The sequence below is a fragment of the Phormidesmis sp. 146-33 genome (assembly GCF_052939515.1).
This window is the reverse complement of record NZ_JBJPHU010000044.1, coordinates 1-48184: the sequence shown is the minus strand read 5'-3', so window position 1 is coordinate 48184 and position 48184 is coordinate 1. Positions and strand designations below refer to the sequence as shown.

Here is a 48184-nt window from a genome sequence, read left to right as displayed (position 1 = left end):
GATTGCTCAGTCAAGCGAAATCTAAAAAAGATGAAAAAGCACCTTGAAAGGGCTGCTACTAGCATCCTTAAAGAATGAGTACGATCGCGACCAAGATCGCCACGCCTGCGAGAACGGTAGACCAAATTTGATGACCACTGCGGAGGGTTCTATTAGCTGTGCGAATTGAGTTCACATCGATCCAGGGAGTGGCACCCCGACGAAACCACCCTGTAACCAAGACGGATTGATTAACCCAATCGACGGGATGAGCAGTAAAAAGGTTGCCGATCGCGCCCAGTTGAGAAACGTAGTGGAGTTTGATACAGCCTGTCGAGGTTTGTAGAATCAAGTCCTGTCCGAGCCAGTTGCCCAGTCCAGAGCGTCCAATTAGGGTGCCTTCGAGTTGAACAAGTGGGCTATCGATCGGGACTGCATTTGGCTTAGTCACAAGATCCGATAGAGAGGAGTCTAATGGCTGAGTGCTCTTTGTCTGGATGTCTGGAAAGAAAGCATTAAATCGGAGAAAGGTGCCTAGCCCAAACCCCAGCAGCATAAAGCTGATGAATAGATCGTAGTCGCTGGCCAGCCAGGTGAGTTGGTCAATCCCAAATTGATAGAGAATTTGAGCGACAAACCAAAGAATTTGAGCCACCAAGTAACCCAGCAAAACGCCAAAAAACGGCGCACCTTGAAGCAGGATTCCCCGACTGGCAACTGGGTTCTGAGCTTCGAGATCCAGTTCGGGGGACAGTTGCCAGTGGTGAGCGTAGTTGGTGATCCGTTGGAGGCGATCGCCCATCAGGGGATGAGAATTATTCAAGGCTAACCAGCGGCGATCGGGATTCACTTGATCCCACATTAGTAACGATTTTATTGAGGTGTGGTGATACAAGCTGCCTAAATGGATCGGCGCATCACAGCCCATCGGGGTCAGCAGGTCGAAGGCTTGGAGCAAGTAGTCGGTTTGCTGATGGGTTTGGGTTGTTTGAGCAGTGCCGACAGTCACTTTTAATAAAGCGCGAGTCAATGCGTTGGGGTTGCCCGTCAGATTACAGGCAGTCCGATCGCTGTATTCCAAACGTTGCCTTGAGAGCCACAATCCCGACCAGCGCAGCAGCCAATAGAGTCCATAGCTGAGAGAAGCGACGATCGCACAAAGGTTTCTACCGATCTCTAACAGAATGGCAATTAGCCGATTTTCTCGCCGTCTCAGGTTGCTTCTTGCTTTTAACCAGTTTCCGGCTCTTGCGGTTTGCCAGTATAAGGTGTAAGGAAATTGCAGGATGATCGTGACCCAGGACAGCAGACAAAAATCCCAGTGAAAAATGTGCGCCAGTTCGCTGGCATAGAGAGTCGCGATTTCATCATCGGTCAGATGGTCGAGCAAACCTTGGCTAACCACCACTCGCGCAACTTTTGGGTGACACCCGTAGCTAAAAGAGAGCGGAATATCGGTCGGCAAAAGACTCAACTGAGGCAGCGGCAGTTTTTGCTGTTGACAGACGCGCTGAATCAATCGATGGGACTCTGGGCTGTACTGTCCTAACGTCGCCGTAGACAGCGGTTTCATGCCATACAGTCCTTTGAGCAATCCGTCTAGCAGCCAGGGCGACAGGACAAAAAGAATAATTAGTCCCAGAAGAATCGTGAAAAAGGGAATTTCGACCGACTGAATGGGGGCGCTCCATTTGAGAACGCTGGTGATAAATCGTGTCCAATAAACCGGAATCGTGGCGATCGCTCCATACAATCCGCTGACCAGACCAAAAAGTGCGATCGCGGTGCCCAGTTGTGCCCATTGCAGTCGAGCCGGGTGTAATTTTTTGAGCGGTTGCCAACGTTGGAGACGAGCGGGGGATTGAGATTCAGAAGTTGGGGGTTGGGGAATTGGGGGTTGAGGAATTGGGGCAATCGGGCGATCAAGCGGTTGCGTAGGGTCTTCGCTGCCAGAGAATTCTTGAGAGGCGACCGGGGCAATGGGGACAAAGACCGATCTCTCTGAGTTACCCGCAAGGGGTCGCTCCGCTCTAATCTGAGCCGCTTCTTGAAATGGGACAAACCCAGTTGAGTCCGGTTCCTCTAATGCGCTGCCTTGCTTGCCTGCTTCCCAAATTTCGCCCAGCGCTTGAGTCGCCCAAGCTCGCACCTTGACATTTTCGCTACGGTTCAATTCTCGGCAAAGGATGGCTGCTTTTTTGGCTCGACCGCTTCGTGCATAGGCCATCACCAATCCCATCTGAGCCTTAGTTGCATCGGGACGATCGAGCGCACCCGCCTGAGCAGCCAAAAACCGCTCCAAAAGTTTGATTGCTTCTGGATAGTTGCCCTGCTTCACGGATGACAAACCTGCTTGTAAAACTTGGTTGGCATCAGCCGAATTGGAGGAAGTCATAGCGTTTTGGTAGATTCACAGCGATTTCAGGAAGAAAGAAGAAGGGATGAGGGATGAAGGATGAGGGATGAAGTGAATTGTATGTCTTCGGTTGGGAAAAGTGGACAGCGATCGATCAACTCACCCTAAAGCCTCTTTCCTACAATCCACCCAAAACTCGTCACCTATTTTCGCTCAAGTTCAGATCTTTTTTCATCCCTCATCCCTCATCCCTCCTAAAGCGCCATTGGCTCCTTACCCGACACCACAGGGGCGATCGCGCTCAACTTTAATTCTGGATGGTCTGCCTGGAGTTGTTGACAGTTCCATTCGTTGCGAAACAGCAGTACGGGGCGTTCCCAACTGTCTTTGACAGTCAGCGTGTTAAAGATTCGTCCCACTTTTTGCAAGGACTCCCAGCCGCCATCCACCCAGCGGGCTACGGTGTAGGGCAAAAATTCGACCTGGGTTTCGACTCCATACTCGTTTTGCAAGCGAAATTGCACGACCTCAAATTGCAGTTGACCCACCGCCGCCAGGATCGGATCGCGCTTGGCATCGTCAGCAGAATACATGATCTGGACTGCGCCTTCTTCTCTCAATTCAGAAACGCCTTTGCGAAATTGCTTGAACTTAGACGGGTTGGGGTTTCTCAAGTAGGCAAAAATCTCAGGAGAGAAACAGGGAATGCCTTCGTATTCGAGCTTTTGACCGTTGTAAATGGTGTCACCGATCGCAAACACGCCTGGATTATTTAACCCGATCACATCGCCCGGATAAGCTTCCTCAATGACTTCTCGATCTTGAGCAAACAGCTTTTGAGGACGCGACAACCGAACTGTTTTTCCGGTGCGCGCATGGCTGACGGTCATATCTTTTTCAAATCTGCCAGAGCAAACTCGCACAAACGCCACACGATCGCGGTGTCTTGGATCCATATTGGCTTGCAGCTTGAACACAAATCCCGAAAACTCTGGATAGGTCGGGTCAATTTCGCCCTGAGTGCTGGTGTGTCCGCCGGGTTTGAGGGCGTAGTCCAAAAAGGCATTGAGAAAGGGTTCGACTCCAAAGTTGGTCATGGCGCTGCCAAAAAAGACCGGAGTCATCTGACCGCAATGCACCGCTTCAAGATCGAGTTCGGGGCCGACCCCTTCGACCATTTCTAATTCGTCTTTGAACTGGTAATAGACCTCTTTATCAACCAGTTGTTCGATTCGCGGGTCGTTGAGATCGATGGTGGTGTCGATCGCTTCTCGACTGCCGTGAACGCTGCGCTCAAATAAGTGAACTTTTTTCTCACGCCGATCGTAGACACCTCTAAACTGGTCACCTGTGCCGATCGGATAGTTGACCGCATAAGTCTGCAAGCCCAATTCTTGCTCGATTTCATCCATCAGTTCCAGCGGTGTGCGACTGGGACGATCGAGCTTGTTGACAAACGTAAAAATGGGCAGCGATCGCAGCTTACACACCTCAAACAATTTACGGGTTTGAGGCTCCAATCCTTTGGCCGCGTCAATTAGCATGACAGCATTGTCAGCGGCCGCCAGCGTCCGATAGGTGTCTTCACTAAAATCTTGGTGACCTGGGGTGTCGAGCAGATTAATTTGACAGTCTAAATACTCAAATTGCAGCACGGTTGACGTAATTGAGATACCGCGCTGCTGCTCCATTTCCATCCAGTCAGAAGTTGCGTGACGCTGGGCCCGACGAGCTTTTACCGCGCCTGCTTCATGAATTGCGCCTCCGTAGAGCAGCAGTTTTTCGGTGAGCGTGGTTTTTCCTGCGTCGGGGTGAGAAATGATGGCAAAGTTGCGCCGCCGATCGACTGCTTGCTGCAATTCAGCCTGGAGTTCAGTGGACATGCTTAGATGGGGAGAGATAGATTCAAGAAACGATCAAGGGATACCAACAAGTGATACCAATTCGCGGCTGGCGCTACAAGTCTCAGACTTTAGACTTTAGACATTAGACATTCGATTAAAGTCCAGTGTCTAGAGTCTTAAGAAGTGAATTGGTCTTACGATACCTCTTTAAAGATAGCGAGGAAAGGTTTGTTAAGGGCGATAATTCTGATCGGGAAACCGTCGATCGCGCAGTGTTGACTCTTTTGATAAGTCCCTTCGATAGAAAGCGGAAGGTTAAGATCATGGAAGACGTTGCTCAACGAAAGCTGTTATCAGCCGTCTGTCACGGCTCAATTTTCTTGAGCTCGCTGATTGTGGCGATCGGGATTCCCATAGCGATTCTCTTGGTTTCAGAAGACCCAGTAGTCAAAGAAAACGCTAAAGAAGCGATCAACTTTCACATTAATTTGTATATCTACGGCATTCTTTTCTCGCTGCTGATTTTTGTGTTGATTGGGATTCCTTTGCTGGTTTTGCTGGCAGTTGCTAGTTTTGTCATGCCTATTATTGCGATCGTCGATGTCGCGAGTACACCTAACAGACCTTATCGATACCCCTTCATCTGGCGATTGCTTTAAAGCACGTTCCTATCTTGTCCGTGAAATTACGGCTTCTTAATCAGAACTTCACTAAAGTGTGACAAATTTTGCTCAATTTACTTTGTAGAATGGGTGAGCAACAGTAAGTCTTATAAAGTCCTCTACCGTTGGACAGCCAACTTCAAGCATCTACCGAACTTAGCAAAACACACAGTAGACTCCCGTGAAGACTTGAACTCTGAGGATTTCATTCAGGTCTCATCACTGCTGCGTAGCTCTCTGTGTTCGTGGTAAGTCGGAGCGATGTCGTACTTTTTATACAAGAAAATAATGAGCCGCTTCAGTGGTTTAGAGGCGATAGTTTCGTGCGTCGGAGGCGATCGTCATGAGAGAAATTAATGGGTCTACTGATCCTTCGCTGACCGTCAGCCCCAAGCTTAATAACACTCGATCTCCCCTCGACCTCAAGCCGAATAACGGGCAAGGATATCGCTCCTCCGCTTCAGGTAAAACATCAATCGCCGCCGTGCAAACTGCCTCCACTCCAGAGCTTTTTTGGTACAACACGAGCACAGCAGCGACGACAACCTGGGTGATGGATGGAACCACGAAAGTGGGCGATCGCCGCCTCATCCCCCTCACGCCGCTTACCGACCTTAACTGGAACCCAGTCGGCACAGGAGACTACAACCGCGACGGGCAAGACGACATTCTCTGGCGCAACCGAGCCACTGGACAAAACGCCTGGTGGGTGATGAAGGGCGATCGCGTTCAGTCTGTGGCCTATTTAATGACGGTGACTGACCTTAACTGGAACGTGGTCGGTACTGGAGACTACAACCGCGACGGGCAAGACGACATTCTCTGGCGCAATGCTGCAACGGGTGACAATCTGTGGTGGGTGATGAACGGCACAACGATCGCCAGGGTAGGATCTGTGCCGATCGAAAAAGCTCTGTCCAAGACGATCGTCGGGGTGAGTGATTACAACCAGGATGGGCAGCTTGACCTGCTGTGGCGAGACTCGGCAACGGGCGAAAATCGCTGGTGGGTGATGAATGGCAATACGACTACAGATCGACCCCTCCTGCCGCCCGTTGCCCCTGACCTCAACTGGGAAGTCGCTGGGGCAAGTGATCTCAATCGTGATGGTCAGAGCGATCTTGTCTGGCGCAATACGGTCACAGGTGACAACACAATTTGGTTGATGAACGGTACTTCGATCGCGGATGCTGTCACCTTACCCAAAGCCGATCCTAAGCTGCAACTCGTTGGCTTTCTCAAGGGCACTGTGGCTCCCAGGGTGACCCCGACTGTTGCAATTGCGGCCAACCTAGTCGCTGCTCAAAGTATCGATATGAGGGCGATCGCCCAAAGACAACCTTCTGCCAGCTTTTCGTCGAGCGATCGCGTTGACGGCAGCAACCTCAGTGATTTCTATCGCTTTAACGTGTCGCAATCGGGTGTCTTTAGCGCCAATTTGACTGGGCTAACGGGGGATGCTGATGTGCGGCTGATTCAAGATAAAAATCAGAATGGCGCGATCGACTCCGATGAAATTCTCGCGTGGCAATGGGAGCGGGGCACCATCAGCGAATCGATCCGGCGCTTTCTATCCACAGGTGACTATTTTGTGCAGGTGATGAGCTACGGCGGACAGACTGCCAGTTACGCCCTGGGGACAAGCTTCGCCGCCGCTCTATCAGACTCCCAAGCGTTTGAATTTGAAATCAGTTTTGGGCAAAGTCTGAGTGGGATAACCCAAGCTACCAAAGACGCAATCACCTCGGCGGCTGCTTATTGGGAGGGCATCATTACCTCTCGCAGTGCGATTACTCGTTCTGGCCCGCTAAAGATCTTGATTCGCGGGGAGAGCCTCACCAACTCAAACGGAACGCCGGACACGGGCACGCTGGCACTTTCGGGGCCTGACTTTGATCTAGACGGCCCCAATCTCGTCATCAGTGGTGGAAGCAGCACGATCAACCTGCGACGGTTGGCTGAGTTTGATGCTAATCCTGGCTACCTGCGAGAAATCATGATCCACGAGTTTGCTCACATTTTGGGCTTGGGCACGCTGTGGGAACCTGCGAGATTCAGGAACTCAAATGGCACGATCTTTTCGATCGGCAAAAATCTCGTCAATCGAGCCACTTCAACCTATAGCGCCAACTCATATGCAGGTTGGGCTTATGGAGAGTTGTTGGGGACGGCTGGACAGGTGGCCGTTCCGATCGAGCCACAGGTTTTTGCCCATTGGGACGAGAGCCGCTTTGATACAGAACTGATGACCCCCTTTGCAGAAACCCCTGGAGTGACGACTCCGACCAGTAAGCTGACACTGGCAGCTTTACGCGACCTGGGCTGGAACATCAATATGGGGGCGGCTCAGGTTTATACGCTTCCGGGGACAGCGGCGGCCGCTCCTATTCAGACGGCGATCGCTAGCAGTGGGACACGGGCCGCCTATCGAAGCAGTTGTGGCTGTGGTAGCTGTCTGGCAGCAGCGTCACGAATTCATGCAGTCAGCGGGCTTTCGGATGCTTTTCCACGGGTTTAGCGTGAACTCGATCAAATCCTTGGCTGCGGTTATTACTCCGGGCAGCCCCCTAAATTCCCCAAGTTTGGGAGACTGTGAACAAAAATCCTATCCGAAAGTTCCCTAGAATTGGGCGTTGGGGGGCGAAAGTGCTGAATCACGAAGCGAAAAAACGCCATCGAATTCACGCGGGTTTAGCGTTGATTTCTTGAACGCTTTTTTAAAATAAAACTGCCCACGACCTGAATTGAGGCCATGGGCATAGGGACAGTTAAACGCTTGGTTGTATTGTCATCAAATTTTCTCGCTTTGAGCCATTCTCTAGGACGGTTGATAGAGTGTCCATTGATCTGACAAGGTATAGGAGTTTCGCCTCAAGTCTGAAGCTCCTTATTGGATCAAAATGGCGGTTGCAAACGCGATCGCAAGCACTTTATCAGATCTTTTGAGCATAGGTTCGATGAATTTTTTCGCTTGGGTATAGTGCTTTGCCTCCAACCTTTCAATTTCGGAGGACTTTGAGACAAGAATTCTAGTTGCGGGGAGATTCATCGAGCTGGGGTTAATTCAGGGCTGTGGAAGAAATGGGATTTTGGATCAATTCCGGTTTAGCGTTTCTTAGCGTTGAGAAATATAGAGAGCCTTTTGAATCTGTGAATGCGGTTGCTTGGGTCGATCGCATCTTTCAGGACATCGACCCTCGTTTCAGGCGGTTTTGGGATTGAACGGGTTGAGCATTGTCTCGTCTCCTGATCAAAAACGGTTCAGGTTGTAGATTTGCCAGTAAACTATGCCGCTAGGACACCTTTTGTTCCCTGGAGACCATGACCTTTCTTTCTCCGCTCTATGGCTTATTTTTGCTCTGCGTCATTGGCATTTATTGGTCTGTGCAGCAGCAGTGGTTGCGATCGTGGCTGCTTTTTCTCACCAGTCTGATTTTCTACGCCTCGCTGCAAGCTCAATATATTCCTCTTTTATTGGCGGCGACCTATAGCAATTTTATTTTGGGGCGGGCGATCGGGGCCCCTCCAGATTGGCGTATCGAAGATTGGCAGTTTGCTCAACAAGATTGGAATCGTCGTCGCCTCAAGCTGCTCTGGTTTGGGGTGGTGATGAATGTGCTGCTGTTGGTCAGCTTTAAGTATGTGCCGTTTATTTTGTCGTCGATCGGCGGTCTTTTGGGCTGGTCGCTCGCTCAACAAGGTGCCAACTGGACAGACCAACATCTGATCGCACCGTTGGGGCTGAGTTTCTTTTGCTTTGAGTGTATTGCTTATCTGGTGGATGTCTATCGAGGCGCACCCGCCACCCAGGAATTTTTGGATTTTTCGGCGTACAAGCTGTTTTTTGCCAAGCTGATTTCGGGCCCGATCGTTCGCTATCATCCGTTTGCCGAGCAGGTGCGATCGTTGAAATTTCCGCGAGTTGACCAGATTGCGGAAGGGCTGTGGCTGATTGCCTGTGGTGCGATCAAAAAGGGACTGGTAGCCGATCGCTTGGATATTTTTGTCCGGCTGAGTTTTGACAATGTGCAGCGGGCTGGAAGCGGAGATTTGTGGCTGACTATTTTTGCTTATGGGTTGCAGCTTTATCTCGACTTTAGCGGCTATGTAGATGTGGCGCGGGGCAGTGCGTTGCTGTTGGGCATCAATTTGCCGCAGAATTTTGACTTTCCCTATTTCAGTACGAGTATTGCTGATTTTTGGCGACGCTGGCACATCACGCTGGGCGACTGGTTGCGAAATTACCTTTACTTTCCGTTGGGTGGGTCGCGTCAGGGGTTGATTCGCACTTGTGGCAATTTGGTGATTGTCATGTTGATTGCGGGTATTTGGCATGGGGCTGCTTGGGGGTTTGTGCTGTGGGGAGGACTTCACGGTTTGGCGCTGGCCGTTCATCGATTGACGGATCTTTGGGCGCAGCGATCGCCCTCGGTTCAGAAATTTTGGCAAAGCATTCCTGGGGTTCTCGTCGCCTGGTTGTTGACTCAACTGATGGTGTTTGCCGCCTGGATCTTCTTTCGCTTGCCCAATCTTAAGGATTCTCTTTTTGTCGTTCAAAAGCTGTGGGGACAGACGGCAGATATTCAGTTTGCTCAGAAAGTTTATGGAGAAGCGATCGGGCTGTATCCCCCTCAGATTTTTGGGGCGCTGTGTGCGATCGTCTTTTGTATGGGAGTTGCCTATCTGCTGCAACGCAATCTCAAACTACAACTCACCTGGCATATCAAGCTGTTTCTGATTCCGCTCTGTTTGTTTGCGGTGTGGCTGCTGGCTCCCGAAGGAGGGTCAAGATACATTTACTTCGATTTTTAGCGTCCTGTTTGAAGTTTCAAAGTCCCCCAGACTGGGGGATTTAGGGGGCGAGGCGGACTGGAACGGAGCGACAAAAATCTGTTCATGACTCCTTTAGAATTGCTATATTTCAAACCGCAATGGTTCTATTTCAAACCGGAAAATTTCCGGTTTGAAGTGGATTCACACGATGCAAAGCTCTACCAACCACGAAAGAGTTATCAGTCAACCAGGGCATCATTCTTAAATTTTGAGACAACCCACATCTCATCCTGCATCATGGAAGTAGAGTTTCTGAGAGCAACGTCTAATGAGTCAGGAAACGATATCGATCGCGGTGCAGCCGCCCAGTCATTCTGAAAATACGCGCACTCGATTTTGGGGCACCGTCACCCTGTTAGAAGAAGCCAAGCGCTATCGCATCAATCGCATCGAACTCAAGCCCGGACATCACATCACCACGCAAATGCACTACCACCGCAGCGAACATTGGGTCGTCGTTTCGGGAACGGCAAAAGTGATTTGTGATGGAGATGAGAAAATTTTGATCCAAAAACAATCGACTTACGTCCCGGCTTGCACGGCGCATCGAGTGGAGAATCCGGGTGTGATTCCCTTGGTGCTGATCGAGATTCAAAACGGCGAGTATCTTGGAGAAGATGACATTACTCGCTTTGAGGGCGACCCTGAAGATGAGAATGGTATCAAAGCCCAGTCTAAAAATTAGAACTAAGAGTTGAAACCATGAGTCCTCAAGTGATTCAACAGTTGCCGATTCCGGGCCATTTCGATCGCGCCAAAGTCGGCGATGTCTGGCGGGTGCCTTATCAACAGCGAGCGATCGACGCAGAAGTTTGGGCAAAACAAAACGGCATTCGTCCGGCGGCTGACGATCTATTTCGGGTGTGTCTACTGGCGATCGATGTGCAAAACACCTTCTGTATCCCAGAGTTTGAGCTATTTGTAGGCGGGCGATCGGGGAGAGGAGCGATCGATGACAATCACAGACTTTGTGAATTCATCTACCGCAACCTGGGTCAGATTACCGAAATCGCGCCGACGATGGACACTCACAGAGCGATGCAAATCTTCCATCCGATTTTTTGGATCAATCCAGCGGGCGAACATCCCATCCCGACAGCGACGATGATCACGCTAGACGATGTAAAAACGGGCGTGTGGAAGGTCAATCCAGCCGTCGCTTATAGCTTGGGAAATTACGAATCGCTGCAAAGTCACGCGCTCCATTACACGCAGCAGCTAACCGACAATGGCAAATATCCCCTAACAGTTTGGGCGTATCACTCGATGCTGGGCGGAATTGGTCACGCGCTGGTGTCCGCCGTCGAAGAGGCGATGTTTTTTCACTGCATTGCGCGAGGTAGTCAGACAAATTTTGAAATCAAGGGCGACAACTCACTGACCGAAAACTATTCTGTCTTGCGTCCCGAAGTCATGAATGGCGTAGATGGCGTGGCGATCGCCCAAAAAAACAGTCGTCTGATCCAAAAACTGCTCAACTTCGATGCCGTCATCATTGCGGGTCAAGCCAAAAGTCATTGTGTCGCCTGGACGATCGCTGATCTATTGACCGAGATTCAAGCCATCGATCCAAGTTTGGCTAAAAAAGTTTACCTGCTAGAAGATTGCACGTCTCCGGTGGTGGTGCCGGGAGTGATTGACTTTAGCGATCAGGCAGACCAAGCCTTTGATCAATTTGCCGAGGCAGGAATGCACTTAGTTAAATCCACCGAACCCATGAGCGAGTGGCTTTTAAAGTAGAAAATAAAGTAGAAAACGTGCTTTCACACTCCAGCTTTAAAAATTTGGTCAGCCGTTAGCTGAAGATTTGGGAAGGTTGTCGAAAGGATTCGATCGTCCCCTCGAAATTGCTGAACCTGATACTCACCATCCATTAACTGATAGATAGAAATCGTCGGAGTTTTGGGAGAACCAATATAACGGACGGCTCCTAACGCTTTGAAGTCTACAATCCAATACTCAGCGATTCCAAACTTCTCGTACTCGGCTAACTTGATCAGATAGTCATCTTGCCAATTGGTGCTGACCACTTCGATCACCAGAGGCGCAGATTCTCCCCGGATAATGGTTGAAGCTTTCTCCCATAACGGCTCGGTGGATAGAGATTGTCGATCGAGTACCACTAAATCCGGTTTGTAAGCATTGCGAGACGTGTTGGGTTTGACGGTACAAGTTCTCGGCAAAAAATAAGGCAACTGCTGACGACGAATCTCAAAATTTAACTCAGCTACCCCAAATGCAATGACTTCTTCATGGCTGCCAGTTGGATTCACCTCAACCATTTCTCCATTGATCAACTCATAAATGCCGCCATCGTCTGGATACTGCGCTAAAAACTCTTCAAAAGTCAGAGGATTCGCGAGTTGGATCATAAGAATTTTCCTCTAAATCTGACACTTAAAGCTGACACTGGGGGCAAAAATGGGACGATCGTCCCGCCAGTTTCATCCGTTCTATCGTCGTCTCGCAAGTCTTACAAGCTTCTCCATCGCGACCGTAAACCCACGCCATGCCGCCATAGTTGCCATTCACACCCGACACATCCCGAAAATCGCTAAACGTGGTGCCTCTGGCAGCGATGCTGTCTTGCAAAACTTGAATGACCTTCGATCGCAACCGTTTAATCTGACTTTCCTGCAAATCAGCGCACAGCGTTTTGGGGTGAATGCCGCTCAAAAAGAGGGCCTCATCTGCGTAGATGTTGCCAACTCCTGCAACCAACGCTTGATCGAGAAGAGCAGTCTTGATCGATCGCTGTCGATTCTTCAATTTTCCTGCAAAGTAGTCGTCTGAGAACTCTGCTGAAAAGGGTTCGGCTCCCAGGCGTTGCAGTCCCGTGATGATCGTTTTAGGGTCATGCGCGATCGGCACCCACCACATTTGCCCAAAGGTTCGCTGATCCACAAATCGCAGTTCTCGCTCGTTGGGAAAAAACAGCCGGACTCTCGTGTGTTTATGCAACGGTTCGTCTTGACTGACCCAGAGAAGCTGCCCCGTCATTCGCAAATGAACGCCCAACCAAGAGGAATCTGAAGCATTTTCAGGCGTGAGTTCTGCCAGCAGGTATTTTCCGTAACGGTGCCACTGAGCGATCGCCATCCCTTGCAGTCCTGTCAAAAACTCGACGCTGGAATGGGGATGAGCGACCGTGCGATCAAGCAACACCTCGCCCCCTTGAATCTGCTGGTTCAGCGTTACCTGATTTAAGCCAATGCGAACCGTTTCAACTTCAGGAAGTTCTGGCACAAAAATAGACCCTAGACAGAGAATGAAAAACGAAGGATTGAAAATGAACGGCTGGGTTCATCCTCTCTTCATTTTGACTCATTCCGTCTAAGGCCTTGAGATTGAATTGTCGGAGTGAGTTACCGAGCTTCCGTTCCCTGGTTAGCATCGCCCTGTACTTTGGGGCTACCGCTGGGGGTTTCTGAGGTTGAGCTTTGTTTGGCTGCGACCCCGCTTCCAGTTTGACGAGTTGCCGCATCGATCGGGGTTTGCTTGCCACCGGGAATTGTTGCAGAGGGCTTCTTACTGGGTGGTGCAACCTCTACAAGCTCGCTCTTGGCGAAGTTGTTGGTGTTAACCCCGGAGTAGCTCACCTTGTCAAACCGAACGATAACATCGTATTTGATGCCACTTTGGTCGATCGACGCAACGGTGCCGACATCTTGAAACCAGTAGGATTCTTTGCGAAGGATACGAACTTTAGAACCACGCTGAACCATGAGTATTTTTTCCTTTTATGATCAAACTTCAACTCATACAGCCAATTGTCATCACTTTACTATGGAGTGGAAAAGCTTCGACTCTCAAGGGCTTGGGTTGAAACAAACCGAAACAATTGGGAAGAAGTGAGGAGTAAGGGGTGAGGCGTGAGGAGAGGGTTTGAAATTCGCCCGTGTTCTTGCACTCAGTTTTGATCTTTTGGGTAGCTTCTGCCTCGCCATTGGGTAGGGGTGCGAGTTGAGGAGAGGAAGATTCGCAACACGGCGATCGGATCAGCCAGCGGTGACAGCCAAAACAACCAGGCAGATTGGGCTTGAGTACGATCGTAGGAGGGAGCGATCGCCCAATTCAACGCAATCCGAGTGGCGACTAAAAAGCCGTTTAGTCCGAGGGCTGTCAGCGCAGGAATTGTGGTGTTGCCGCTACCCACTAATAGGGCGGACAATATCAACATCGGTAGGGGCAAGCCTTGAACGGCCGTCAACAGCCACAGATCGCCCCACACTTGACCCGGCGAAGCCGCATCCTTGAGATCGAGCGATCGTCCCCATTCATTCCAGGTTTCTAACGCGCCTTCGTACATTCGCACTCTCAGCACTCTTGCGCCATCCAAAAATCCGACTCTGGCTCCGCTGGCGGCGGCAAATCGGGCCAGGGTGACATCATCACAAAAAGAATTTCGAGCACTGGTGTAGCCATCTAACTGAACGAGCAGCGATCGCCGACAAAAGAAACATTGCCCATTCGCCATAATGCGCTCTGGAGCGTTGCCTTTTTCTCCGGCTGGCCCAAACCGATACACCAAGGTCATCAATAGGGCGGGTTGTAGCCAAAGTTCACCGGGATACTTTAAGACAAACTGAGGTGACAAAGAAATCAGATCGTAATTTTCGGAGTAGGCCGTCTCGATCAGGCTGGCGACCAACCCAGGGTGAGGCTGTGTGTCTGCGTCGATGCCCAAAATCCATTCGCTGCGATCGCGACTTGCCAAAAATCCAGAATGCAGCGCCCACGGGCGACCCACCCAATCAGACGGCAGCGGATCATCGTTGATTAAGCGAAACCGTGGGTCAGCTTTTTGGGCCGCTTTCACTAAATCGGGCGTGCCATCGGTGGAATGACTATCGACGACGATAATTTCTCGCACTTCGTAGCTTTGCCGACTTAACCCATCTAGACAGGGCGCAATGCGGTTGGCTTCGTTGAGCGTGGGCACGACGACACTGACCAGACCGACTGAATCTGGGGCAGGCGATCGTGGTTCTAGAGGCGGGTGACGAGTGGGCCCCCTGAGCAATCGGGAAAGCAAAATGGCCACTGCGGGAAGCTGAATCACCAGCAGCGCCAAAAATCCAGCGTCCTGAGTTGCATACGTCTCATTGAAACTGACCACTCCCAGACAAAACACCCCAAATTCCGTTACTATCGTCAACCCCCGACCCTCGCATGTAAGTGATGAAGCAATTTGTGGCACTCATTTCTGAGAATTATTTCTGAGCATTATTTCTGAGAATTACTTCTGAGAAATCACCGAAACCACAGGCGTATCTTGTTTTTGCAAAGAGGATTGTAGGGCATTTTCTAGCTGAGTGGCGGTCGAAATCGGTTTGGCAATCCACCAGAGAACGATCGCAGGCACCACACCCAACAACACACTCAAAGCCGTCGGAATCCAAAATCGAGAATCTAACTCAGCGACGGTAATGATCGCCCCAAACGCAAAGTTGATCAGATAAACCGCCAGCGGGACGGTGAGTTGACTTCGGCTCAAGTTCAGCGGCGCTTTGCCCCAAAACAGAGACGCAACCGACATAAAGACTACGCCCGTCCCAAACCAGCCCGACAAGTTGCGGTAAGGCATTCCAAAAAATGCACCTAACTGTTTAAATTCCCAGAAAGGATAGGGAGTTTGGCTCATCGCGGGGTCAAGCACAAAATCCCAGGCCGTTAGTAAGACAGAACCAAGGGCGATCGCTCCCACCAGTCGCGCCCAAATCGGAAGTTTCAGGCTTTCTAACCCTGCTCTTGCCAACACATAACAAGCCAGCCCCACATAAAACCAGGACAGCGGAATCGTAAACGGCACCAGACCCGCAATCTTGTAGCCCAATCCGCTCAGATAGCCATACTCACCAAACGGAAAGCCCGTACTGGTTCCCAATAGTTCGCTACCCAGAGACAAAAAGATCGACGGCAGCATAAAAGTTAGCCAGTGTCGCAGACCCAAAACTCGGTAGGCGTAGAGGGCGATCGTCACAGCACCCAGCAGAATGTAAGCCACCCCTCCGTTTGCCATACTCCAGCCAAAGGCCGTTTGACCAAAAGGCGGCAAGGCTTGAATAAAATCAGCATTGGGCAACACCAGCAATAGGCCTGCCAACCCAAACGCCAATGCCAAAGTGTGACCAACCAGGCAGAAGCGCTCAATCGTCATCAGTTGCTTCATAGGACTCCTCAGAAAATGGGGCACGGTAAACGCTTGCTATACAGTTTACAAATCTTTAACCGATTTCTCTCATTCGATCCGTGTTTTCTCAGAATTGAGCCGAAGAAGAAGGGATGAGGGATGAGGGGTGAGGGATGAAAAGGAAGCAGTGGCAAGTCGTCGAGTCATTCACCCGGTTTCGCTCGTCTGTAGCCTTTTGATAGTGACGTTCTGAAATTTCAAGATTAATTGGAGAATTACCCTTCCTCCCTCATCCCTCATCCCTCATCCCTGCTAAAATCCCCAACAGTTCCTCGCTGTTCTTGGTTAGAATAGCAGCCCTCACCCTGAAGCGATTCGCTGAATGACTCAACTCAATAGTGCATTCACCCTTTTTCTGAGCTTGTTGGTCGAGGCAATCCCCTTTTTGTTGCTGGGGGTATTGTTTTCTGGCTTGCTGCAATTTTTTGTGGATGAGCGACGATTGCTGGCAATTTTACCGAAGAATGCTCTGCTGGGCGCGTTTGTCGGAAGCTGTATCGGGTTTTTGTTTCCCGTGTGCGAGTGTGGCAATGTGCCTGTGGCGCGGCGATTGTTGATGCAGGGTGCTCCAGTTTCGGTGGCGATCGGCTTCCTCCTCGCGGCTCCGACCATTAACCCGATCGTTTTTTGGGCGACCTGGACAGCCTTTCGCGATCAGCCAGAAATTGTATTTTTCCGCATCGGATTTTCTCTGCTGATTGCAACGGTGATTGCCTATATTTTTAGCTTTCAGAAAGATCTGAGTCCCTTATTGCAGCCCGGTGTGGCCACGGCGATCGCCGTTCGACGCAAGCGAGACGTACCGGAACTTTCGATTTTGAGTACCAATCAGCCTTCTTTGCTTCAGTCAGGAACTTATTTTTTGGGGCAATCTGCCAAACCTCTAATCACCGATCCAGCCGAGCTACAAGCGGCCATGGTCGGCATGAAACCGACTCAATATCGACTCAGACTGCTGCTCGAAAACACGATTCAAGAAATGCGCGAGCTGGCGGGTGTGCTGGTCTTAGGAAGTGCGATCGCTGCCCTGCTCCAGGTTTTTGCCCCGCGTGAGGTCATTCTGAGTCTGGGTCAAGGCCCCATTACCTCCATTTTGGCCATGATGCTTTTGGCGGCGGTCGTCTCCATTTGCTCCACGGTCGATGCCTTCTTTGCCCTTTCGTTTGCCTCCACGTTTACCAGCGGTTCGCTCGTCGCCTTTTTGGTGTTTGGCCCAATGATCGACCTCAAAGGCATTGGTTTAATGTTGTCTATCTTCAAACCGAGAGCCATCTTCTACCTCTTTGCCCTGGCCGCCCAACTCACCCTGGCGCTCACCCTCTTTCTCAACCTATACGTGAGTTAAGCAGCCAGAAGTTGGAGTCCAGAATGAGTCCAGAATACTAAATCCAGAATTCCAGCCCCTTAGCTCCTCCCTCCTCCCTCCTCCCTCCTCCCTCCTCCCCTATGTCCCGCAACTTCTCCCGCTTTTTGCCCTGGTTGGATGTGTTGGCGATCGCCGCCTGGGGTGGTCTGTTGCTTAAATACTGGCTTTCAGAGCGGCTTTATTTGCTAATCCATCCGAGCTATATGTGGCTGACGGTGGGGGCTGGGTTTTGTCTCCTGGTGATTAGTGGTCTTAAAGCGGTGGTGCTGTTGACCAGTCGGCGTGAGCGTCAAGGGCCGCCTGTGCAACATTTGAGCCTGTTTCCGCCGGGGTGGAGTAGTCTACTGCTGTTGGGAATGGCGATCGCAGGTTTACTCATTACCCCGCGAGCTTTTGCCAGTCAGACGGCCCTCGATCGAGGCGTGACGGATGCCATTACGCTGACGCGGGTCAAACCTCAGACTTTTACAGCCTCCTCTCGTACCGAAGATAAGACGTTGATTGATTGGATTCGGACGCTCCAGGTGTATCCCGAACCCGATGCTTACACAGGGCAAAAAGTAAAAGTTCAGGGATTTGTCGTCTATCCGCCCAATGTGCCGGAGCAATATTTTTTAGTTACGCGATTTGTGATTACCTGCTGCGCGGCGGATGTATATCCCGTGAGTTTGCCCGTGAAGTTGACGAAGGGCGATCGTACTGCCTACAAGCCTGATAGCTGGCTAGAAATCGAAGGGCAAATGGTGACTGAAACCTTTGAGGGCAGACGGCAGCTAACGATTCAGGCAGCCAACTTAAAACCAATTCCTGAGCCGAAGAATCCCTATAACTACTAAGAAAGGGGGCGTTGCTGAATCAGGGGATGAATTTACCCCAAAGCGGCGGGAAACCCAAGCAAGGTTTAAAGTCCTCCAATTTTGGGGGATTTAGGGCGAGAAGATGGACACTTCCCACAGATTCATCTCTCCAATCAGCAACGCCAGAAAGGGATGAGGGATGAAAGAATCGCTCCAAGCGCAGTTATATACCTGTGGACTTCTCTTCGATCGCCTCTTTTTAAAGATGACAAACACTTCATGAATCAATGTGTCTTGATCAATGCAGAGTGAGTGATTTTTAACGCATACATCTATACAAAGATAGAGAAAGGAGCGCTTGGGTAAAGCATAATTTTTGCATTTGTTTTGCAGCCTCAAGGGTTGTAGCCTGTTGGTAATTCTGAGAGAGCTTGGTCAATTTATTAAGAGTTATTAATTTGCTCTTAAATAGTGAAGCCGCCGAAATTTTTCTTAATCAATAGAGTATTCTGGTCATTTTTTTAATAAAAGCTCAAAGGGTTGCCCCACAATCGATCGACGGCTTAAACCACGCAAAAGATGCCCTTCATACTCTGGCTACGTTAAATAAATCAATCATGAGTGTCGCGATCGTGCGTGTGAATTTTCATAAAGTAAGCTTCACTCATCTAGAAGGTTTCCTTATACTAAATTTCACATCGGTGATCTTCGGGGATCGCTACAAAGCCTTTTCAAAACTATCAATAAACCCTTAGCTCTGGGAGAGAGAATCATGGCATTGGCACAAGGTCAAAGTTTTAAAAGTTTCTATTTCTTAACGATGATCAAAAGCTTTTTGATCTGGACTTTTACGCTCACTGTTTGCATGATCGTGATTGGTTTTCCAGCATTGGTTTTAGTGGTTTCAGTGGGCGCTTTGTTGGCGGTGACTTTACATGCCTTGATGCCTTTTAGTGCAGTTTTATTGATTACCGTTGGGATGATTGTCATTCACGCAGTTGGGATTATGTTGGGAGCCGCATACCTGACAAGTCGAGGGATTCATCCTCAAGAAGTCGAATGGTTGCGTTGGCTTCATGGTCAAGAAGACCCCCTTCATACATCCGTTTATGCGGCTTGCCCGCTCACCTGCGACCTCAAGTTTTAGCGTTGAAAACGGTTGAGTTGTGATGTGAAAAGGTTTAGAGAACGTACTTTGAATGTGTGGAGTGTTTTGCTTCTCTAATTCTGATTAGTCATCGGTTAACAGGTCCTGACTGCCCAGCTTCGGCTGGGTTTTTTATTGGCTAATTGAGTTTGAGGATGAAACCGATCGTGGTGTCGATCGCGCTCGCACTTTTTGAGCAATCCAGGATTAGCAAGACTTTTTTGCACTCACAAAACCTGTCGGATCTTTGGGGTAAGCTTCAGAAAGCTGGGGAAGGTTGAATTTCTCGATCGCCTGCCGCCCTGTTCCATGATTCAAAATTCTTATGCTCAAGTTTCCCATTCCCGTTTGCATCATCGTGGGCACTCGTCCTGAAGCGATCAAAATGGCTCCTGTGATTCAGGCCTTCAAGCGATCGACGGTGTTTGATACCCAGGTGGTTTTGACGGGTCAACATCGAGAAATGGTCGATCAGGTGATGCAGTTGTTTGATCTAACTCCTGACCACGACCTGGCAATTATGCAGCCCAAACAAACGCTGACCGATATCACCTGCTGGGCGCTGCGCGGACTGGAAGATCTGTTCCAAAAAATTCAGCCCAAAATGGTCTTAGTCCAGGGCGACACGACGACCGCGTTTGCGGCAGCTTTAGCCGCGTTTTATCAAAAAATTCCGGTGGGGCATGTCGAGGCGGGATTGCGTACCGAAGAATTATTTAATCCGTACCCCGAAGAAGCCAATCGGCGGCTGGTTTCTCAGATTACCCAGCTTCACTTTGCGCCCACCGCTTTATCAGTCGAACATTTGCAGCGATCGAGCGTTCTGGGTGAAATTCATCAAACGGGTAATACGGTGATCGACGCACTTTTGGCGGTTGCCGATCGTCAGCCGACCTGTGAAATTCCTGGCTTAGAGTGGGGTAACCATCGCACAATTTTGGCCACCGTTCATCGCCGCGAAAATTGGGGACAGCCGCTCCAAGACATTGCCCAAGGCTTTCTAAAAATCTTGAATCAGTTTGATGACACGGCTCTCTTGCTGCCGTTGCACCGTAACCCAACCGTACGAGACCCTTTGACGGCGATTTTGGGCAGCCATCCCAGAGTGTTTTTGACCGAGCCACTCGACTACACTCAACTCGTCGGAGCGATGCAGCGCTGTTATCTGTTGCTCACCGATTCGGGTGGCATCCAGGAAGAAGCGCCAAGTTTGGGTAAGCCTGTGCTGGTGTTGCGAGAAACGACCGAACGCCCAGAAGCCGTCATAGCCGGAACTGCAAAACTGATTGGGACAAATCCTGACAAGATTTTTGAAGCTGCCAGCAAGTTGTTGAGCGATCCGCAAGCCTATCAGGTCATGGCGAATGCAACCAGTCCGTTTGGAGATGGGTATGCAGCCGATCGCATCCTACAGATCGTTGAAAAGTATCTGCACTAGCTTCGCAAAAGCTCACTCCTCTGGGGGCAGTTCTGGACGTTCTTGCTGTTGATCCAGAAGGGCTTTTTTTGAGTCTTTAAGCTGATTCCACAGGTTTTTGATTTCTCTGTAAGCGTCCTCTGGCGGGATTTTGCCTCCCGTTTCTAGCCCACAGAGCAGCGATACGCGACTGGCAAATTCTTGAAGGTTGGCGTTGAAGGCCAAATGTTCGGGTGTAAATTCGCCTCGATAGCGCCCGATCGGGGTTAAAAGGTCTTGTTTCTCGATTTCTTTATTGTCAACTTCTTTATTGTCAACCACGAGTTTTCTTTGGGTGTAAGGTTTAGGGACAACTCTCTCAACATCGAGTCGCTTCCGCTAACTTAATGGTAAGTTTAATCCCGTTTAAAGGAAATCGGGACATAGCCAGTCACAAAGCATTTTTTAGCACTGCGCCTATTTGGGCGATCGCTTCGTCAACATCTTTTGCAACAAAAACCTGATCTTTCGCTAAGTCAGTAAAGAACCTTTGGCTCATCGCATCATCGTTCAGAAGAATGATTTGCTTGTTGGCCTTGAGCGCCAGCGCAATTTCTGAAACGGTTCCGACTCCCATTCCACAGGCGATCACCACTCGGCTTGACAACACGTTGATGTTATTGCGGGCATTTCCCAAATCAGTGACGATCGCGATATCCACCGCCGGAGATGGACAAGTCTGAACATAGGGGAGAATGCCGATCGTCAGTCCTCCAACACTTTTTGCGCCTCGGCTGGCTGCATCCATCACACCGACTGTTCGTCCCCCTGTGAGCACGATCCAGCCTGCTTGAGCAATGCGTTGACCCAATTGGTAAGCGCGATCACAATCTGCCTGAGTCGCGTGTTCTCCGGCTCCCATTACACCGATAATTATTTTGCTCATCAGACCATAAGGATTCTTGGTCTCTCTGAGTGTAATAAGTTAGTAGGACGGTGAGACGGGTCACACTACAAAAAGACTCGACCTTTAAGACTCGACCAAGACTTGATCGCCCTATGCCAGATTCCTCTTTTTTGCCCCAGGTTTCGGTAGTTGTGCCGATTTATGACGGTGAAGCAGATTTGCCCGATCTGCTGGAATGCTTGCTTGCCCAAACCTATTCCTGCGATCGAGTGGAATATCTGCTAGTTGACAATGGGAGCGATGATCGCACCTCTGAGCGACTGCAAGCCGCAAGTCAGCAAGTCTCTACAATTCATGCTCTGACCGAGACGCAAATTCAAAGCTCATACGCCGCCAGAAACACAGGAATCCGGGCTGCCAAGAGCAAAATTTTGGCCTTCACAGACGCGGACTGTCGCCCAGAACCCGACTGGCTACTCAATCTGGTAAAGCCTTTTGTCGATCCTGCGGTGGGCTTGGTCGCTGGAGAAATCAAAGCGCTTCCGGGTCACAGTTTGCTAGAAAGACACGCCGATCTCCAGGAAACGCTCTCTCAAAAGCACACGTTAGCGAATGCGTTTTGCCCCTATGGGCAGACGGCCAATCTTGCAGTCCGGCGACAAGCTTTTGAAACAGTCGGATTGTTTCGTCCCTATCTGACCACAGGCGGCGATGCCGATATCTGTTGGCGCATTCTCAAAGAAACCGCTTTTGAATTACGCTTTGCCGAAACTGCGATCGTTCGTCATCGTCACCGAGCCACGCTGTCAGACCTGCAAAGCCAATGGCGCAGATACGGCAAATCAAATCGCTACCTGCATGAGCTTCACGGCGTAGACCTGATGCGCGAACCCAATCTGCAAGAATACCGCTACCGTCTAACTCGCTGGCTGCTCAAAGAACTCCCGATCGCCACCGTCAAAACGATCGTCGGCAAAGCCACCCTTGTCGATCTATTGGAAACGCCGATCGGACTGATTTGTGCCCAAGCCCGCGCCACCGGACAGCAACAGGCAAAGCTTCCCCCCCAAGCCCATCAAATCGATCGCCTGGTCGAAGATCACACTTCACGCGACCCTCTACCTCATTCCTAACCGTTTATCATGCTGGTTAAGTTGTTGATTCTTGCGCTGCTGGTTTTAGCGGCGTGGCTGCTCTACTCAAAGTCATTTCGTCCAGGAAACGCGCGATCGTCTCGACGCTCATCCCCTCCCAGAAAGTTAATCTCTCTGCTCAACGGAGACACTGCCGCCGCCCATCGCCTATTTGACAAAGCCCAACAGAGAAACCCCGGACAATCGAACCAATGGTACTGGGAAAAAGTCACCTGGGATCTGGAGCGCGATCGCCGACGCTGGTAAGAAAGGGATGAGGGAGAACTTCGATGATCTGTTCCCCCTTTGGGGGTAATCCGCTTCGCGAGGAGGGATGAGACACTGGACATTAAACACAAAAAGCTTGAAGTCTAAAGTCTAAAGTCTTTCCTCTCCCCCAGTCTTTGCCATTCCCCCGTCCCCAACAATCACTAAAATGAGAGAACAGTTTAAGGGGAGCGCAATTCATGCCAGGGCAACTAGTCTTAGTCGATGACGAACCTGGACTTCGAGAGGCAGTGCAAGCTTATCTCGAAGACAGCGACTTTACAGTTCATACTGCCAGCAATGCCCGCGAAGGGTGGGATCTCGTTCAGCAAAAGCTCCCCGATCTGGTAATTACCGATGTGATGATGCCCCAGGTAGACGGCTACCAATTTCTCAAACAGCTTCGAGATGACCCCAGGTTTAAATCTTTGCCAGTGGTCTTTCTAACCGCACGCGGCATGACGGGCGATCGCATTCAAGGCTACGAAGCTGGCTGTGACGCTTACCTTCCCAAACCCTTTGACCCCGATGAATTGGTGGCGATCGTCAATCGACTGCTGCAACAGCGGGCCACCCTCAAAGCCAACAGTGCCGAAGGTGAAATGCCAGACGTAGCGGATATGGCCAGACAGATCGCAGAGATTCGGGCAATTTTGACTCAGCGAGGGGCGATCGTGCAGACTCCTTCTCCGGTCAAGTTGGACTTTACGCCACGCGAGCAAAGCGTCCTTGATCTGGTGGTTGATGGTTTGATGAATAAAGAAATTGCGCGGCGGCTTGAAACCAGTGTCCGCAACGTTGAAAAATACGTCAGTCGGCTTTTTAGCAAAACGGGCACTAATAGCCGGACTGAGTTGGTACGCTTTGCCCTAGAACATGGATTGACCAAGTAAAAGCGGGTTAGGGGCGTTCTTGATTCTGTCTATTAAATCGAATGGTGAAGGTGGTGCGATCTCTTTGAGTTGCCCGCGAGGGGTCGCTTTGAGTTGCCCGCGAGGAGTCGCTCTGAGTTGCCCGCGAGGGGTCGCTTTGCTCGATTTCTAGCACCCCATTGATCTGTCTGACCAGCGATTGAACAAGCTGTAAACCAAGGGAGTTGGGTGAGTTGAGGTCAAAATCAGCGAAGCCTGATCCTTCAGCAGAAAATTCGCTTGAATTGGTGACTGATAGCGTCACTTCTCCGTCTGAACCAACCCTCAAATCAAGCCGCACTTCGCCCCTAACCGTACGATCGAACCCATGCTTTAAAGCGTTTGAAATCAGCTCATTGAGAATCAGACCCACCGGAATTGCCTTGTCAGAATGGACAGAGACCTCTGCAAACTCTTCTAGCCGTAGCTTAATACGATCGGGATCAACGGCATACACCCTAAAAATAGTCGTCGCCAAACTTCGCACATACTCAGAGAAATTGATTTCCGTCAGATTGGGCGATTCAGACAAACTCTGGTGCAGCAGCGCAATCAAACGAATACGGCTCTGGTTACTTTGCAGCAAGTCTCGCACTCCCGGATCGTCAGTCTGCATCATTTGCAAATCCAGAAGACTTGCCACCAGTTGCAGATTATTTTTGACACGGTGGTGAATTTCTCTCAGCAAAATTTCCCCTTGCGCCAGGGGGGATGGGTCAACCGGGGGTGACTCTGCTGGCAGGGGATCGATGTGAGTAATGGTCTCTTGTGCCGTTTCTAGCACTGCCAGAGCCGCCTGCAATTCCCCAACAATTTGTGTTTGCAGATCGGTCTGAATCGGGTCTACTTGAATGCGATCGCGCAACTCCGCCAGTCGCCCTCGCATTGCCGCTATCTGTTGGGCAACCTCGCGATTAGTCATTCCGAAAACAATCCACGCAACGCTCTTAGGAACTCAATCAAAACCCATTAGATGCCCGGTGCATTGCTTTTTCTGCAAGGGCTGATTAGCTTGAGTGCGGTTTTGGCGAGAGGAGAGCGTCTTTGCAGGGGAGCGATCGTGTCGCTTTCACCCCCAGGCCTGGTCAAGCAAGGAGAGAATTGATTATGCATATCCAAAAAACTTTCACAGCACGAATGGAAAATAAACCTACCACGCGACCTGGGTTCGTTTGCCTTGTCATGTGCCACTTTCGGGCGATCGGGGCATCCAGTTGACCCGCGTGAATCCTCTTTGAAATGCACAGAAATGCACAGATGCGAAATGCTTTCCCCGCGTTTTTACTGTTTCTGTAGGGATCTGACAGTCTTTTAAATCCGTAGATTACAGTAGAGAGAGTAACGATATTTAAACAAGCCACTTCACTATTGAGGCGTTTATGGCTGCTAATCTAGCGACTGTTTCTACATCTGGGAAGCCAGCAGCGCAGGGTGTGGCGGCACTCAGACAGGTGTTTTCATCGATCACGGCTGAGAGTTGCCCCTATTCCTACAACTTCCACATGCACACGACGCACTCTGATGGGCAGTTGCAACCTGAGCGATTGATGGAGCAAGCGATCGCCCTTTCGCTCCAGGGGTTTGCAATTACGGATCACCATCGCGTCAGCGGCTATCAAGCAGCCCAGCAGTGGCTCGACGGTTGGCAACAGTCCGATGAAGCGATCGACCGATTCATTCCCCATCTCTGGATTGGCACCGAGATCACGTCCCAGCTATTAGAGACTGAGGTGCATATTTTGGGGTTTGCTTTTGACCCCAGCCACGCGGCGATCGCGTCTTACCTACAAGGCAGTGCACCTAGAGGCGAATCGGCTCAGGCGGCGCGGGTGATTTCTGCAATTCAGCAGGCGGGCGGTTTGGCAGTGTTGGCTCATCCGGCTCGCTATCGACGATCGTACCGAGAGTTGATCCCGGCGGCGGTGAACTGCGGCGTTGATGGCGTAGAAACTTACTATGCGTACAACAATCCCAAACCCTGGCGACCCAGCCCCGACGAAACGCAGCAGGTTCGTCAACTCAGCACCCAGTATCAGTTGCTTAACAGTTGTGGGACAGATACACACGGCTTGAGTTTGTTACAGCGCGTCTAGGGTTGGCGATCGTACAGCAACCAAAGCTAAAAAGCAGAAGCCACTCAAAAATGACTCCTGCTTGCTTTTATTATGAGAAAACGGGCGATGCACTCAGAAAAATTGTTAAGGATTGTGAATTGTCTGAATCATTCGCAGCGTTGCCTAAAGTACACTTCAGAAGGTGAAACGTTAAGGGATAGCGATCGCTTTTAGTTCAATTGTGAAATAAGGGTGATAAATCCAACGCAAGTCAGCGCAAACAACGCAACCATTCCCACCGATTGACCGAGGTGCTTATTTGAAGTCTGCATAATAGAACCTTAATGTTTTTGAAAGTTTCTAAAAGATATCAGGCTCCTATCAGAATCCGATAGAAAAGTAATGCAACTTAAGTTCTCGTTACTTAACTTAAGAATGCACTTATTTTCTAGCATTAGAAGTTTAGAGGAATAAGCTGAATGTGGGGGTTTACCTTTTCATCTGCCTTCATCATTCCTCACCCCTGTCTAGAGCATTCGGGTGAAAATAATCGTAAATTTGCTGCGCCAACCGAGGGCCCACACCCGGAACAGTCGCCAGTTGAGTTGGAGAAGCTTCGCGAATGTAGTCGATCGACCTGAAGGTAGCCAAAAGTTGTTTCTGTCGGTGGTGCCCCAATCCCGGAATCTCATCCAGGCTCGATCGTCTCATGCGTTCGGTTCGCTTTTGACGGTGAAAGCTCACAGCAAATCGGTGGGCTTCATCTCGGAGTCGGCGCAAAAGTTGTACTCCGGGCTGGTCAGTATCAGTCTGCAACGGCAACGACTCACCCGGCAAGAAAATCTCTTCTCGCTGTTTGGCTAGACTTACCACTTTCACATCTTCGAGCAGATTCATCTCGCGCAGCACAGCGACTACAGCCGAGAGTTGCCCTTTGCCTCCGTCAATCATCACCACATCGGGAAAATCAGCAAACGATGAGGTGTGCGTTTTGAGTACGGAAGACTCGCGATCGAGGGTTTCTCCGCGCGCTTTGGCCGCGGCATATTTACGAAACCGCCGACCCAACACTTCAGCCATGCTGGCAAAGTCGTCAGAATGACCCGATGTGACTTTGGGATTCTTGATTTTGTAATGGCGGTAGTGTTGTTTGGCGGGCAGTCCATCCACAAAGACAACCTGAGAAGCGACGGCATCTGACCCTTGAATGTGGGAAATATCGTAGCCCTCAATGCGGCGTGGCAGTTCTGGTAGATCCAAAATCTCTGCCAGATCTAGAACAGACTGAGCGGTACGATCGGCAAATCGCTGGGTTCGAGCCAGTTCATATTCCGCATTGCGCTCGACCATATCTAGCAGTTCGGCTTTCATTTGGCGCTGGGGGGCCACGATCGAAACTTTTCGCCCTTTGGCTTGGCTCAGATACTCGGCCAGCATTTCACTGTCGGGCAATTCATGCTGCACAATAATCTCAGCGGGAATCTCAACCGGATCAACCGTTTGAAAGTGTTCTTCTAAAACGCGCTGCAAAATGGCTCCAGGTTCCCCTGATTTGGCATCAGCGACGAAGCCTAACCGTCCGACCAGCCGACCCGCCCGAATCTGAAAAAGCTGTACACAGGCATGATCTTCATCGGCAGCCAGAGCGATCGCGTCTCGTGAAATAGTGTCGTCTGGCAAGGCCACCTTTTGGTCGGCACCCAGGGTTTTGAGTCCGGCAATCTGATCGCGCAGTCGAGCCGCATGTTCAAAGTTGAGCGCTTCGGCGGCTTTTTCCATTTGAGCGGTGAGCATTTCCTCTAATTCACCCGTCCGCCCCTGAAAAATCATCGCCACTTTTTGCATGGTTTTGCGATAGTCTTCGGGAGAAATCATTGACTGACACACGCCCGGACAGCGCCCAATGTCATAGTTTAGGCAAGTCCGATCCTTAAACAACGGTTGAGGACGCTGCTTGAGTGGGAAAATTCGCTTGACTAAATGCAGGGTGTTTCTTAGCGCCTTGGAGTCTACATAAGGGCCATAGTAACGATCGCGCTCTTTTCCCATGCGCCGTTTGCGAGTGATGAAGATGCGCGGATATTCTTCTGTCCAGGTGATGCAGAGATAGGGATACTTTTTGTCATCCTTAAGCAGCACGTTGAAGTGAGGCTGATGCTGGCGAATTAGATTGGCTTCAAGGGCCAGCGCTTCCGCTTCAGTGTCCGTAACAATGAATTCGATTTCGACCACCTGCCGCATCATCAGCGCAATGCGAGGCCGCGTGTCGTGACCGTTGAAATAAGAGCGAAGGCGCGATCGCAGCTTTTTGGATTTGCCAATGTAGAGAATCTGATCGCTGGCATCGCGCATGGAATAAACCCCCGGTTCGGGTGGAATTTCTTTGAGGCGAGCTTCCAGGCGATCAGGGTCTTGAATAAGCGGAATCGTTTTGGTGGATAGAGTCACAAGTGTTCCAGGTTGACAATCTTGGAGAGGATCGATCGTTTGCAAGAGCGCTCCACACTAAATTCTCAGTTTCTCAGAATCGCTCTGATTTAAAGGCTTCGTCTTCACATTTCTATCTTTATCTTAAATTTTAAATCAACGGAGCACCGGGACGGATCTCACGCTCTCTCCGTAGTGTCTATCCTAGTAAGTAGCAAATTAGACAATCACTACTGAAACCTATGAATCTTGATGAGTTTGAGAGCCAAACTCGCGACAGTTTAGAAAAAGCGCTGAATCAACTACAGACAGCGACTCTGTTGCTATCGGCATTAGAGCTACAAATTTTGGAGTCGGGCAACACGATCAAAACCCTCAGTAGAGTTATTGAAACTTTTGTGACTGAAAGACGGCAAGACGGCGAGGCTCCCCTGCGTGTTCAGCGATAGGGCTTTAGAGGCTGTTGACTTCTGAGCTTTGGACAGAATGGCCTTTTAGTCTAACGTCTTCATCTGATCCGTTAGCTGCTTTCACCCGGCTCTAACTCTTCTCGAATCACGTCAGTCAACTGTGAGAGCCGAATCGGTTTGACGAGATAGCGACTGGCTCCTAATTCTAAAGCACGCTGTTGATCACGCTGAAAGGCGTAAGCCGACACCACAATCACAGGCACCGATCGCCAGTCTTCTCGCTGTCGAATCTGCGTTAATAAGGTGTAACCGTCGATCGTCGGCAGCTTGAGATCTAGCAAAATGATGTGCGGCCGAAACTGCTCCATCACAGAGGCTAATTGTGTTCCTTCTGACAGCGCACAGACACTGTAGCCACAATAGCTGAGGTAGTCACCCATCAAGCGGCGGTTAGCTTCGTTGTCCTCAATGAGGAGAATTCGGGTTGGTAGTTCTGATTTTTGAACAGTCATCGCATATGCACCCTTGTTGACTATATTCTCGGTCAACGCTGTGACTAAATGGGAGCGATTACCTGAAGGGAAACTGGTCTGGCAAATCGCGGCTGCGTCTATTCTGCCTACACATGTATAAAAACTTACAAGTTGCTGCAAAGAAATGCGAAGATTTTCTGGGAGTTTCTACGACCTTCCCAACCTCTGATCCGCAGATGAAATGCCTTCTCCGGACGACTATTCCTATTATCAGGGTACAAATTATCAGGGTACAAAGTGTAGGTTAAGTAACCAAAACTGCGATCGGAGGACGATGCGGCTCCCCAAGCATGACGACAGAGCAGGAAATTTGTTGCGTTGCTTGAGCAGTAATATCACTGATAGACAGCCCCCCAGCGCTGGTGTGGCGGCGCGAAGAGCGAAGGATTACTAAGTCGTGAAGTTTTGAGGCGTTGACAATTGCCCTGACTACTTCATCATCTGGGAGGATTTGAATTTGAGGATCACACGAGGGGGTGATTTTGTCTGCTAGAAGAGATAGCTGAGATTCGATCCAGGCCATTTTGCTGCGAGACGTGGTGCGATCGCAGACATGGAGAAGTGTCAACTGTCCCTGGTTTTCGGTCGCGAGAATTTGAGCAAATTTCAAAACGGCGATCGACTGCTGACTTAAGTTCTCGATCGGCACCAGCACCCGACGCAAATTCATTGGAGAATCTAGCAGTCTCGAAACCGCTACGGGACAGTGAGATGCCCACAATACGCTGTCAATCAGGTTGCCAAACAGACGGATCGGCAAGCGCGATTGTCGCCCCCAGCCCATCACGACTAGACTGGCTTTTTGTTCGCGGCTGGCCCGACTGATGCCCTGAGCTACGTCGTCGTCGATTCGTAAAAGCGGATTGGCGATAACGGCGAGTTCTTGGCTGACCTCAGCAGCACTGGCAAGGAGAGATTCACTGCGCTGGATGGCTTTGTCCAATTGAGGAGCATCCATTTTGGCGTGGGCGTGAGCGATCGCCAGAGGCATAATTCGCCCGTTTTTATGACGTGCCAGCAGTGCAGCCATTTCTAACAAATATGGCTCTGTGCGGGGATTGTAAATCGGCACGACGACGACAAAAGGGTCTTCTGAATCGCTGCCCCATTCAGGCGAAGCTTCGGGGTCGAGGGCAACGGTGCCAGGTGTCGTTAACCCATCTGCAAATCGAGCCGTGAGAATTGGCCCCAGCGTCGAAGTGACGAGCATTAAGACAATTACGCTGTTGAGAACGGCTTCGGTGAGCAGACCTGCTCGATATCCAACCAGCGTTGCGGCCAGGGTAGCGGCGACTTGAGGAAGGGACAAAGACCACATGGTTAGGGTTTCTTGCCAGCTATAGCGATAAGCGAGCTTGGCCAAAAAGGCGGCTCCAAATTTACTGCCAATCAGCCCAGCGACGATCGTGACGGTCATTCCCACAAGTTGAGGTGACGTAAGGCTTTGCACAAAGGCAGGAATCCGAATCAGCAGCCCCATGTTGACAAAGAAAATCGGGATGAACAGGACGCTACCCACAAACATCACTTTTTCTTTGACGGCTCCGTCTCCGACGACGCGATTAACGGCCAACCCCGACAAAAACGCGCCCACAATTTTCTCAACGCCGATGAGTTGGGCCCCCACGGCTGCCAAAAATACAGCCAACAGCACAAATAAAAATTGACTTCCTTCTTCGGCGCTCGATCGTGCAAAAAAGGCCCGCCCTGCCCGCTCAAAACCAAACAGCACCACAACGCTATAGACTGCCAGCGACCCCAACAGGGTAAATAGTTTGAATATCGTGAAGTTGCCCGCATGGATGCCGATGCAGATTGCCAGAACTAAAAGCGCACCGACATCTGTGAAAATAGTTGCGCCGATCGTCACCGTCACCGCTTCATTGCCCACTACGCCCAACCGACTGACAATCGGATACGCCAGCAGCGTGTGTGAAGCAAACAGAGAGCCGATCAAAATCGAGGCATTCCAATCAAAGCCAAACAGCCGTCCGACGATCGTGCCTGTGATTTGGGGAACCAGAAAGGTAAAACTGCCGAAGCCGATCGAGCGATTTTTGGTTTTGAGAAACTGGTCGAGATCAACTTCTAACCCAGCGACAAACATCAGGTAGACTAACCCAATATCTGAAAGCAGCTTCATCGTTTCAGAGTCGTTGTGCAAAACTTGCAGCCCATCAGGGCCTAGGGCAACGCCTGCCGCCAACAATCCCACTAATCCGGGTAGGCGAATCCGCTCGAACAGAGACGGGACAAACAAAATCACTGCCAAGAGAATCAAGAAGGAGACGATCGGTTCTCCTTGCAGAGAGTGTAAAGCGGAGTTCATGCACTGGTGACGTAGAGGCTACTGACGACTGAGACCAATTCCCTTGGGGGCTGTAGGTCTGGCAGAGGAGTTTGGACGTTGGACTTTAGACAGAACAGCATCAAGGCTTCGGTCTTTGTCTTCTAAAAGGTTTAGCATCTAAAGTCTTTGCCGATTTTATAGCGCCAATCTAGAAATGGCGTAAATGGGTGAGCAAAGATTGTCAAAACTCAATCAATATCAAACTGGACTGCTTGAGAAACCTGTCTAGAGATGAATCTGACTGAGAATAATGCGTAGGCGATCGTAGTCGTCCTTGAGCAGCAAACTTAGCATTCGTCCGGCTTGCACGAGCCAGGGGCGATCGGCTTTGCGGAGTTGGTAGATCTCACGAATGGCGGCGGCTGTCAGCGCATCGACAGGGGCCCCATTGACCTGAAGCAGCGTTCTCAGAAAATCGAGTGCTTCACTAAATTGAATGACTTCTTCAGAATCACAACTGTAGACGGCCTGGTGAATCTGAGGCGGACGAGGTGGCAAATGTTGATAGACGGCTGCTCCCCCGTTGCGCTTTTCAGGATTGGGACGAAACCCCACGATCTCCGCCCGAAATTCGGTCTTTAGCATGGCAAAGATCTGAGGCTGCTGCTCTCGCAATTCTTCTAGCGACAATCCCAACGCTCTGGCTCGATGAACGGAATCGATCGGGCTAGTCGTCGCATGATAAACCACCGCGTAGATTAAATTCCCCGATTCCTCATCCGCAGACTTGACCCAACTCCCAAAGGGCGGCATGACCGGAAAGCTGAGATTTTCTGGCTCCAGACATTGAGCAAGAAATTCGGTCGTTGCTGTCTCGATCACTTCTGCAATGTGGTTAGAAGGGCGATTTTGGGCAGCAAATTGAGGGAGGGGAAGGCGCATAAGGGGTGTAAGGGATGAAGTGAATGATTTGAACGAAGGCTTCACAACACACCTTGGAGGGTTTTAATCTAGGATTTAACCTAAAATTTAAAACCCATCGCTCAAGCTATTTTGCTTTTTTCTTGCCTGCGGTGACTTCGACGAGTGCGAGTTCGGATAGGCGAAAGGTGACTAGTTTGTCCCAGTTGCCCCCTTCAAACAAAACAGCGACTTTGCCATCACTAATCCGTTGGACTAACCCCTGAAAGCCGTAGTAAGTATCGTTAGCATTGGTCACTCGAACCGCAGAACCTGGAAGAATCATAGTCATAGTTTGGAGAGCCTTTCTAGTAGTGTACTAGGCTGCTGTGATGTTTAGCTGATGTTTAGCCATTGAGGATTTGTCTTGAGTCGATGGGTGTCAATCAATCGTTCAGCATCACCCAATTCAAAACGCAGCCTGGTCGCCTCAAAACTTTAGCCGCTGTCGATAATTTGACACCGATTGCACCAGCCCGATCGCCAAAAAATTCATCAACAGGGCTGCATTTCCATAACTGAGCCACGGCAGCGGAATGCCCGTCACCGGAGAAAGATTGATCGTCATCCCAATATTGATCACGACCTGAAAGACAATCATCGAAAACACGCCGATCGCCAGTAGTGAGCCAAAATCATCCTTGGCATTCTGAGCAATCACCAACAGCCGAAAGCAAATCAATAAAAACGTCAGCAAGACGGCCGCCGCCCCAATAAAGCCCAACTCTTCACCGATCGCCGTAAAAATAAAATCTGTGTGCTGTTCTGGAATGAAGTTTAGCTGGGTCTGGGTGCCTTTGTGCAGTCCTCGTCCGGTGAGTTCGCCAGCGCCGATTGCTATCCGGGACTGAATCAAGTGATAACCCCCGCCCAGGGGATCGCGATCGGGATTTGCAAACATGATAATCCGCTGCTTCTGGTAATCCTTGAGCACATATTCCCACAGCACTCGCCCCAGTCCGCCTGCGATTAGATTAAGCACAACGGGTGCCAGATTGCCGTAAGTAGACCAGGGAAGGGTTCTCAAAGATACCCAGCCGATTATCAAAATCCAACCTGCAATGACGGCAATTCCGTACCCCCAAATTGGCAGCATCACATTAAACAAAATCGCCGAAATCACTGGAGAAACCAGCAGCAACAACCAACCTGGTTTAGCGTTTCCCCAATACAGCATCCCCATCGTGATCGACCCAAACACCAGAGACGTACCCAAATTTGGCTCCAAAAAGACCAGCATCCAGGGAACGGCTGCGATCAGTAATACTTTGACCATCGTGGGAATGGTGGATGCCGATCGATGGTGCAATAGGGCGGCGATCGTAATGATGATTCCCAACTTGGCAAATTCAGACGGCTGGACATTGAAGCCAAGAATACTAATCCAGCGCTGCGCCCCCAATTCTTCTCGCCCAACAAACATCACAAGCAGCAAAGAAGCGTTGGTAATTCCATAAATGAGCCACTTCCATTGCAGCAGTTGGTCATAGCGCCAGCGAGCAATCAGCACCGAGAGCAGCAGCCCAACTCCACCTGTGATCCAGTGTCGCCACCAGTCTGTCCACCCGGCGTTGAGTTCTACACTGCGAATCATCACGCCTCCCAAAACAGTAAGCGCGATCGGAGCCGCAAACAGCCACCAATCGACCTCTTGCCAGGGCTGTACCCAGTGTTTCAGGTTCGTCGGGAAAAAGGATTTTCGGAACATGGAGACGCTAAGGAAGATTAAGTTTGAAGTTTTGAGTTCTGAACATTATTTGTCAGTCCAAAACTTGACTAGGTGAGTGCCGCAATTGACACTTTAGCAGCAATCTGCTCGGCGATCCCTTTTAACGCTCTGGCAGAGGCACAATCCGGATCAGCGGCTACGATCGGGATTCCACGATCGCCCCCTTCTCTGAGCGGAATTTCTAAAGGCACACAGCCCAACAGTGGAATCCCCAATTCTTTAGCAGTTTTTTCGCCCCCAGCCGATCCAAAAATGTCGTACTGGCGATCGGGCATGTCGGGGGGAATGAAGTAGCTCATATTTTCGACGATGCCCAAGACCGGAACGCCCAACTGCTGAAACATCTTTAACCCACGTCGAGAGTCAGACAGGGCGACACTTTGAGGAGTCGTGACGATCACAGCCCCCGCCATCGGGACGGCCTGCGTCATCGTCAACTGAGCGTCTCCCGTTCCGGGTGGCATATCGACAATCAAATAATCTAAATCGCCCCAGGAAACCTGATAAAGAAACTGCCGAATTACTCCATTCAGCATCGGCCCGCGCCAAATCACAGGTTGGTCTTTGTCAATCAAAAATCCCATTGAGACGAGCTTGACTCCGTGATTAAAGGCTGGCTCCAAGATTTCTCCCTGGTTACCCTGACGCACGGTGATCCCCGCTCCTTCTAGTCCTAGCATCATCGGAGCGTTGGGGCCATAGATATCAGCATCAATCATCCCCACTTTGGCTCCCGCTTGTGCCAGAGCAACAGCTACATTCACAGCAACACTACTTTTACCCACACCACCCTTGCCGCTGGAAATCGCAATGATATTTTTTACGCCGTCGATGCCAGTGCGATCGGGCAGGGATTTTTGCTGCGGTGTTTCGGCGGTCACGTCTACATCAATGGTTTGCACACCGGGCAGGGTTTTGATCGCCCGCTCACAGTCTTCGACAATAAACTGGCGCAGCGGACAGGCGGGAGTCGTCAACACGAGGGTAAAGCTCACGTGACCTTCTTGAATTTTGACATTGCGAATCATGTTCAATTCCACCAAACTTTTGCGGAGTTCGGGGTCTTGCACAGGTTTGAGGACTTCTAAAACTGAGTTAGTGTCAAGCATTGTATTCTCTGCCCTACTGCGGCGATCGAGTCCAGGTGTATTGGCTTTTCGATCTTACCGTCAGGAGGGCGTATCCTTGGGGTCAGAATCATTGCAGAGATTCCAGGATCACGATTATCAAGGGTCTTTAAAAGTCAAAGCAGCCCCGATCGGGCGGTTCTAGATTTCCCGAAATGGACTGCTCGGTGGCTTGAGCCAAATCAGAGGCGACTCTCGCAGAATAAGGCTTGATCAGTGACCAGACTAACGGAGACAGCCACCCTTGCAGCGTCACTGAATACGCGACAGAAGTGCCACAGACGGTTGATTTGACCTGATACGTCACCCGCTCCTCGATCCCAGGTAGTGCCAAAATCCGAATGCTCAACAACTCCCGGTGATCAACCCGCTCAACAAAAATCCGAACCGGAAATGGCCCCAGTCGCGTCACGGCTTCATAAATTAGTCCCGGTTTGGCTACCAGCCCTCGCGGAACATTGGTGCTAGACAGCAGAGGATGCCACGACACATCTGCCAGGTCAATAATTTTTTTCCACAAGTCATCGACTGACGCAGTGCTGATGGTTTGATACGTTCTCGCCAGAGTATGCTGAACGCGGCGACGTTTGCGGCGAAGAAATCTAGATGGAAGCTTGAGCATGACGATCGCCCTCCTACGCTCGACCCAACAGGGAATTCATTATCCTAGACACGTCCATTCCTAAATTGCCATCTCCCTTAAGACTGCTGTTAAGCATACCCTTAGAGACTGAGCGATCGAGATCCCCTCTACGACGCTACGATCATTAGGGCAGGGTTTGAAGTCAAAAATTATTAACTGCTGAGTCACCACTCATTCAAGTTCACACAGGTTCATAGAATTTAACAGTAGCTCAACCCCTTGATTTCACTAAGCAAGAAGCCTTTTGGCAAGGAGTTAGCGAGTTGGTTGTCGTTACAATTCACGATAGTCTAAATAAGCGCATTAAATCGGGAAGCTCACAGTCCTCAAATTGCCTCTACAAAAGACTTTTTTAGGCACTGTCATTCTTGGACAACCGACTTTTCGCAAACTTTTGCAAACTCAATTTAGACCGCAAACTTTTGCAAATTCCATCTTTGACCGCGTAAACCTTTTTGATCCAACTTTCCAGGGAACTTATGACGGCCTTTTCCACTGAAGTCTCCACCTCTCAAGCGTTTCCCCCTTCTGATTCTCGTGAGCGAGTCAGCCACTGGATGAAAACTCTGCAAGACAAAATTTGCCAGGGGTTAGAACAACTAGACGGGGAAGGCAAGTTTCAACAAGACAACTGGGAGCGGGCAGAAGGCGGCGGTGGGCGATCGCGCGTCATGAAAGAAGGCAAAATCTTTGAGCAGGGCGGCGTTGGCTTTTCTGAAGTCTGGGGAAAAGATTTGCCCCCTTCGATCCTGGTACAGCGCCCCGAAGCGGGCGGACATGGCTTCTATGCGACTGGAACCTCAATGGTGCTGCATCCTCGCAATCCCTATGTGCCTACCGTTCACCTCAACTATCGATACTTTGAGGCGGGGCCCGTCTGGTGGTTTGGCGGCGGCATTGACCTGACTCCCTACTATCCCTTTGCCGAAGACGCGCAGCACTTCCACACCACGCTGAAAAATGCCTGTGACGCTCACCATCCTGAGTATTACCCGACCTTTAAGCTCTGGTGCGACGAATATTTTTACCTCAAGCATCGCGGAGAAACTCGTGGCGTAGGTGGGATTTTCTTTGATTATCAAGACACTCAGGGCATTCTCTATCCGGTCTCTTATCCTGGTTCTCAGTTAGATACAGCCGCTGCACAATATAGCCAGAAAGCCGGAGCCGTCAAGAATCGTACCTGGGAAGATTTATTTTCTTTTGTGCAAGACTGCGGAAATGCCTTTTTGCCAGCCTACGTGCCGATCGTCGAGCGACGAAATGGACTGGAATACGGCGAACATCAGCGCAACTTCCAACTCTACCGACGCGGACGCTATGTAGAATTTAACCTGGTGTACGATCGCGGCACGATTTTTGGGCTACAAACCAACGGCCGCACCGAATCAATCCTGATGTCACTCCCGCCAATGGTACGCTGGGAATACGGCTACCAACCCCAGCCAGGCTCTCCCGAAGCAGAACTCTACGACACCTTTCTCAAGCCTCAAGACTGGGTAAACTGGACTGCAAAATCCTAAAAGACCGCTTTTCTCGCAACAATGCTGGCTGATTCCTGGCTGATGGGCTGTTCTAGCACTCCGTCACCAGGATTATTTTATTCTGGTAAGATTTAGAGGATTGCCTGCGTGATCAAAGGAGACGATCGCGTTAGAAAAGCTCGCTCTGTGGGCATAACTGAGACTGTCATGGCCATGACCTGCTCAATCTTGAGCGCTTTTATCGGCACGGACGTTCAGCATCTACGGGTAAAGTGATTTGCCTTGCATCCCAAAAGGGTCATGTCTCGGCTTCTCTGCTAACCCAAATCCACAGCAAGAGGGGAGTCAATGGTTTACATGGAGCAGAAGTCAATCCATATGGAGCAAACAACGCACACGACCCACGATGGCACGCTCGTAATCATTCTCACTCCGACAGGGCGGCTTGACATCACGACAGCATGGCAGTTTCGCCTCAAGCTTCAAGAATGTATTGCCAAACTTAGCCGTCATGTGGTGGTCAATCTAGGGCAGGTTAACTTTATCGATAGCTCTGGGCTAACGTCTCTCGTCGCTGGAATGCGGGACGCTGATAAGGTCAGAGGTAGTTTTCGCATCTGTAACGTCCATCCTGAAGCTAAGCTAGTCTTTGAGGTCACGATGATGGATTCAGTTTTTGAGATTTTTGAGACTGAAGACGAGGCATTAGAAGGGGTGCCCAGGGGAGTCGCAAGTTAGACGAGCAGCATCGGTTCTCTTGACTGCGGTACAAAACCCTTGAAGCCGATAGACCAGACACATTGAACCGAAAACCTTAATGCTGTTCAGTCTAAAGTCCTTTCGATCTCTTCGAGTTACCCGCAAGGGGTCGCTTTGAGTTAGTCACGAGGGTCTCTTTGTAAATTCGTAGGCACCCATCACCGCTCCCCAAAGGGCTGTACCCGTGTTGGGGTCGATGCCTTTGTCATAGCTGAGAAATTTGCCAGGACTGACTTCAAAGCCTAAAGCAACCTGACGAGTTTCACCCTCGTATGAGAAGTAGCAGCAGGTGTCCGCAGGTGGCATTGCCTGAAAGCGATCGCTCTCCTGAGTTTTCTGGTGAGCAACTTGAAGAACACAGCCTGGTAAAAGTTCGATGTCTGCCTCTGTGATTTGCTGCAATCGCGCTGGATTTTGTCCGGCTCCCTTCACGGCTGCATAATCTTTGAAGCTGTAGTATTGCACCTTAAGCGGAAACGCCTCCTCGCCTGTCGGTTGAATTCTTAACAATCGCTGACGATAGGGTTGGTCAAGTTTCAGAATGTTGGCTTGTTCGGCAAAAATCGTGATGCTGTCTTCGGCAAAGAGCGCTACCTGACGGTGCCAGAGTTGTAGATGGACATACCAAATAGGGTCAGCGATCGCCTGTTCTCGGTTGTCAAATTCGCCTGTCAGATGAGTGGCCAGAGTTGTCAAAAAAGAAGGCATGGGCAAGTATAGAAGGAGCTTCTCGAACAAAGCTTACAGTATTCTCAAGACCTGATCGCCCCCTCATTTCCCTCTTGCCGTTCTCCATTCCTCCACCACTGATCGATCATCCTGACTACTTGACTCACCGCCGCTGGATGACGCGATCGCTTGAATTAGCCGAATCTGCTGGAAAGGCGGGCGATGTGCCTGTGGGAGCCGTGGTAGTCGATTCAAAGGGAAATTTAGTGGCAGAGGCAGAAAATCGACGAGAGCGTGATCGCGATCCCACGGCCCACGCTGAAATTCTCGCATTGAGAGCGGCGGGTCGATCGCTGCAAAACTGGCATCTCAATCACTGCACGCTGTATGTGACGCTGGAGCCTTGTCCGATGTGTGCAGGAGCGCTGGTTTTGGCTCGATTGGGGCTGTTGGTTTATGGGGCAGATGATTCCAAAGCGGGGGCGATTCGCACGGTGTTGAATGTGCCAGATGGTGCCGCTTCTAATCATCGGTTGGCTGTGTTGGGGGGCGTATTGGAGTCGGCTTGTCGTCAGCAGTTGCGGGATTGGTTTCACGATCGTCGCCACACACCGCTTTAGCGATACACGGCTTCAGCTACCAGACAAAAACTCACGAACCACTTGTTTAACATCTTCTTTTTTGCCATCGACTCGATAGTTGAGTTGCTGCATTTTCTGTTCGGTGATCTTGCCCCCCAAATCGTTGAGGGCTTGACGTAATTCGGGATGTTTTTGCAGGATTTCTTGACGCACGATCGCCGCCGCTTCGTAGGGTGGAAAATATTGTTTGTCGTCCTTGAGAACGGCTAAATCCAAAGTTGGAATCAAGCCATCTGTAGAGTTTCCAGCTACTAAGTCAACTTGCTTTTCTGTTAGAGCGCGATACAACAAACCCAGATCCATGACTTTAGGTTGACCTTTAAACTTCAAGCCATAAGTTTTTGATAAGCCAGGAAACCCATCTTCTCGATTGAGAAATTCAAAGCCAAATCCTGCTTGCCATTCGGGAGTATATTTCGCAGCTTCTGACAGCGTTTGTACGCCCAACTTGCGAGCGTCTTCTCCCCGAATAATCATCGCAAACGAGTTGCTAAACCCAAACGGAGCAGACCATTCCAGCTTAAAGCGTTGAGGATATTCTTCTTTGACTTTGGCGAATACCTGTTGAGCATCACCGACCCCTTGCGGGTAACTCGAAGAGATCGCAGGCTGCTTTAAAATCGAGGTGTAAGCCGTACCTGTGTATTCAGGATAGAGGTCAATTTCGCCAGTCTTAATCGCTTCATGACAGATAAAAGTGCCATTGAGATTAAAGCGACGATCAACCTTTAGCTTTGTTTTGCTCTCGATTTGTTGAGATAGAATTTCGCCTAAGATCACCTGCTCTGTGAAATTTTTGGTGCCAACAACCACGCGATCGCTACTTTGAGGATTGCTGTTTTGAGAACAGGCGGCGATCGTCCCAATCAAGACAAGAGGCAACAGGAAAAAGGAAAAAAAGTTTCTTAGCTTCATTTCTTCACCATAAGGCGACGCTCGATCCAGCCTAGAGCAAAATCGGCACTGAGAGCCATGATCGCAGCGGGAATTGCGCCAGCCAAAATTAGTTGACTATCGACCACCGCAACGCCTCGAAAAATCAATTCACCCAATCCGCCTGCACTGATCGTGGCCGCGATCGTCGCCAAACCCACCCCAATCACCACAGCTAACCGAATGCCCGCCAAAATCACGCCCGCCGCCAGCGGAAGCTCGACCTGAAACAACAGTTGGCGATCGGTCATGCCCATTCCCCGCCCCGCTTCGCGAATAGCCGGATCGACGCTGATAATGCCCACATAGGTATTACGAATGATCGGCAGTAAAGAATAAAGAATCAGGGCAACGATCGCCGATCGCGGGCCAATTCCCCCAATCCAGGGCACCGGGATCAAAAAGCCAAGCAGCGCCAAACTGGGCATCGTCTGGATCGCATTCGCAAAACCCAGAATTGGTCGGGTTAACTTTGGCTGGCGGGTGATCAAAATGCCTAAAGGCACCCCAATCAAAACGGCGATTCCGGTAGAAATCAAGACTAGAAATAAATGCTGACCTGATTTTTGTAGAATTTCTTCACCATAGCGAGTCAGAAAGTCCATGATCCACCCTTCACGGCTAAGAAGGCTTTGGCTTCGGGATGGGTCGATCGCTCAAATTCCTCCGGCGTTGCCAACACGACCAGCTCTCCAGCTTGCATCAAGCCAATTTGAGAACCGAGCCTGAAGGCTTCTTGAATGTCGTGAGTCACAAAAACAACGGTTTTGCCCAAACGCTGCTGAAGGTCATGAAATTCTCGCTGAATCTCAACCCGCGTAATCGGATCAAGGGCCCCAAACGGCTCATCCATCAGTAATAGCGGCGGATCGGCAGCCAAGGCCCGCGCCACCCCGACTCGTTGCCGTTGACCCCCCGACAGTTGATGAGGATAGCGATCGGCAAACGCTGACCCCAGACCCACCAGTTCCATCAGTTCCAGGACGCGCGATCGAATTCTCGCTGGCTCCCAGTTTTCTAACGTGGGAACGACACTAATATTGCGGGCAACGGTGAAGTGAGGAAACAAGCCAATTTCTTGAATCACATAGCCAATGCGTCGTCTAAGGGCGATCGGGTTCCACTTCTGCGTCGAAATGCCCTCAACTTGAATCTCTCCAGCCGTGGGATTGAGTAATCGATTGATCAGTCGCAAAGTGGTCGTTTTGCCACAGCCACTCCGCCCCAACAGCACCAGCGTTTCGCCCTGTGGAATGCCAAAAGTGAGCCGAGACACGAGCGATCGAGAATGCAGATCATAGGTCACCTCATGAAACTCAACTGCGTTCCCCATGCCAACTGCCTCGTCTCCTATGGCTTCAAGTATTCTAGAAGAGATGTGAGTCATTCTATGCGCCTGCTCACCCAACTGGGGGAAGGCGGACTTCTGACTCCCACCCTACCTTAAATTTAGATGGAACTCGATCTGGGGCGACAGTGAATGCGGATTCATACTTGCTCGATCGCGCCTGCTCAAAGGATTGCTTCAGTTGTCCGAATTGCCCAATGAGAGAAGCCGAGAATGCTGGTAACGGGGTTGATGGCTCAGAAAATTTTATGTCTCTGAGTACGAGGCGATTCTGGCGTTTTGGTTTGCTCATTGGCGCGATCGCTGTCGCCTACTTTTTGAGTGCCAAATTTGCCTTTTCCCTGGTACAACTGGGCACAGATGCAACAGCTTCGGCGTTCTATCCGCCTGCGGGCATCTCTCTGGCAGCCTTGCTGTTGTTTGGACGATCCGCCTGGGTTGGCGTGGCTCTCGGCGCTTTGCTGTTTGCGCGATCGCTCTCTGGCGTAACTTGGGTGACGGCGATCGGCGCGACGATCGGCAGTACTTTAGAAGCGGTGAGCGGTGAGTTTTTGTTGCAAAGAGTGGGCTTTCGTCCTTCCCTGCGGCGGTTGCAGGATGTGTCTTCATTTGTAGCGATCGGCGCCGCCTTCTCATCGGCAGTCAACGCCACAATCAGCACACTTAACGGCTATTTAGCGGGATTAGTGCCAGAGCAGGGACTTCTTGACAATTGGTGGACTGTCTGGCTGGGAGATGGCGTTGGGATTTTGGTCGTGACTCCTGCTTTACTGACCTGGTTGAGTCAGCCCGTCCAGCGTCGGCCGTCTGTGAGCGCTTTAGTGAAAGCGTGGAGAGAGCATCGATCGTTTCGACGGCGATCGGTCGAAGTGATGCTTTGGCTGGGGTTGCTGATTCTGTGCGCCTGGGTGGTTCTGGTTGCTCCGGGGCGATTGGGTGAGGATGCGTCTGGGCTGGCGCGATACCTGCTTCACTATTTGCCGTTTTTGGTCTTGGGGTGGGCGGCCTTGCGTCTGGGACAGCGGGGAACCGTTTTGAGCAGCTTAATTTTCTCAGCGATCGCCCTTTGGGGAGTTATCCAAAATCGAGACTGGATGCGGGTTGGCGATTCTCAGCAGGCGATTTCTCAGGTGCAGGCGTTTGTCGGGGTGACGACCGTGATGGCGTTGATGTTGGCGGCGGCGATCGCAGAACGTCAGCAGGCAGAAGATCTTTTACGCAAACAAGAAGCTAGTTTGACGAATGCCCAGCGCGTTGCTCAAATTGGCAATTGGGATTGGGATGAGTCTCCGTGTTCGACGCAGATATCGCTGTCCTGGTCAGACGAACTGTATCGAATTTTGGGATACGTACCCCGATCTCTACGCCCCACTCCAGAGAATTTTTTGCGACGGGTACATCACGACGATCGCAATCAAGTAAGACAAGCTTTAGAAAGGGCACGATTGTTGCACAAACCTTATCGGCTGTGTTACCGGATTGTGTTGCCCAACGGATTAGAACGCACGGTCAGCGAACAAGTCGAAGTAAATGGCATGAATATCACGGGAACGGTGCAGGACATTACAGAACAACAGCGGTTGAGTGAGCGCGATCGACTGCTCAATGAAATCACGCTGCAAGTCAGACAGTCACTCCAAATTGAGGAAATTCTCAACACGACCGTGGCTGAAGTGCAGCAGTTTTTGGGGGTCGATCGCGTGTTTTTTTCGCAGTTTGACGAGCGGGGCTATGCCAAAGTTGTTGCAGAATCGGTCGATCCAATCTGGCGATCGGTGCTGGGCACAGAATCTCCGATGAGCATTTTGAATGACGTTCGAGAGACGTTTGGGTTGTCTCATATTCGCGTCAATCACGATTCTGATCAGGCTGAAAAAACCCCTTTTATTAATGCTTACTATGAGCAATATCAAATTCGTGCCAGTATTGCGATCGCGATCTTCCAAGACAATCAAATGTTTGGTGTGTTGAATGTCAATCAATGCTCTGAGGCGCGTCAGTGGCAATCTTTTGAAATTGAACTGTTAGAAAAGTTAGCCACTCAAGTCGAGATTGCAATTCAGCAAGGAACGCTCTATCAGCAAGTTCAAACGCTGGCAAATAGTTTAGAACATCAAGTAACAGAGCGGACACTTCAGCTTCAGCAAAATATGGAGCAGCTTCAGTCCACCAATCAGGTGAAAGATACGCTTCTTCATGCCGTTACTCATGATTTGAGAACACCCATCTTGGGAATGCTCATGGTTTTGAGGCGGTTACAAAACAAGCCCGATCAAGAGATTGTGCTTTCGCGATCGGTTCTCAATTGCATGATTGAAAGTAGCGAACATCAAATTAGCTTAATCCGATCGTTGTCTGAAGCTGGCTCACAAGACACTCAGGAAAATATACTCAGTCGTCAACCCTTTCAATTGTCTGAATTAGTACGATCGGTGCTTTGTGATCTGCATCCTTTATTGATTGAAGACAACGTCCAATTAGAGACTTTGCTATCTGAGAATTTGCCGCTTGTCGTTGCCGATTCTACGAATATCCGTCAAGTTTTAGAGAACTTAATTACGAATGCAGTTAAGCATAATCATCCTGGATTGAGAATTACGATCGCAGTCGAATTAATCGATGGACTGCTGCGCTGTACGATCACAGACAATGGCGTAGGAATGAGTCAAGAACAATGCGCTCAAGTCTTTAAAAAGCCGTATTTGAGAGGATTTCACAATCACCACCTCACCGGACTTGGACTCGGACTCTTTTTGTGTCATCAGATCATCACAGCCCATCAGGGACAAATGGGAGTTGTCAGTTCTCCAAATCTGGGTGCAGCATTCTGGTTTACATTGCCAATTAGCAGGCTTTAAGCAATCAATTTTCAACACCCATTCTGATATTTGAAATTAGTAGCCATCTCGATCAGTTTCTCCTCCCAATACATCCACTGCATAGCGTTCGGGTGCTAACAAAACCTGAATTCCTTTGCTTCCACACAAGTAAGAAAGTGTTTGTAACAAAGCGAGTTCTTTTTGTTGATTGGGCGCTAACTCCGATCGCTGAACTCTAACGTCTTCGAGCAATTTGGGAAATAAAGGATCAGCCTCTAGAGAGTCCAGAAACTTCTCAAATCCAAGACAGCTTAAGCCATAAATCAGCCGTTTACTCAAGTTAGCGTGAGGGCTAAAAATATAGCCGCCATGCGTGTCAACTTTACCCGTAAAAAAGTCCAGACTCAGAGAAATATAGTCCCAAAAACTAAGAAAAGGTTTGTCGATCGCCTTGCTGACAATGCCGATCTCTTTCTCTTGTTGGGTCTTAGGATCAAGGTACTTTTCTTTATAGTTGGTACAGTCGAAATAGGTAAACAATTTAGCGATCGACTTCTGTTTTTCTCCCAGTCCAATTAGTTCTTGTCGAGACGCTAAAGAAGTCCTTTCTCGAATAAACAAGTAGTTCAAAAACGTTGAATCTTTAGCAACCAAATGATCATCAGCAGGTGTTATCAGTTGCCCAGTTTCTGATAGATTAACAATCCCGCCCAAATTACGCTTCCGGTTTTGCAGCTTATTTCTAACATTGACATTTCCCAGACGATAGCCCCCATCACGAGTTTTGGCAGGAAAGGTAAAGTAGTTGGCCGCCGTAGAAGCAAGTCGGAGCGCCATATCGCCCTCATTACAAAAGAGATAAGCTTCCTCAAATCGACGCAGAGACGATCGCAGCGTATTCGCTCGACCTGAGATAATCGACTCTGCGGGAATGTCAGGAGCCACCAAGACGAGCTTACTCAATCGAAAGACATTACCAATCTCAGACGAAGGGCACTTATCGCGGTTGTTGACATCCAAATTTCCGATCGAACCGGGGTCAAACACATCAGAAAGAATTCGCATGGCATTGGTGACAACAAAGGCTCCCATGCTGTGACCAATAAACGATAACCGCACTTTTCTTTGACTCCAAGCCGCCAGTTTTTGAGCGCGATCGTCGCCTTCAGATTGCTCAACTAGCGCACTATCCAACTGTCGAATTAACTCAACAAAATCTGCTACACCATAATTACTTGCTCGGAAAGTATCTCGAAAATAAACGGTCAATCTCAGCGCAACAATCGTCAAAATTGGCGCAACCGCAACCAGCGAAAGAATCAGCAAAACGACAAAACTAAGCAGCAGTTCTAAGCCAGTGTAAACCCTAGATAGCGTGATCAAAATACTGATTAAAGTGCCCACCACGCCTACAATCAGACCCACAATGCCCGATCGCGTCACAAGGCTCATCAGCTTGGGTAAAGCCTGTTTTGCTGCCGCTTGCTTATCTTTAAAGCTGCCCGATTCATCTTCTACAATTTGCTCAGATGGCCAGCGATAGCCGATCGCCAGCAATCCTTTAGGAATCTCTGTATAGTGCTGAGAAATATATTCACAAGTGCTTTTATACCAATACTCAGCCCCTGATCTGGGGGTGTTATAGCCGTGAATCATCACCAGAATTTCAGCATCTTCTTTGTGCTCTTTCAGGTATTGAGTCATTTCATGAATTGCCTGATCGGGGTCAACTTTTGGATCAGTTTGAGACCGATCTTCTACATTGATGGGGGCGGTGCTGACAACAAAGTAGCCCGGAAACTTCCCATTCTCCACAGCCAATTTTTGAATCGCGAGTAGATGGTTGCTCATCGGTTTTCTGAAGCGACGTTCTGCTATACAAATTTCGTCGCAATCATAGCGCCTTTGCCCCGATTCATTGCCAAACTCTAGAATCATTACATAAAAAATCCTCCCCATTGTGTCAACAGGGAGGAACGATTCGCGAGTCAATTAAGAATCAGCCGAACTTTACAGATCGTCATCGTCCATTTCGTCATCTTCATCGTCGTCGTCAACGCCATCATCAATTAGATCGTCGTCGTCATCTAATACAGGCGAGAACGGCTCGGCATCGACATCAGCGACCGGACTGCCAAAGCTCTCAAAGCTAAAGCTCGGACGCTCATCAAAGCTGTCTAAACCGTAACTGCGAGCCGTGCGATCGTCCAGTACGACATCGGTCAAATCTCCTTCGTCGTCAAAGGCGATCGACCCGTCGTAAGCCATATCCACATCCGGCGTACCCGATTCTTCGTAAGCGTTAAATCCGGTTCCAGCGGGAATTAGACGACCAATAATCACGTTCTCCTTGAGGCCTCGGAGCCAGTCGGACTTGCCTTCGATCGCCGCTTCGGTCAAGACGCGAGTTGTTTCTTGGAAACTTGCTGCCGAGATGAAGCTGTCTGTGTTGAGCGAGGCTTTGGTAATCCCCAACAAGACGGGCGTGTATTCAGCAGGTGCGCCCCCGGTAATCGACATCGCTTCGTTAACCTGATCGATTTGATAGAGTTCGACCAGTTCGCCGGGCAGCATGGTGGTATCGCCCCCATCGTCTACCCGTGCCTTAGAAGTCATCTGACGCACGACAACTTCGATGTGTTTGTCCGAAATATCAATCCCTTGAGACTGATACACCGCCTGCACTTCGTTGACGAGGAAAGTCTGAACTTCTCTCAAGCTGATCATCGATGCATCATGGATGCCGACTGCTTCACGATTGGCTTTGAACAGCACTTCTAGAAGCTCATGGGGGTTGGCGGGGCCGTCTGTGAGCCGTTCTCCTGCCAGAACATGCTGATCATCAGAAATGATCACGTTTTGACCGGGGCCGATCGGATACTCCGTCACCAGTCCGTCTGAGTCAACTACTTTCACTTCTACCGTGTCATCCTCGCCATAGACGACCTGAGCTTTACCGGGACGTTCTGCCAGCACACAGCCTTCTTTGGGCTTACGTGCTTCGAGCAGTTCTTCAATTCTCGGCAGACCTTGAATGATGTCTCCCGTTTTGGTGCGCTCAAAAATCAGCAACACCAGGTTGTCACCCCGTTGCACCAGATCGCCATCATCGACGTGAAGAACGGCACCCGGAGACACGCGATAAGGACGAGCAATCCGCATTCTGATCTGAGAATCGCTAACCTCAAGCACCTGTCCTGACTCTTCGAGGAGCATTCCCGGTGCGAGCTGTGCCCCCGACACGAGGAGATCTCCTGCTTTGACGGTGGGTGTTTTGCCTTTGGTGTCGATCGCGATCGTGTCCGCTTCTCTCACCACCAAAATCCGCCGAATCGCCTCACTGCCCTGGCGAATCCCCTGCACTTCTCCGGCTTCTTTACACTGAATTTCAGTCCGAGCGACGACGGCACCTGGGCCAATCTGGTCGCCATCTTTGACCAAAACGCGCGTGTGCGTACTGCCCTGAGTCGTGTCTGCTGAGATGTCCCGACGAATCACTAGCGATTCGAGAATCACCAGTTGCAGGCGCATCAGTTCTGGGTCAGTGGTGTCAGCAACCAGCTCAAT

41 protein-coding genes and 1 pseudogene are annotated in these 48184 nt (G+C 50.2%); 18 read left to right on the top strand and 24 right to left on the bottom strand.

Annotated elements, in window-relative coordinates; translation table 11 throughout:
• Positions 1-67 precede the first annotated feature (67 nt).
• Complete coding sequence (locus ACJ2PR_RS18215; RefSeq protein WP_446878041.1) at positions 68-2374, bottom strand: M48 family metalloprotease; 2307 nt, start codon at positions 2372-2374, stop codon at positions 68-70.
• Positions 2375-2589: 215 nt separating this feature from the next.
• Positions 2590-4218 (bottom strand): peptide chain release factor 3, encoded by a 1629-nt coding sequence (gene prfC / locus ACJ2PR_RS18210; RefSeq protein ID WP_446878040.1) that lies wholly within the window; start codon positions 4216-4218, stop codon positions 2590-2592.
• A gap of 284 nt (positions 4219-4502) precedes the next feature.
• Here prfC and ACJ2PR_RS18205 point away from each other — a divergent pair, with 284 nt between their 5' ends.
• The 5 genes from ACJ2PR_RS18205 (at position 4503) to ACJ2PR_RS18185 (ending at position 11414) form a co-directional block, all read left to right on the top strand.
• Positions 4503-4838: a DUF4870 domain-containing protein gene (locus ACJ2PR_RS18205; RefSeq protein ID WP_446878039.1), complete on the top strand. Its 336-nt coding sequence runs from the start codon at positions 4503-4505 to the stop codon at positions 4836-4838.
• Between the two features lie 346 nt (positions 4839-5184).
• On the top strand, positions 5185-7359 hold the full coding sequence (locus ACJ2PR_RS18200; protein ID WP_446878038.1) for an FG-GAP-like repeat-containing protein: 2175 nt from the start codon (positions 5185-5187) through the stop codon (positions 7357-7359).
• 803 nt (positions 7360-8162) lie between these two features.
• The gene (locus ACJ2PR_RS18195; RefSeq protein ID WP_446878037.1) at positions 8163-9653 is read left to right on the top strand and encodes an MBOAT family O-acyltransferase; all 1491 of its coding nucleotides are present in this window, start codon (positions 8163-8165) and stop codon (positions 9651-9653) included.
• A gap of 289 nt (positions 9654-9942) precedes the next feature.
• Positions 9943-10359 (top strand): phosphomannose isomerase type II C-terminal cupin domain, encoded by a 417-nt coding sequence (locus ACJ2PR_RS18190; protein WP_446866473.1) that lies wholly within the window; start codon positions 9943-9945, stop codon positions 10357-10359.
• 17 nt (positions 10360-10376) lie between these two features.
• A complete protein-coding gene (locus ACJ2PR_RS18185) occupies positions 10377-11414 on the top strand; it encodes an isochorismatase (RefSeq protein WP_446878036.1) in 1038 nt (345 codons plus the stop codon).
• 23 nt (positions 11415-11437) lie between these two features.
• Here the strand turns inward: ACJ2PR_RS18185 and ACJ2PR_RS18180 are convergent, their stop codons facing one another.
• From ACJ2PR_RS18180 to cruF, 5 genes are all read right to left on the bottom strand, one after another.
• The gene (locus ACJ2PR_RS18180; protein WP_446878035.1) at positions 11438-12046 is read right to left on the bottom strand and encodes a Uma2 family endonuclease; all 609 of its coding nucleotides are present in this window, start codon (positions 12044-12046) and stop codon (positions 11438-11440) included.
• A gap of 25 nt (positions 12047-12071) precedes the next feature.
• A complete protein-coding gene (locus tag ACJ2PR_RS18175) occupies positions 12072-12920 on the bottom strand; it encodes a DNA-formamidopyrimidine glycosylase (RefSeq protein ID WP_446878034.1) in 849 nt (282 codons plus the stop codon).
• Between the two features lie 119 nt (positions 12921-13039).
• Positions 13040-13399: a photosystem I reaction center subunit IV gene (locus tag ACJ2PR_RS18170; protein ID WP_446878033.1), complete on the bottom strand. Its 360-nt coding sequence runs from the start codon at positions 13397-13399 to the stop codon at positions 13040-13042.
• A 185-nt stretch (positions 13400-13584) separates the two neighbouring features.
• Positions 13585-14832, bottom strand: coding sequence for a 2'-O-glycosyltransferase CruG (cruG, locus tag ACJ2PR_RS18165; protein ID WP_446878032.1), 1248 nt, complete (start codon positions 14830-14832; stop codon positions 13585-13587).
• A gap of 81 nt (positions 14833-14913) precedes the next feature.
• A complete protein-coding gene (cruF, locus tag ACJ2PR_RS18160) occupies positions 14914-15846 on the bottom strand; it encodes a gamma-carotene 1'-hydroxylase CruF (protein WP_446878031.1) in 933 nt (310 codons plus the stop codon).
• Between the two features lie 343 nt (positions 15847-16189).
• On the opposite strand from cruF, the gene ACJ2PR_RS18155 reads away from it, so the two are divergent.
• The 4 genes from ACJ2PR_RS18155 (at position 16190) to wecB (ending at position 20615) form a co-directional block, all read left to right on the top strand.
• Positions 16190-17212: a permease gene (locus tag ACJ2PR_RS18155; protein WP_446878030.1), complete on the top strand. Its 1023-nt coding sequence runs from the start codon at positions 16190-16192 to the stop codon at positions 17210-17212.
• Positions 17213-17313: 101 nt separating this feature from the next.
• Positions 17314-18069, top strand: coding sequence for a TIGR03943 family putative permease subunit (locus ACJ2PR_RS18150; protein WP_446878029.1), 756 nt, complete (start codon positions 17314-17316; stop codon positions 18067-18069).
• A 733-nt stretch (positions 18070-18802) separates the two neighbouring features.
• On the top strand, positions 18803-19177 hold the full coding sequence (locus ACJ2PR_RS18145; RefSeq protein WP_446856828.1) for a hypothetical protein: 375 nt from the start codon (positions 18803-18805) through the stop codon (positions 19175-19177).
• Positions 19178-19502: 325 nt separating this feature from the next.
• Positions 19503-20615 carry a non-hydrolyzing UDP-N-acetylglucosamine 2-epimerase gene (gene wecB / locus ACJ2PR_RS18140; protein ID WP_446856829.1) on the top strand — a complete coding sequence of 371 codons (1113 nt, stop codon included), beginning with the start codon at positions 19503-19505 and terminating at the stop codon, positions 20613-20615.
• Between the two features lie 12 nt (positions 20616-20627).
• On the opposite strand, the gene ACJ2PR_RS18135 is transcribed toward wecB, so the two are convergent.
• Together ACJ2PR_RS18135 and ACJ2PR_RS18130 are read right to left on the bottom strand one after the other, a co-directional pair.
• Positions 20628-20915 (bottom strand): DUF7219 family protein, encoded by a 288-nt coding sequence (locus ACJ2PR_RS18135; protein WP_446866463.1) that lies wholly within the window; start codon positions 20913-20915, stop codon positions 20628-20630.
• A gap of 109 nt (positions 20916-21024) precedes the next feature.
• Entirely contained in the window at positions 21025-21519 is a 495-nt protein-coding gene (locus ACJ2PR_RS18130) for a TIGR00725 family protein (RefSeq protein ID WP_446878028.1), read from the bottom strand.
• Positions 21520-21632: 113 nt separating this feature from the next.
• Here ACJ2PR_RS18130 and ACJ2PR_RS18125 point away from each other — a divergent pair, with 113 nt between their 5' ends.
• The 3 genes from ACJ2PR_RS18125 (at position 21633) to ACJ2PR_RS18115 (ending at position 23773) form a co-directional block, all read left to right on the top strand.
• Positions 21633-22613: a glycosyltransferase gene (locus tag ACJ2PR_RS18125; protein WP_446878027.1), complete on the top strand. Its 981-nt coding sequence runs from the start codon at positions 21633-21635 to the stop codon at positions 22611-22613.
• Positions 22614-22622: 9 nt separating this feature from the next.
• Positions 22623-22880: a hypothetical protein gene (locus ACJ2PR_RS18120; protein ID WP_446856833.1), complete on the top strand. Its 258-nt coding sequence runs from the start codon at positions 22623-22625 to the stop codon at positions 22878-22880.
• A 200-nt stretch (positions 22881-23080) separates the two neighbouring features.
• Positions 23081-23773 carry a response regulator transcription factor gene (locus tag ACJ2PR_RS18115; RefSeq protein WP_446856834.1) on the top strand — a complete coding sequence of 231 codons (693 nt, stop codon included), beginning with the start codon at positions 23081-23083 and terminating at the stop codon, positions 23771-23773.
• A 7-nt stretch (positions 23774-23780) separates the two neighbouring features.
• Here ACJ2PR_RS18115 and ACJ2PR_RS18110 read toward each other — a convergent pair whose 3' ends face one another.
• Positions 23781-24713, bottom strand: a complete 933-nt coding sequence (locus tag ACJ2PR_RS18110) for a sensor histidine kinase (RefSeq protein WP_446878026.1) — start codon at positions 24711-24713, stop codon at positions 23781-23783.
• A 457-nt stretch (positions 24714-25170) separates the two neighbouring features.
• Here ACJ2PR_RS18110 and ACJ2PR_RS18105 point away from each other — a divergent pair, with 457 nt between their 5' ends.
• Positions 25171-25884, top strand: a complete 714-nt coding sequence (locus tag ACJ2PR_RS18105) for a PHP domain-containing protein (protein WP_446878025.1) — start codon at positions 25171-25173, stop codon at positions 25882-25884.
• A 471-nt stretch (positions 25885-26355) separates the two neighbouring features.
• Here ACJ2PR_RS18105 and uvrC read toward each other — a convergent pair whose 3' ends face one another.
• Complete coding sequence (gene uvrC / locus ACJ2PR_RS18100; protein ID WP_446878024.1) at positions 26356-28293, bottom strand: excinuclease ABC subunit UvrC; 1938 nt, start codon at positions 28291-28293, stop codon at positions 26356-26358.
• Between the two features lie 221 nt (positions 28294-28514).
• Between uvrC and ACJ2PR_RS18095 the strand changes: the two genes are divergently transcribed.
• Positions 28515-28721 (top strand): hypothetical protein, encoded by a 207-nt coding sequence (locus tag ACJ2PR_RS18095; RefSeq protein WP_446878023.1) that lies wholly within the window; start codon positions 28515-28517, stop codon positions 28719-28721.
• A gap of 71 nt (positions 28722-28792) precedes the next feature.
• On the opposite strand, the gene ACJ2PR_RS18090 is transcribed toward ACJ2PR_RS18095, so the two are convergent.
• The 7 genes and pseudogenes from ACJ2PR_RS18090 to ACJ2PR_RS18060 form a co-directional block, all read right to left on the bottom strand.
• Positions 28793-29194, bottom strand: a complete 402-nt coding sequence (locus ACJ2PR_RS18090) for a response regulator (RefSeq protein WP_446856839.1) — start codon at positions 29192-29194, stop codon at positions 28793-28795.
• Positions 29195-29459: 265 nt separating this feature from the next.
• The gene (locus tag ACJ2PR_RS18085) at positions 29460-31544 is read right to left on the bottom strand and encodes a cation:proton antiporter domain-containing protein (protein WP_446878022.1); all 2085 of its coding nucleotides are present in this window, start codon (positions 31542-31544) and stop codon (positions 29460-29462) included.
• Between the two features lie 246 nt (positions 31545-31790).
• A complete protein-coding gene (locus ACJ2PR_RS18080; RefSeq protein WP_446866457.1) occupies positions 31791-32447 on the bottom strand; it encodes an HAS-barrel domain-containing protein in 657 nt (218 codons plus the stop codon).
• Positions 32448-32553: 106 nt separating this feature from the next.
• A pseudogene (locus ACJ2PR_RS18075) lies at positions 32554-32751 on the bottom strand (NAD(P)H dehydrogenase subunit NdhS); the annotation flags it as partial.
• 144 nt (positions 32752-32895) lie between these two features.
• Positions 32896-34173, bottom strand: a complete 1278-nt coding sequence (rodA, locus tag ACJ2PR_RS18070; RefSeq protein ID WP_446878021.1) for a rod shape-determining protein RodA — start codon at positions 34171-34173, stop codon at positions 32896-32898.
• A 68-nt stretch (positions 34174-34241) separates the two neighbouring features.
• The gene (locus tag ACJ2PR_RS18065; RefSeq protein WP_446866455.1) at positions 34242-35303 is read right to left on the bottom strand and encodes an Mrp/NBP35 family ATP-binding protein; all 1062 of its coding nucleotides are present in this window, start codon (positions 35301-35303) and stop codon (positions 34242-34244) included.
• A gap of 127 nt (positions 35304-35430) precedes the next feature.
• Entirely contained in the window at positions 35431-35943 is a 513-nt protein-coding gene (locus ACJ2PR_RS18060) for an SRPBCC family protein (protein WP_446856844.1), read from the bottom strand.
• Positions 35944-36443: 500 nt separating this feature from the next.
• On the opposite strand from ACJ2PR_RS18060, the gene hemF reads away from it, so the two are divergent.
• Together hemF and ACJ2PR_RS18050 are read left to right on the top strand one after the other, a co-directional pair.
• Positions 36444-37487, top strand: coding sequence for an oxygen-dependent coproporphyrinogen oxidase (hemF, locus tag ACJ2PR_RS18055; protein ID WP_446856845.1), 1044 nt, complete (start codon positions 36444-36446; stop codon positions 37485-37487).
• Between the two features lie 339 nt (positions 37488-37826).
• Complete coding sequence (locus tag ACJ2PR_RS18050) at positions 37827-38186, top strand: STAS domain-containing protein (RefSeq protein ID WP_446856846.1); 360 nt, start codon at positions 37827-37829, stop codon at positions 38184-38186.
• Between the two features lie 144 nt (positions 38187-38330).
• Here the strand turns inward: ACJ2PR_RS18050 and ACJ2PR_RS18045 are convergent, their stop codons facing one another.
• Entirely contained in the window at positions 38331-38915 is a 585-nt protein-coding gene (locus tag ACJ2PR_RS18045; protein WP_446878020.1) for a CpcT/CpeT family chromophore lyase, read from the bottom strand.
• 74 nt (positions 38916-38989) lie between these two features.
• Here ACJ2PR_RS18045 and tadA point away from each other — a divergent pair, with 74 nt between their 5' ends.
• Positions 38990-39496 carry a tRNA adenosine(34) deaminase TadA gene (tadA, locus tag ACJ2PR_RS18040; protein WP_446866453.1) on the top strand — a complete coding sequence of 169 codons (507 nt, stop codon included), beginning with the start codon at positions 38990-38992 and terminating at the stop codon, positions 39494-39496.
• A gap of 12 nt (positions 39497-39508) precedes the next feature.
• Here the strand turns inward: tadA and ACJ2PR_RS18035 are convergent, their stop codons facing one another.
• From ACJ2PR_RS18035 to ACJ2PR_RS18025, 3 genes are read right to left on the bottom strand one after another with little or no spacing between them, the layout of a single operon-like run.
• Positions 39509-40399 carry a glycine betaine ABC transporter substrate-binding protein gene (locus tag ACJ2PR_RS18035; protein WP_446866451.1) on the bottom strand — a complete coding sequence of 297 codons (891 nt, stop codon included), beginning with the start codon at positions 40397-40399 and terminating at the stop codon, positions 39509-39511.
• 29 nt (positions 40400-40428) lie between these two features.
• Positions 40429-41055, bottom strand: a complete 627-nt coding sequence (locus ACJ2PR_RS18030; RefSeq protein ID WP_446856850.1) for an ABC transporter permease — start codon at positions 41053-41055, stop codon at positions 40429-40431.
• Positions 41043-41837: an ATP-binding cassette domain-containing protein gene (locus ACJ2PR_RS18025; RefSeq protein ID WP_446878019.1), complete on the bottom strand. Its 795-nt coding sequence runs from the start codon at positions 41835-41837 to the stop codon at positions 41043-41045. The genes ACJ2PR_RS18030 and ACJ2PR_RS18025 overlap by 13 nt, the downstream gene beginning before the upstream one ends.
• Positions 41838-42046: 209 nt before the next feature.
• Here ACJ2PR_RS18025 and ACJ2PR_RS18020 point away from each other — a divergent pair, with 209 nt between their 5' ends.
• Positions 42047-44656 carry a sensor histidine kinase gene (locus ACJ2PR_RS18020; RefSeq protein WP_446878018.1) on the top strand — a complete coding sequence of 870 codons (2610 nt, stop codon included), beginning with the start codon at positions 42047-42049 and terminating at the stop codon, positions 44654-44656.
• 36 nt (positions 44657-44692) lie between these two features.
• Here the strand turns inward: ACJ2PR_RS18020 and ACJ2PR_RS18015 are convergent, their stop codons facing one another.
• Positions 44693-46468 carry an alpha/beta hydrolase gene (locus tag ACJ2PR_RS18015; protein WP_446878017.1) on the bottom strand — a complete coding sequence of 592 codons (1776 nt, stop codon included), beginning with the start codon at positions 46466-46468 and terminating at the stop codon, positions 44693-44695.
• A 159-nt stretch (positions 46469-46627) separates the two neighbouring features.
• Positions 46628-48184: DNA-directed RNA polymerase subunit beta'' (locus ACJ2PR_RS18010; protein WP_446878016.1), on the bottom strand; the 1557-nt coding region annotated here is incomplete at its 5' end.

Excerpts from the sequence above, each read along its gene's own strand:
- ACJ2PR_RS18215 (WP_446878041.1), bottom strand. The coding sequence starts at position 2,374 with ATGACTTCCTCCAATTCGGCTGATGCCAACCAAGTTTTACAAGCAGGT.
- prfC (WP_446878040.1), bottom strand. The coding sequence starts at position 4,218 with ATGTCCACTGAACTCCAGGCTGAATTGCAGCAAGCAGTCGATCGGCGG.
- ACJ2PR_RS18205 (WP_446878039.1), top strand. The coding sequence starts at position 4,503 with ATGGAAGACGTTGCTCAACGAAAGCTGTTATCAGCCGTCTGTCACGGC.
- ACJ2PR_RS18200 (WP_446878038.1), top strand. The coding sequence starts at position 5,185 with ATGAGAGAAATTAATGGGTCTACTGATCCTTCGCTGACCGTCAGCCCC.
- ACJ2PR_RS18195 (WP_446878037.1), top strand. The coding sequence starts at position 8,163 with ATGACCTTTCTTTCTCCGCTCTATGGCTTATTTTTGCTCTGCGTCATT.
- ACJ2PR_RS18190 (WP_446866473.1), top strand. The coding sequence starts at position 9,943 with ATGAGTCAGGAAACGATATCGATCGCGGTGCAGCCGCCCAGTCATTCT.
- ACJ2PR_RS18185 (WP_446878036.1), top strand. The coding sequence starts at position 10,377 with ATGAGTCCTCAAGTGATTCAACAGTTGCCGATTCCGGGCCATTTCGAT.
- ACJ2PR_RS18180 (WP_446878035.1), bottom strand. The coding sequence starts at position 12,046 with ATGATCCAACTCGCGAATCCTCTGACTTTTGAAGAGTTTTTAGCGCAG.
- ACJ2PR_RS18170 (WP_446878033.1), bottom strand. The coding sequence starts at position 13,399 with ATGGTTCAGCGTGGTTCTAAAGTTCGTATCCTTCGCAAAGAATCCTAC.
- cruF (WP_446878031.1), bottom strand. The coding sequence starts at position 15,846 with ATGAAGCAACTGATGACGATTGAGCGCTTCTGCCTGGTTGGTCACACT.
- ACJ2PR_RS18155 (WP_446878030.1), top strand. The coding sequence starts at position 16,190 with ATGACTCAACTCAATAGTGCATTCACCCTTTTTCTGAGCTTGTTGGTC.
- ACJ2PR_RS18150 (WP_446878029.1), top strand. The coding sequence starts at position 17,314 with ATGTCCCGCAACTTCTCCCGCTTTTTGCCCTGGTTGGATGTGTTGGCG.
- ACJ2PR_RS18145 (WP_446856828.1), top strand. The coding sequence starts at position 18,803 with ATGGCATTGGCACAAGGTCAAAGTTTTAAAAGTTTCTATTTCTTAACG.
- wecB (WP_446856829.1), top strand. The coding sequence starts at position 19,503 with ATGCTCAAGTTTCCCATTCCCGTTTGCATCATCGTGGGCACTCGTCCT.
- ACJ2PR_RS18130 (WP_446878028.1), bottom strand. The coding sequence starts at position 21,519 with ATGAGCAAAATAATTATCGGTGTAATGGGAGCCGGAGAACACGCGACT.
- ACJ2PR_RS18125 (WP_446878027.1), top strand. The coding sequence starts at position 21,633 with ATGCCAGATTCCTCTTTTTTGCCCCAGGTTTCGGTAGTTGTGCCGATT.
- ACJ2PR_RS18120 (WP_446856833.1), top strand. The coding sequence starts at position 22,623 with ATGCTGGTTAAGTTGTTGATTCTTGCGCTGCTGGTTTTAGCGGCGTGG.
- ACJ2PR_RS18115 (WP_446856834.1), top strand. The coding sequence starts at position 23,081 with ATGCCAGGGCAACTAGTCTTAGTCGATGACGAACCTGGACTTCGAGAG.
- ACJ2PR_RS18110 (WP_446878026.1), bottom strand. The coding sequence starts at position 24,713 with ATGACTAATCGCGAGGTTGCCCAACAGATAGCGGCAATGCGAGGGCGA.
- ACJ2PR_RS18105 (WP_446878025.1), top strand. The coding sequence starts at position 25,171 with ATGGCTGCTAATCTAGCGACTGTTTCTACATCTGGGAAGCCAGCAGCG.
- ACJ2PR_RS18095 (WP_446878023.1), top strand. The coding sequence starts at position 28,515 with ATGAATCTTGATGAGTTTGAGAGCCAAACTCGCGACAGTTTAGAAAAA.
- ACJ2PR_RS18090 (WP_446856839.1), bottom strand. The coding sequence starts at position 29,194 with ATGACTGTTCAAAAATCAGAACTACCAACCCGAATTCTCCTCATTGAG.
- ACJ2PR_RS18085 (WP_446878022.1), bottom strand. The coding sequence starts at position 31,544 with ATGAACTCCGCTTTACACTCTCTGCAAGGAGAACCGATCGTCTCCTTC.
- ACJ2PR_RS18080 (WP_446866457.1), bottom strand. The coding sequence starts at position 32,447 with ATGCGCCTTCCCCTCCCTCAATTTGCTGCCCAAAATCGCCCTTCTAAC.
- rodA (WP_446878021.1), bottom strand. The coding sequence starts at position 34,173 with ATGTTCCGAAAATCCTTTTTCCCGACGAACCTGAAACACTGGGTACAG.
- ACJ2PR_RS18065 (WP_446866455.1), bottom strand. The coding sequence starts at position 35,303 with ATGCTTGACACTAACTCAGTTTTAGAAGTCCTCAAACCTGTGCAAGAC.
- ACJ2PR_RS18060 (WP_446856844.1), bottom strand. The coding sequence starts at position 35,943 with ATGCTCAAGCTTCCATCTAGATTTCTTCGCCGCAAACGTCGCCGCGTT.
- hemF (WP_446856845.1), top strand. The coding sequence starts at position 36,444 with ATGACGGCCTTTTCCACTGAAGTCTCCACCTCTCAAGCGTTTCCCCCT.
- ACJ2PR_RS18050 (WP_446856846.1), top strand. The coding sequence starts at position 37,827 with ATGGAGCAAACAACGCACACGACCCACGATGGCACGCTCGTAATCATT.
- ACJ2PR_RS18045 (WP_446878020.1), bottom strand. The coding sequence starts at position 38,915 with ATGCCTTCTTTTTTGACAACTCTGGCCACTCATCTGACAGGCGAATTT.
- ACJ2PR_RS18030 (WP_446856850.1), bottom strand. The coding sequence starts at position 41,055 with ATGGACTTTCTGACTCGCTATGGTGAAGAAATTCTACAAAAATCAGGT.
- ACJ2PR_RS18025 (WP_446878019.1), bottom strand. The coding sequence starts at position 41,837 with ATGACTCACATCTCTTCTAGAATACTTGAAGCCATAGGAGACGAGGCA.
- ACJ2PR_RS18020 (WP_446878018.1), top strand. The coding sequence starts at position 42,047 with ATGTCTCTGAGTACGAGGCGATTCTGGCGTTTTGGTTTGCTCATTGGC.
- ACJ2PR_RS18015 (WP_446878017.1), bottom strand. The coding sequence starts at position 46,468 with ATGAGCAACCATCTACTCGCGATTCAAAAATTGGCTGTGGAGAATGGG.